Source organism: Paenibacillus xylanilyticus, from assembly GCF_009664365.1.
In the GTDB taxonomy this organism is placed as follows: Bacteria; Bacillota; Bacilli; order Paenibacillales; family Paenibacillaceae; genus Paenibacillus; species Paenibacillus xylanilyticus_A.
The window spans coordinates 755,001-812,671 of the sequence record NZ_CP044310.1 but is presented as its reverse complement, the minus strand read 5'-3'; the positions used below and the strand labels follow the sequence as shown (position 1 = coordinate 812,671).

General features: G+C 49.0%; 49 protein-coding genes, 2 rRNA genes and 1 riboswitch (2 of these 52 cut by a window edge). Of the genes, 11 read left to right on the top strand and 40 right to left on the bottom strand.

Annotated elements, in window-relative coordinates; translation table 11 throughout:
• Positions 1-51, bottom strand: partial view of a ketopantoate reductase family protein gene (locus F4V51_RS03770; protein WP_153976904.1) — the 5' end (the start) only. It extends 873 nt beyond the left edge of the window; only the first 51 of its 924 coding nucleotides appear in the window; its start codon is at positions 49-51; the stop codon falls past the left edge of the window.
• A gap of 208 nt (positions 52-259) precedes the next feature.
• Between F4V51_RS03770 and F4V51_RS03765 the strand changes: the two genes are divergently transcribed.
• Positions 260-829: a TetR/AcrR family transcriptional regulator gene (locus F4V51_RS03765; RefSeq protein ID WP_153976903.1), complete on the top strand. Its 570-nt coding sequence runs from the start codon at positions 260-262 to the stop codon at positions 827-829.
• A 92-nt stretch (positions 830-921) separates the two neighbouring features.
• On the opposite strand, the gene F4V51_RS03760 is transcribed toward F4V51_RS03765, so the two are convergent.
• Positions 922-1,707 carry a sirohydrochlorin chelatase gene (locus tag F4V51_RS03760; protein WP_110755543.1) on the bottom strand — a complete coding sequence of 262 codons (786 nt, stop codon included), beginning with the start codon at positions 1,705-1,707 and terminating at the stop codon, positions 922-924.
• Between the two features lies 1 nt (position 1,708).
• On the bottom strand, positions 1,709-1,999 hold the full coding sequence (locus tag F4V51_RS03755) for a YerC/YecD family TrpR-related protein (protein WP_017690665.1): 291 nt from the start codon (positions 1,997-1,999) through the stop codon (positions 1,709-1,711).
• Positions 2,000-2,456: 457 nt separating this feature from the next.
• On the opposite strand from F4V51_RS03755, the gene F4V51_RS03750 reads away from it, so the two are divergent.
• Both F4V51_RS03750 and F4V51_RS03745 read left to right on the top strand, forming a co-directional pair.
• Entirely contained in the window at positions 2,457-3,092 is a 636-nt protein-coding gene (locus tag F4V51_RS03750; RefSeq protein ID WP_236146685.1) for a tyrosine protein kinase, read from the top strand.
• Between the two features lie 187 nt (positions 3,093-3,279).
• Entirely contained in the window at positions 3,280-4,365 is a 1,086-nt protein-coding gene (locus tag F4V51_RS03745; RefSeq protein WP_153976902.1) for a DNA alkylation repair protein, read from the top strand.
• Between the two features lie 315 nt (positions 4,366-4,680).
• On the opposite strand, the gene corA is transcribed toward F4V51_RS03745, so the two are convergent.
• From corA to F4V51_RS03725, 4 genes are all read right to left on the bottom strand, one after another.
• Positions 4,681-5,640: a magnesium/cobalt transporter CorA gene (gene corA, locus F4V51_RS03740; protein WP_153976901.1), complete on the bottom strand. Its 960-nt coding sequence runs from the start codon at positions 5,638-5,640 to the stop codon at positions 4,681-4,683.
• A gap of 360 nt (positions 5,641-6,000) precedes the next feature.
• On the bottom strand, positions 6,001-6,990 hold the full coding sequence (locus F4V51_RS03735) for an inorganic phosphate transporter (protein ID WP_153976900.1): 990 nt from the start codon (positions 6,988-6,990) through the stop codon (positions 6,001-6,003).
• Positions 6,991-7,004: 14 nt separating this feature from the next.
• The gene (locus tag F4V51_RS03730) at positions 7,005-7,619 is read right to left on the bottom strand and encodes a DUF47 domain-containing protein (protein WP_095288482.1); all 615 of its coding nucleotides are present in this window, start codon (positions 7,617-7,619) and stop codon (positions 7,005-7,007) included.
• A gap of 282 nt (positions 7,620-7,901) precedes the next feature.
• Positions 7,902-8,981 (bottom strand): DUF3048 domain-containing protein, encoded by a 1,080-nt coding sequence (locus tag F4V51_RS03725; RefSeq protein ID WP_236146684.1) that lies wholly within the window; start codon positions 8,979-8,981, stop codon positions 7,902-7,904.
• 341 nt (positions 8,982-9,322) lie between these two features.
• Here F4V51_RS03725 and F4V51_RS03720 point away from each other — a divergent pair, with 341 nt between their 5' ends.
• Together F4V51_RS03720 and F4V51_RS03715 are read left to right on the top strand one after the other, a co-directional pair.
• Positions 9,323-9,862, top strand: a complete 540-nt coding sequence (locus tag F4V51_RS03720; RefSeq protein WP_095288480.1) for a DoxX family protein — start codon at positions 9,323-9,325, stop codon at positions 9,860-9,862.
• A gap of 138 nt (positions 9,863-10,000) precedes the next feature.
• On the top strand, positions 10,001-10,213 hold the full coding sequence (locus tag F4V51_RS03715; RefSeq protein ID WP_153976899.1) for a hypothetical protein: 213 nt from the start codon (positions 10,001-10,003) through the stop codon (positions 10,211-10,213).
• 150 nt (positions 10,214-10,363) lie between these two features.
• Here the strand turns inward: F4V51_RS03715 and F4V51_RS03710 are convergent, their stop codons facing one another.
• Both F4V51_RS03710 and F4V51_RS03705 read right to left on the bottom strand, forming a co-directional pair.
• Positions 10,364-11,152 carry a DODA-type extradiol aromatic ring-opening family dioxygenase gene (locus F4V51_RS03710; RefSeq protein ID WP_153976898.1) on the bottom strand — a complete coding sequence of 263 codons (789 nt, stop codon included), beginning with the start codon at positions 11,150-11,152 and terminating at the stop codon, positions 10,364-10,366.
• A gap of 195 nt (positions 11,153-11,347) precedes the next feature.
• Positions 11,348-12,178, bottom strand: coding sequence for an alpha/beta hydrolase (locus F4V51_RS03705; protein WP_095288477.1), 831 nt, complete (start codon positions 12,176-12,178; stop codon positions 11,348-11,350).
• Positions 12,179-12,553: 375 nt separating this feature from the next.
• On the opposite strand from F4V51_RS03705, the gene F4V51_RS03700 reads away from it, so the two are divergent.
• A complete protein-coding gene (locus F4V51_RS03700) occupies positions 12,554-13,252 on the top strand; it encodes a response regulator transcription factor (RefSeq protein WP_153976897.1) in 699 nt (232 codons plus the stop codon).
• Positions 13,249-14,712, top strand: a complete 1,464-nt coding sequence (locus F4V51_RS03695; RefSeq protein WP_162009889.1) for a HAMP domain-containing sensor histidine kinase — start codon at positions 13,249-13,251, stop codon at positions 14,710-14,712. The genes F4V51_RS03700 and F4V51_RS03695 overlap by 4 nt, the downstream gene beginning before the upstream one ends.
• Before the next feature lie 16 nt (positions 14,713-14,728).
• On the opposite strand, the gene F4V51_RS03690 is transcribed toward F4V51_RS03695, so the two are convergent.
• Positions 14,729-14,977, bottom strand: coding sequence for a hypothetical protein (locus F4V51_RS03690; protein WP_153976895.1), 249 nt, complete (start codon positions 14,975-14,977; stop codon positions 14,729-14,731).
• 414 nt (positions 14,978-15,391) lie between these two features.
• On the opposite strand from F4V51_RS03690, the gene F4V51_RS03685 reads away from it, so the two are divergent.
• The gene (locus F4V51_RS03685; RefSeq protein ID WP_153976894.1) at positions 15,392-16,201 is read left to right on the top strand and encodes a DUF1129 family protein; all 810 of its coding nucleotides are present in this window, start codon (positions 15,392-15,394) and stop codon (positions 16,199-16,201) included.
• A gap of 72 nt (positions 16,202-16,273) precedes the next feature.
• On the opposite strand, the gene F4V51_RS03680 is transcribed toward F4V51_RS03685, so the two are convergent.
• Positions 16,274-17,179, bottom strand: coding sequence for an AraC family transcriptional regulator (locus F4V51_RS03680; RefSeq protein ID WP_153976893.1), 906 nt, complete (start codon positions 17,177-17,179; stop codon positions 16,274-16,276).
• A gap of 179 nt (positions 17,180-17,358) precedes the next feature.
• The gene (locus tag F4V51_RS03675) at positions 17,359-20,571 is read right to left on the bottom strand and encodes a copper amine oxidase N-terminal domain-containing protein (protein ID WP_162009888.1); all 3,213 of its coding nucleotides are present in this window, start codon (positions 20,569-20,571) and stop codon (positions 17,359-17,361) included.
• 293 nt (positions 20,572-20,864) lie between these two features.
• Between F4V51_RS03675 and F4V51_RS03670 the strand changes: the two genes are divergently transcribed.
• The gene (locus F4V51_RS03670) at positions 20,865-21,833 is read left to right on the top strand and encodes a hypothetical protein (RefSeq protein WP_153976891.1); all 969 of its coding nucleotides are present in this window, start codon (positions 20,865-20,867) and stop codon (positions 21,831-21,833) included.
• An 84-nt stretch (positions 21,834-21,917) separates the two neighbouring features.
• On the opposite strand, the gene F4V51_RS03665 is transcribed toward F4V51_RS03670, so the two are convergent.
• The 25 genes from F4V51_RS03665 to F4V51_RS03550 form a co-directional block, all read right to left on the bottom strand.
• On the bottom strand, positions 21,918-22,526 hold the full coding sequence (locus F4V51_RS03665) for a GNAT family N-acetyltransferase (RefSeq protein ID WP_153976890.1): 609 nt from the start codon (positions 22,524-22,526) through the stop codon (positions 21,918-21,920).
• Positions 22,526-23,818, bottom strand: a complete 1,293-nt coding sequence (ilvA, locus tag F4V51_RS03660) for a threonine ammonia-lyase IlvA (protein WP_127538332.1) — start codon at positions 23,816-23,818, stop codon at positions 22,526-22,528. Before ilvA ends, F4V51_RS03665 begins: the two co-directional genes overlap by 1 nt.
• Positions 23,819-23,911: 93 nt before the next feature.
• Complete coding sequence (locus F4V51_RS03655) at positions 23,912-24,772, bottom strand: alpha/beta fold hydrolase (protein ID WP_153976889.1); 861 nt, start codon at positions 24,770-24,772, stop codon at positions 23,912-23,914.
• 217 nt (positions 24,773-24,989) lie between these two features.
• Positions 24,990-27,281 carry a beta-glucosidase family protein gene (locus tag F4V51_RS03650; protein ID WP_153976888.1) on the bottom strand — a complete coding sequence of 764 codons (2,292 nt, stop codon included), beginning with the start codon at positions 27,279-27,281 and terminating at the stop codon, positions 24,990-24,992.
• Positions 27,282-27,514: 233 nt separating this feature from the next.
• On the bottom strand, positions 27,515-28,120 hold the full coding sequence (locus tag F4V51_RS03645; protein WP_153980544.1) for an alpha/beta hydrolase: 606 nt from the start codon (positions 28,118-28,120) through the stop codon (positions 27,515-27,517).
• Positions 28,121-28,134: 14 nt separating this feature from the next.
• On the bottom strand, positions 28,135-29,085 hold the full coding sequence (locus tag F4V51_RS03640; protein WP_227779616.1) for a ring-cleaving dioxygenase: 951 nt from the start codon (positions 29,083-29,085) through the stop codon (positions 28,135-28,137).
• Positions 29,086-29,348: 263 nt separating this feature from the next.
• The gene (locus F4V51_RS03635; RefSeq protein ID WP_153976887.1) at positions 29,349-30,431 is read right to left on the bottom strand and encodes a hemolysin family protein; all 1,083 of its coding nucleotides are present in this window, start codon (positions 30,429-30,431) and stop codon (positions 29,349-29,351) included.
• 349 nt (positions 30,432-30,780) lie between these two features.
• Positions 30,781-32,118: a hemolysin family protein gene (locus F4V51_RS03630; protein ID WP_153976886.1), complete on the bottom strand. Its 1,338-nt coding sequence runs from the start codon at positions 32,116-32,118 to the stop codon at positions 30,781-30,783.
• A gap of 650 nt (positions 32,119-32,768) precedes the next feature.
• Positions 32,769-34,034, bottom strand: a complete 1,266-nt coding sequence (purD, locus tag F4V51_RS03625; protein WP_153976885.1) for a phosphoribosylamine--glycine ligase — start codon at positions 34,032-34,034, stop codon at positions 32,769-32,771.
• Between the two features lie 119 nt (positions 34,035-34,153).
• Positions 34,154-35,701 carry a bifunctional phosphoribosylaminoimidazolecarboxamide formyltransferase/IMP cyclohydrolase gene (gene purH / locus F4V51_RS03620; RefSeq protein WP_153976884.1) on the bottom strand — a complete coding sequence of 516 codons (1,548 nt, stop codon included), beginning with the start codon at positions 35,699-35,701 and terminating at the stop codon, positions 34,154-34,156.
• Positions 35,702-35,904: 203 nt separating this feature from the next.
• Positions 35,905-36,522, bottom strand: coding sequence for a phosphoribosylglycinamide formyltransferase (purN, locus tag F4V51_RS03615; RefSeq protein ID WP_153976883.1), 618 nt, complete (start codon positions 36,520-36,522; stop codon positions 35,905-35,907).
• Complete coding sequence (purM, locus tag F4V51_RS03610) at positions 36,522-37,562, bottom strand: phosphoribosylformylglycinamidine cyclo-ligase (protein WP_153976882.1); 1,041 nt, start codon at positions 37,560-37,562, stop codon at positions 36,522-36,524. The genes purN and purM overlap by 1 nt, the downstream gene beginning before the upstream one ends.
• A 51-nt stretch (positions 37,563-37,613) precedes the next feature.
• Complete coding sequence (locus F4V51_RS03605; RefSeq protein ID WP_153976881.1) at positions 37,614-38,057, bottom strand: immunity 26/phosphotriesterase HocA family protein; 444 nt, start codon at positions 38,055-38,057, stop codon at positions 37,614-37,616.
• A gap of 12 nt (positions 38,058-38,069) precedes the next feature.
• Positions 38,070-39,548 (bottom strand): amidophosphoribosyltransferase, encoded by a 1,479-nt coding sequence (gene purF, locus F4V51_RS03600; RefSeq protein WP_153976880.1) that lies wholly within the window; start codon positions 39,546-39,548, stop codon positions 38,070-38,072.
• Positions 39,533-41,776: a phosphoribosylformylglycinamidine synthase subunit PurL gene (gene purL / locus F4V51_RS03595; protein ID WP_095288458.1), complete on the bottom strand. Its 2,244-nt coding sequence runs from the start codon at positions 41,774-41,776 to the stop codon at positions 39,533-39,535. The genes purF and purL overlap by 16 nt, the downstream gene beginning before the upstream one ends.
• Positions 41,754-42,443 carry a phosphoribosylformylglycinamidine synthase subunit PurQ gene (gene purQ, locus F4V51_RS03590; RefSeq protein ID WP_153976879.1) on the bottom strand — a complete coding sequence of 230 codons (690 nt, stop codon included), beginning with the start codon at positions 42,441-42,443 and terminating at the stop codon, positions 41,754-41,756. The genes purL and purQ overlap by 23 nt, the downstream gene beginning before the upstream one ends.
• 4 nt (positions 42,444-42,447) lie before the next feature.
• Positions 42,448-42,693 carry a phosphoribosylformylglycinamidine synthase subunit PurS gene (gene purS, locus F4V51_RS03585; RefSeq protein ID WP_090904903.1) on the bottom strand — a complete coding sequence of 82 codons (246 nt, stop codon included), beginning with the start codon at positions 42,691-42,693 and terminating at the stop codon, positions 42,448-42,450.
• A 590-nt stretch (positions 42,694-43,283) separates the two neighbouring features.
• Positions 43,284-44,156 carry a phosphoribosylaminoimidazolesuccinocarboxamide synthase gene (locus F4V51_RS03580; RefSeq protein WP_153976878.1) on the bottom strand — a complete coding sequence of 291 codons (873 nt, stop codon included), beginning with the start codon at positions 44,154-44,156 and terminating at the stop codon, positions 43,284-43,286.
• 235 nt (positions 44,157-44,391) lie between these two features.
• Complete coding sequence (gene purB, locus F4V51_RS03575) at positions 44,392-45,690, bottom strand: adenylosuccinate lyase (protein ID WP_095288455.1); 1,299 nt, start codon at positions 45,688-45,690, stop codon at positions 44,392-44,394.
• A complete protein-coding gene (gene purK / locus F4V51_RS03570) occupies positions 45,687-46,883 on the bottom strand; it encodes a 5-(carboxyamino)imidazole ribonucleotide synthase (RefSeq protein WP_153976877.1) in 1,197 nt (398 codons plus the stop codon). The genes purB and purK overlap by 4 nt, the downstream gene beginning before the upstream one ends.
• Complete coding sequence (gene purE / locus F4V51_RS03565; RefSeq protein WP_153976876.1) at positions 46,880-47,365, bottom strand: 5-(carboxyamino)imidazole ribonucleotide mutase; 486 nt, start codon at positions 47,363-47,365, stop codon at positions 46,880-46,882. The genes purK and purE overlap by 4 nt, the downstream gene beginning before the upstream one ends.
• Positions 47,366-47,559: 194 nt before the next feature.
• A riboswitch (purine riboswitch) is annotated at positions 47,560-47,661 on the bottom strand.
• 268 nt (positions 47,662-47,929) lie between these two features.
• The gene (locus F4V51_RS03560; RefSeq protein WP_153976875.1) at positions 47,930-48,364 is read right to left on the bottom strand and encodes a universal stress protein; all 435 of its coding nucleotides are present in this window, start codon (positions 48,362-48,364) and stop codon (positions 47,930-47,932) included.
• Positions 48,365-48,517: 153 nt separating this feature from the next.
• Positions 48,518-48,781 carry a DUF1294 domain-containing protein gene (locus F4V51_RS03555; protein WP_095288452.1) on the bottom strand — a complete coding sequence of 88 codons (264 nt, stop codon included), beginning with the start codon at positions 48,779-48,781 and terminating at the stop codon, positions 48,518-48,520.
• Between the two features lie 131 nt (positions 48,782-48,912).
• A complete protein-coding gene (locus tag F4V51_RS28790; RefSeq protein ID WP_167301682.1) occupies positions 48,913-49,050 on the bottom strand; it encodes a hypothetical protein in 138 nt (45 codons plus the stop codon).
• 125 nt (positions 49,051-49,175) lie between these two features.
• Positions 49,176-51,305: a DNA topoisomerase III gene (locus tag F4V51_RS03550; protein WP_153976874.1), complete on the bottom strand. Its 2,130-nt coding sequence runs from the start codon at positions 51,303-51,305 to the stop codon at positions 49,176-49,178.
• A gap of 347 nt (positions 51,306-51,652) precedes the next feature.
• On the opposite strand from F4V51_RS03550, the gene F4V51_RS03545 reads away from it, so the two are divergent.
• Positions 51,653-53,590, top strand: coding sequence for an amidase family protein (locus F4V51_RS03545; RefSeq protein WP_153976873.1), 1,938 nt, complete (start codon positions 51,653-51,655; stop codon positions 53,588-53,590).
• 130 nt (positions 53,591-53,720) lie between these two features.
• Here F4V51_RS03545 and F4V51_RS03540 read toward each other — a convergent pair whose 3' ends face one another.
• Positions 53,721-54,722 carry a ketoacyl-ACP synthase III gene (locus F4V51_RS03540; protein ID WP_167301721.1) on the bottom strand — a complete coding sequence of 334 codons (1,002 nt, stop codon included), beginning with the start codon at positions 54,720-54,722 and terminating at the stop codon, positions 53,721-53,723.
• A gap of 297 nt (positions 54,723-55,019) precedes the next feature.
• On the opposite strand from F4V51_RS03540, the gene F4V51_RS03535 reads away from it, so the two are divergent.
• Entirely contained in the window at positions 55,020-55,565 is a 546-nt protein-coding gene (locus tag F4V51_RS03535; protein WP_153976871.1) for an NADPH-dependent FMN reductase, read from the top strand.
• Positions 55,566-55,697: 132 nt separating this feature from the next.
• On the opposite strand, the gene rrf is transcribed toward F4V51_RS03535, so the two are convergent.
• Together rrf and F4V51_RS03525 are read right to left on the bottom strand one after the other, a co-directional pair.
• Positions 55,698-55,814: ribosomal RNA gene (gene rrf / locus F4V51_RS03530) — 5S ribosomal RNA — on the bottom strand.
• A 74-nt stretch (positions 55,815-55,888) separates the two neighbouring features.
• Positions 55,889-57,671 (bottom strand): 23S ribosomal RNA (locus tag F4V51_RS03525); it runs 1,141 nt beyond the window's last position.

Sequence of the window (57,671 nt, the reverse complement as noted above, 5' to 3'; positions counted from 1 at the left end):
GTGGGCCAGCTGACTGCCTAACACACCTGCACCATAGACCAATATTTTCATTTGATTCCCCTCAGTTTCGTTATGATGAATAATCGTTGCTTTATGAACAGTTGTTGATAAAATAAGAGTATCAAAGCCGCTTTCGGGCTTCAATCGCTAAAAAACCCGCTTTCGTTGATTATTCAACGAAATACTCCTTTTTGTTGAAAAGCGTAAACAATTCATAGAGAGAAATACAGAAAACGAAGAAGCATGTAGAGGAGGCGCCATGGACAGACGCGTACTTAAAACCACAAAGGCCATCATGGAGGCTTTTGTTGGATTGCTGGATGAGAAGGATTTCGAGCAAATGACAATCAATGATATCGCAGATCGCGCCAATGTTAACCGTGGAACGATCTATCTGCACTATACAGACAAGTATGATCTGCTGGACCGCTGTATCGAGACGTACCTGCAGCAATTGGTGGACAGCTGCATGATCGATCATTATCCAACGCCAATGACGGCAAAAGACGCGCTGCTGCGAACCTTCCGTTATCTCGAGGAACATGCATCCATCTATACCACTCTCCTTACGAAAAAAGGAATTCCCGCCTTCCGGAGCAAACTCATGACGATTATGATTCAGGGCGTAGAGGAACAGATGGATGCATGCGGCGTTCAGGGAGGCATGAGCAAAGAGATCACTATACAGTTCCTCGCTTCTGCTGCCGTAGGTCTGATAGAATGGTGGATTATGAATGCCATGCCTTATTCTGCAGAGGATATGGTCGATCAAATAATTGCATTATTGGAGCTTCATCTGAGCCTGCCTGCACTCGTGGTTCAAGGATAAGCTCCACCTCAAGCAACACCAGCCGCAATAAGAAAACCACGTCCGAAGGACGTGGTTTTCTTGTCTATAATTTTAAAGTGCTCGTCCCCTTCTTACGAAAGGGCCTTACCCTCATTACATTTGTCCAGTAAAAGTTGAATTTGACGCTCCAGCCAGTTCCCCAGAAGCGGATGCGGCAGCAGCGTCTCACCGCTGTACGCATAGTCCAGTTCCTTCAGCCTGCCTGGAATGACGTTCATAGTAAAATAGCCGGCACTCAAAAACAGCGGCGCCACAATAACGCGGGTTCCCTGCTCCTGGCTCCAGTATTTCGCCTTGTCATATACACTCTCCGGATTGAGGAGTGCATAATCCGTATGGGCAACGCCACTGACATCCTGTACCCGCTGTGCGAGTGAGGAGATGCCTGTCTCCCAGCGCTGACGGAATCCATCGTGAATGCTCCCGTGCCCAACCAGTAGAATCGTCTCCTGCTTCGGCTCCCGGGACAGCGATTTCACCTTATCCCACACCATCACGGCAATATCCGGGTCGTTATCCACAGGATAACCGAAATGTACCCTTGCAGTTACCTGAAAGGGTTCCAGATCCGTTTCCCGTTCCGGTGCTTCCTTCGCGCCGATCGCATATTCAATTTCATCCACATGAGTGCTGCCAGATGAAACGAATAGCGGTACGACCAATATATCGGTTACGCTCTGTGCTTCCAGTCGGTTGATACCGTCCTGGATCAGGCGTCCTTCCACAAGTTCAAGAAATGAAGCTTCAACAGGCAGATCGTCAGGCAGATTAAGCCGGGAGACCGCGTCATCGACGGATTCTACCCAGGTCTGCTCCTGAGAACCGTGACTAATGATCAGTACACCCGGTTTCTTCATCTTAGCGACCCAGACGTTCTAATGTCATTTTATAACCATCATTGCCATAGTTCAGGCAGCGCTTCACGCGGGAGATCGTAGCTGTACTAGCTCCTGTCTCTGCTTCGATCTGATTATACGTGTTGCCTTTACCAAGCATACGAGCAACTTCCAGCCGCTGGGACATGGATTGAATCTCGTTTACCGTGCAGAGGTCATCAAAAAACACGTAGCACTCTTCAATATCTTTCAGAGTGAGAATGGCCTCAAATAGTTGTTCAATACTTTTATCATTTAGCTTTTTCAGCTGCATTTCATCATCATCCCCTAGCGGTTACTGTGTACCTTCATTGTACTCACACTGAGTTGGTATTTCAAGCGTTAACGATTTCACGCACTACAGAATAAAAATACATGTTACCGCTTCCATTAGGTACTATTGTCCTCCACACGTGGACACCAACCATAATTCCTGCGATATATCCCATTTTTCACCTGTATATTCCCGATTACTTACGTAGGGATTTAACCCTCCTAATTGTTACAATTTTGTGTACACGCTTCCCTTTTCCAGGATTGTGATCCTCCCTTGTCCCCTGCGCCCAATTCCGCAAATATCCCGTTTTCCGTGACACCCGCCTACGCCGTCTCTCCGCGAATGACATACAGTATAGCAAAAGGGAGTTCCATCAAGGTCTGTTCACGCCTATTGGACCTGACAGTTGAAGGAACGCATTTCCGAAATCCATATAGAAGGAACGTGATCGTTCATGCCACAGCATTATTATCATCGCCAGCCCACACCACGGCAGCGTCCGTCTTCCTATTCACAGCGACAGGCGCACACTTCTGCCTATGCTCCGCCCGGTGCGGTACAGCGTTCATTGAATGAAACCCCAGTTCAGCCGGTGTACCCCGGAGTAGAACCCTACTATCCGGTCTACGGTGAAGTGGAGGCATCTGCACTTGTACCTTACGGGCAAGGCGCACCTGGGGGTAACCTGTTTGGCGGCGGCGCCCCTGTTGCTCCTCCAGTTCCTGTTGAGACACCTGCGGCTTCCAGCAGTTCCGGGTTCTCACTGGCCAATCTTGGTGAATTAAAAGGAATGATCGACCGCTTCGGCGGAATCGACGGTATTATGAGCGGCATTGGTAAAATGCAGAAGGTTGTCGGCGGCATTCAGCAAATGGCCCCTATGATGAAGCTTGTTATGGGCATCCTGCCTTTTGGAAAAGGGAAAAACAAGAGCAGCCCTGCTGAGGCCGACTATGAGGAATACACACCGCCCCGGCCGCGCAAACGCCGCAAGAAGTCTACTACGACTACACCTCGTCGCCGCAGCAGTAATACCACTCGTCGCAAAACAACTTCCACCAAGCGCCGTCCCCCAAGCAGCAAACGTTAACCATTTCCTCAGGCACCTCTCCCTTGAATAAGGAAGGTGCCTTCACCTTCTTTACGAGCATGCCCGGTTATTGCCTTAACTGTACACTCCTATCTGATATAAAATATCTCAAATAAAAAAATCAGGAACCTATGTTCTTATTCCTGTAAATTAAGGTATACTGGGTAGTAGATAAAGGAGGCGGACCATGGAACTGTTTAAGGATAAATATACGCCCGGATTAATTGATCGGACCGGCGAACTGCTGCATCAATATTACCCTGCCCTGGATAAGGCTCATTTTCGTGATCTCGTGTTTGCCGAAGGCTGGGAACAGGCAGAATTCAAGGCACGTATTCGCCGCATTACACAGGCCCTGACTGAAGTACTGCCCTCTTCCTATGAGGAAGCGCTGCATGTCCTCGAACAGGCGGCACCACAGCTGCGAGGGGTTGAGTATTTGTTTGTCCCTGATTATATCGAGGTGAACGGACTAGCGCCTGAACATTATGAATTGTCCATGAAGTACCTGACGGTCTTCACACCTTATTCCAGCTCGGAGTTTGCGGTGCGCCCGTTTATTGAACGGTATCCGATCGAGACGTTGAGACGGATGATGGAATGGACAAGTAGTGACAACGAGCATATTCGCAGACTTGCCAGCGAAGGAAGCCGCCCTATCCTGCCATGGGGTTCCAAGCTGCGCAGTTTGATTGCAGATCCAACACCAACACTTCCCATTCTCCACGCCTTGAAACAGGACGAGTCCCTCTATGTACGGAAAAGTGTAGCCAACCATCTCAACGATATCTCGAAAGACCATCCTGATCTGGTTCTGGATCTCGCCTCCACCTGGTACGGTCATCATCCACATACCGACTGGATTGTCCGCCACGCAAGCCGCTCACTGCTCAAAAAGGGGCATCCCAAAGCCCTCGCCCTCTTTGGCTATGTTGAGCAGGATGCCGTGCACGTTGAGCAGCTTCAGCTTGCACGGGATACGATTGCCGTTGGCGAAGAGCTGGAATTCTCGTTCGATGTGGTCAATGAGAGTGGGCAGCCTCAAATGCTGCGGATTGAATATGAGATTGGATATATGAAGGCGAGTGGCAAGCAGGCCCCCAAACGTTTCAAATGCTCGGATAAAACATATCCTGCGGGGAGAAGCAAGGTCGCTACGAAGCAATCGTTCAAGGTGATTACCACCAGACGTTACTATGCCGGACTTCATACTTTGACGATCGTGGTCAATGGACAACCTACTGCTTCGGCAACTTTCGTTCTTGAAGAATAACAACCGGATTGCGTCAATAAGTTATTAACAGCCCACAACCCCGGATAAAAAGATATTCACATGTGGATATCATGGATATCCCCCTTAACGGAATACCTGTCTGTCATAGACTCGCTTCGTTTGATGATCATTTTCGGTACACCCAACTATAGAAGATACGCACTGCAACCACAGTATTGAAGCTTCAACATTCACTTTCTTGAACAGACAACAAGCGATGATCTCTTTGGCCCGGGTACAACAAGGCACAAAAAGATCATCGCTTCGTTACATCCTATTTCCGTAACCTTATTACCACTTCTATATATAGATTTTTTATTTAAACCATCCGCGCTTCACAAACCAGGCAACCATGCTCCCTCCGAGCACAAACATCAGCAGCAGCACGGCACCATATCCGAACTTCCACTGGAGCTCCGGCATGTAGGCGAAGTTCATGCCATAAATGCCGGCAATCAGCGTCAGCGGCATGAATACGGTTGTAATAACGGTGAGTGTCTTCATGATCTGATTCATCCGGTTGGAATTCAGGGAGATATAACTGTCCCGCAGATCCGAGGTCATCTCCCGGTCCGCCTCGATCATGTCCGTCAGCTTCAGCAGATGGTCATAGATATCTGTAAAATACGCCGTATGCTCCCCTGTCCGCTGCACATGCTGCGAGTTGATCACCCGGTAGAGCAGATCCCGCATGGGTACCACGGTTCGTCTAAGCTTCAGCAGCCGGCTGCGCAGGTCAAACACCTGATTCATCAAGTCTTCCACGGATTCCTGGCCACCCCGGTTCTCCAGTTCAGCCAGCTCATCCTCAATCGCAAACAGCGACGGGAAGTAATGATCGACAAGCTTGTCCATCACGGTGTAGGCAGCAGCCACCGGGCCACGTGCCCAGATGGTACGTTCATGTGCATGATGCAGAATGCGCTCCCATGCTTCATCCACCTCTTCCAGTACACCATGATGAAAGGAAACGAGGAAGTTGGCCCCCAGGAACAAATCCACTTCTTCCGCTTCCAGAGTAGTTGGATTAAGCGCGTGCAGCACAAGAAACTGTAAATTATCGTAGTAGTCCAGCTTCGGGCGCTGCAGCACATGCAGACAATCCTCGATCGCCAAGGGGTGAAAATGAAAATATGTATCCAGCAGTCGGCTTTCTTCCTCCGAAGGCTGGTTGAAATCTGCCCAGACCCAGGCATAATCCTGCAGGTCCAGCTGTGTCAGGGGAGTATTGATGGAGACCTGATGATCTCGTGTGATGGCGAGTGTACGAATCATAAATTAGACCACGTCCTTGTCCTATATCCTTTACGCTATTGTATAACTTCATGCTCGAACCGTCTCCTGTCAACGCCATAACAACCATAATATCCACCAAACCCCTTACTACAAGGACAACAAAAAAAGCCAACCCTGTTGGCTTCTCTCATTCCCTATCCACAGTTCCCTGTATCCACAGGATAATCTTACGTTTGGTTTATCATTCCACGGATGGCTATCCACATATCCAGCCTGTCCACACGTTCATGCACAGGCTTCTCTATCTTATAATTAAAAAATTGTCCACATATCCCGATATTCACACAGTTATGAACAGCTGTTCCAGTCGGTCCCCGAATGACTCTTCAGATCACTTTCTTAGAAAATAATCCAGTACAGCAAGCCTGCGAGTACAGCCGTAATCGGAATGGTAATGAACCACGTAATTACGATACGTCCAGCCAAGCCCCATTTAACAGCAGAGAAACGCTTCGCAGAACCTACACCCAGAATGGCGGATGTAATAGCGTGCGTTGTACTTACTGGAAGATGCAGCAGTGTTGCCGTGAATATAACGGAAGCCGCGGACAAATCGGCAGCAAAACCGTTAATCGGTTCAATTTTGAAGATCTTGGTCCCCATCGTTTTGATGATTTTCCAACCACCAATGGAAGTACCCAGTGCCATCGCCGTTGCCGCAGAGATTTTAACCCAGAGCGGAACTTCAAGATGATCCTGCACACCTGCTGCGACGAGCGCAAATGTAATAATCCCCATGGCCTTCTGCGCATCATTCGTACCATGCGTGAACGCCTGCAGTGCAGCCGTGAAAATCTGTACCGTACGGAAACCCTTGTTCACGGTGTGCGGACTGCGTTTGGCAAAAATATATTTGAGAATGGTCATGACCACATAACCTATGGCAAATGCAATCAGCGGGGATAACAAAAGCCCCTCGACGATCTCGATGAATCCGCCCCATTTTACTTTATCGGAACCTGCACCAACAAATACTGCGCCGGCAAGTGCCCCGATCAATGCGTGTGAGGAAGAAGAAGGAATCCCAAACCACCAGGTCACGAGGTTCCAGATAATCGCGGCAATCAAGGTGACTATGACGACCTCTATCCCGTTATCCAGCTTCGTGGGGTCTGTAACACTTCCTCCGATCGTCTTCGCTACTCCCGTAAACATCATCGCACCGACAAAGTTCATGACCGCTGCGAGAATGATCGCCCGTCGCGGGGTTAGTGCCCGAGTGGAGACCGAAGTTGCAATGGCATTCGCCGTGTCGTGAAAACCGTTGATGAAGTCAAACGCCAGTGCAAGGAAGACGACTATACCTAATACCCAAATCGTTGTTTCCATTATTCTCTGGCTCCTTAAGAATTACGCATAATGATGGATTCCAGCATGTTGGCTACATCTTCACAAGCATCCGTAGTTGTCTCAAGACGCTCGTAAATTTCCTTGCGCTTGATCAGTTCAATCGGATCAGACACGGTAGCGAAGAGATGCTTGATGCACATGCGCAATACTTCGTCGCCCTGGTTCTCCAGATCGTTCAGACGAATTGTATATTCGCGGATCGCCAGCAATTTTTTCTGGGACAGCAAATGGATCGCTTTTTGAATTTCGTAAGCCGATTGGCGCAAAATCTCAGCGAACTGCACGATGAATTCATCCGGGTCAGTCAGTTGGTACATATAGAAACGGGAAGCTGTTGCTTCAAGCCCGTCCAATACGTCATCAAGTGTTGTTGTCAATTCCATGATGTCATCACGCTCGATCGGCGTAATGAATGTTTTGTTGAGCTCCATAATGATCGTATGCACATAGTCATCGCACTTGGACTCATATTTTTTCATTTCATTGGTAAACAGAGTTACATCCTGAAGGTTGGAAACATGCTCAGAGAAATAGTCAGCCGCCTGTACGACAGTATCCGCCATATTCTCTAATGTTTCGAAAAATATATCCTTCTTCTTTATCTTCATCGTCCTATCCCCTTTACGAGAAATTGCTGATAACCGTGAAACATGAAATGACAACCTTTGATATCTTATCATATTTGTTTCATGGTTTGTACAAAAGCTGCGATCCTTTTTTATATTCTTATCACATTAATCTGAAATGAATCTTAATTATTTGGAATGGATGGAAAAATGATGCTCAGATTTTACACTGCGTTTACAAAACACGAACCGACAGGATCCGACTTTCGATTTTGGCCCGCATATTAATGAAGCAAGCGAAGGAATTTACTCTTGCATTCAACCTTAATTTTGAACTTGATTCTGGACTTCAATATGACTTGCAAAGTCAGGTTGGTTCGGAACGATACTGATAAAGGTCTGGCCTGGAACCAGGGCTGCCTCTGTCCCATTTTGCATAAAACGAATAATATCACCCGGTTTCTTCACCCACTCACCGCGAACCATCTTCCCTTTTTGAAACAGCATCGCTTCTCCGCCCTGATCAACATTGACGGACAATCGGCCAACGCTGTCGAGCACCTTGTGATCTGCGCCCGCTACAATAATATTCGCTGCTCCAATCTGCTCTCCATTATCCTGATCCTGATCGGGCTTCCCATTCACCAGTCTCATATATCGTCCGCTAACTTCATCATAATCATACGTCACCCGGTAACTATCTAATAAATAATGAATATCAAATTGAGCTGCAGATTCTCCTGATGAAGTTGAGCCTTCCTCATTATAGATGTAGACGGGAGATTCGGTATCGTGGCTATACCCCTTAATGTCCGCTCCTTCTCTAAGCTTGTCCGCTGAAGTATACAGATTATGTGGTGCCTTCCGATCCGAAGAACGCCAGAAGTAAGGTCCGCTGTTCGATATTTCATCCATGTGCTGCTTCTGCTGTTTTTGCAAAATGGAATAAGCGTCTGGACTACCGCCCGCATGTACAAGTACGCCATCATAACTCTCACCCAGTTCAATCAGATACGGACGAATACTCCGTACGGGTCCTACGGTCTCTGCACCGCCCTGACTCTGGAAGATCGCAATGAACCGGGTAATTCCTCCCTCTGCGAGCACCTCAATAATGATATCTGCCGAGCTCAGGCCGGACTGGGGCCGGGCTGCAGGTGCATTGTTAATCATGACCGCGAGCGGCCTCTGCGTGATAGCCTCTTCAACCGGCAAGCCAGTCAGCGGCGCGGTGAACTTCGGAACTGCAGGTTCTTGGGTCTCTTGTTCCACTTCTACAGGCGCAGGGACCGCTTCCGGCTCCGGCGGCTGCGCTGCTTCCTTACTTTGACAAGCTACCATGCTTATGGCGAGAATCAGTAATGATGCAGCAGACGCTGCCTTCTTCCATTTGAATGACTTCAATTGTTGTACCTCCTGTACAATGGCCCAGGTCTAAGGTGTGGTTGTTTCTGGATGCGGATAACCATTTCACGTTTTTCTTTCCATTTAATCACACGTACCACCATTTGTCTTTGATATAAGGGCATTTTTCTACCCCACGAATAAGAATTTGAAACGATGAGTTGGCAATCACTTATGTCTAAAATGTGAACTCATAAAAGCTTACTTAAAATTTGAATTAGATTGTGATTTTTATCACAAACAAAAAGACTTTTGAACTATACAATAAAGACATCAAAGGTGATCACTTAGAAAAACCAAAACAAACAACACACACTAGATTCCATGAAGGAGTGGTTTATATGTTCAGCTTCAACCAATGGCTTAGAGAAAACAAAGTGGCAATGTGGATTTTGACAGTACTTCGGGTGTACATCGGTTATGATTGGATGACTCACGGATGGAGCAAACTGACAGGCGGGTTCGAGGCTGGAGGCTTCCTTGCTGGGGCAGTGGAAAAAGCAACAGGTGATCACCCGGCAGTTCAGGCTTGGTGGGCAACATTCCTTGAAAAGTTCGCAGTACCGAATGCCGGATTGTTCGACTTCCTTATCCCTCTCGGCGAATTCTTGGTAGGTCTCGGTCTTATCCTTGGCTGCTTCACCACACTGGCTGCACTGATGGCCCTCGTGATGAACTTTGCGTTCCTCTTCTCGGGTACCGTGAGCACGAATGCACAACTGGTTCTGATGCAAATCTTCCTCGTCGTTGCTGGTGCCAATGCTGGTAAAATCGGTTTGGATCGTTGGGTACTGCCTTACCTTCGCGGATTGTTCAGCCGGAACAAAGGTCATCATCCCAAAGATACACCAACCATAAATACAGCTCAAAAAACAGCGTAACGTTCAGAATACCATATCGGCCCTGCTCCCCATCCCCCGGGGAACAGGGCTTTTTTCATGCCTGACTTGCCCATGCACAGAATCACGTATTATGATGGAACCAGGAACGAAAGTACATGATTAAAAGGAGTACCCCACATGCCGACCAACCGCCGTCTTGAGACCGAGGCCGACTTCCAGGAAGCCATGGAGCTGCAGCACAAGATCCGGGTATTTAAAGATAACCATCAGATTGATTCCGGTGGTGTCATTATCCGTTTTGACAGCCAAACGATTGTAGTGCAGTCCAGTGTCAGTGAACTTGCCTATCATTCCCGCACCGCTTGTGAGTTCTTCGAAATTCGAAAATAGATATAGGCTTACACCAAAAAAGGTTCCTTCACCCAGAGTATTGCTGGGTAAAGGAACCTTTTGCTTTTATTATTCAGTAGCGGTTCATGTCTGAATGTCATCGTATATTGAGGGCCTTACCGTAAAGCAATACTTCTTGTCTGCTCCAAGTTACACGCCGTCACCGAATTGCCAGCAGTTTAAACTAAGTGTTCCATACGGATAAGACTGGAACAGGCGCTTCGCTTTTCGGGACATATCTGCTGTGCCCATGGCATAGAACAAGGGAGCCAAATGCTCCGTTCCATAAGAAGGTACCGCAGTCCGGGCATTTGGAGCTTTTTTGTCATATTGAAACAGCTCTCTCGTGTTCCACTTCTCCAGCCGCTCTTCCATCCAATCATCGAACTCTACGGCCCAATCCTCAGGTTCATCCTCGTTACTACCGAGTAGTCGCAGATTATGAACGGTACCGCCGCTGCCTATGATCAGTACATCGTCGTGACGCAGCTGTTCAAGCATCCGGCCAATATCGTACTGCTCCTGCGGTGAACGCAGCGAATCTACAGACACGACAACGACAGGGATATTCGCCTGCGGGTACATATGCAGCAGTGGCACCCAGACTCCATGGTCCAGTCCTCTGCCTCGAACAGGCTGATGCGGCAGATTGCTGCGTGTAAAGAGGGCGCAGATCTCACTTGCGAGTTCCGAGTGCCCTGGAGCTGGATAATCAATGGTATACATATTAGAGGGGAATCCGTAGAAATCATGCAAGGTCTGATGTGTATCGTCCATCGTCACGGACGGCTCGGGACAATCCCAATGCGCCGTAAATACGACAATGGCTTTTGGAGCCGGCAGCCTGTTTCCAAGCTGGTTCAGAAATTGAGTGTAGTCATTGCTCTCCACCGCCATAGCGGGAGAACCATGCGCAATGAAAAATGCGGGTAATGTCATTGCTGCCAACCTCCAGACACGGATAGAATGGTTACGCTTCTATACTACTCCTCTATTCTACCGCGTAGAAGGCGCTTTTCCAAGCTGACATCCCGAAACGGCCCATCGCGCCGTTCCGTCCTCCACTTTATCGTTCTGTTCCCCATACCATTATGTGTTTTATGTGCTTAATTGCTTCAAGCGTCCTCCAAGCCATTAAATCATCCAGTGCTGCCAATCCTGTTCGATCTTCTGACGTTCGCCGAGCCATTCTCGGGTACGCGTGATCAGCTGCTCCCGTTCTTTGCCGGAAGAGAAGGTATGATCGCCCTGGAAAATAATCTCCTTGTCGCAGCGCCCTTCCTGACGCATCCAGAATACCTTCTGATATAGGAAAGCATAGTCTACAGGAATAATGTCATCCGATGTACCGTGCACGACCAGAACATCGCCGTTAAACTTAACGGCTTCCTGGAATGGTTGATGCTCAGCCAGAGACTCGAAGAAAGCCGGAGTGAACTTGTAAGCGAGATAATCGGCAGAGCCCTGCTTCACGCCCAGATCGTACACCTCACGCCCCGTAATCTTCACGATGTCATTGAATGGATATCCCACGGCAGACCACATGACCAGATTCTTGACCCGTTTATCACGGATGGCCGTCAGCAGAGCAACTGCTCCGCCCAGACTGTGACCGATCAAGGTCACGCGGGTTGGATCCACATCACTGCAGTTCACTGCGTAATCCAGCACCGAACGGGTCTGGGCGATCATGGAATCCAGCCCTTCAGCTCCATATTCACCACTGCTCTCCCCGCAGCCGATGTAATCGAAGCGCAGCACCAGGTATCCATCCTCAGCCAGTTCACGTGCGGTCTTCACGAACAGGCGGTCCACGCCAATCCGGCTGCCGACAAAACCATGGCAAATGACCGCCAAAGGCACACGCTGCTGGTGATTCCCCTCCTTGATATCCCTGACTACGGGATAATGAATTGTAGCTGTTAATTCTTCCTGTCCATGACGGATACTGATCTGACGCTCCATGCTAATTTCCCCTTTCCATTCTTGCCGTTACTCGTTCATTCATTTGATTGTATATAAATCCGATAAGTTTAATGTGTATTAAGATGTTATTAGTATAATATCATCCCGGGAACCTCAAGTCAACGTGAGGAAACGCCTGTGCAACAGGCAGTTTATGATTTATAGATGGAACGTTATAAAATCTTTAGAATTCGTGTGTATCTTCAATGTATCGGCAAAGTTATGCCTGGAGTGAATGAAAAAAATCGAATTCTTCTTGGCATTCTTGTTTTTACGAACATGGTAATTTTAGGTACAATATATACTCAACTATTTGAAGGAAACGGAGACGGCAGTAAGGAGTAGCAGCCTTGAGCACACTGCCGGAAAATCATCATGAACGAAAACATTCTGATTGTAGATGACGAAAAGGATATTGTAGCGCTGATTCATCAGACACTTACGCAGGAAGGGTATAACGTGTCCACGGCATCAAGCGGCACCGAGGCTTTACAGCTTCTCGGGAATCCGCCGGATCTGATTCTGCTGGACATTATGATGCCCGGCATGAGCGGGTTCGAGCTCTGCCGGCTGATTCGGGATGAGGTGAGCTGCCCCATCCTCTTTCTCAGTGCGAGGCAGGCCGAAATGGACCGGATTCAAGGGTTATCCATCGGCGGCGATGATTATATGACGAAGCCGTTCAGTCTTGGGGAATTGAAGGCAAGAGTGGCTGCCCACTTGCGCCGTTCCCGTCGCGATGGCGTTCAGCCGCGCGGGAATGAGCCTGCGTTTTACAGATACGGATCTTTGCAAATAGACCTGAAGGGGCGCACGGTCATGATCATGCAGCATGCCATCCCGCTCACGCTCAAGGAATATGATCTGGTGGAACTGCTGGCCACGCATCCCGGGCAAGTTTTCTCCAAGGAACAGCTGTATGACCGCATCTGGGGTCTCGAGGCAACGGGGGATACTACCACGATTACGGAACATGTCAAAAAAATAAGGGCCAAGCTGGCAGCAGCTGACCCGGATCATGCCTATATCTCGACGGTATGGGGTGTCGGGTACAAATGGGAGCCCGTACGATGATTAAGGAACGCTGGCCGATCAAAAAACAACTCGTCTGGGCATTTGCACTCGTGATGGGGATCAGCATTGTATTGACACTCCTGACCTGGGCAGCCGGGATATCATTTCTCTTCTCCAACCAGTGGCTGCAGCCTGCCAACTATTATGAGTCTCGAATCCCCGACATTCAGAACACTGTGCAGGAGCAGGCGAAGCAGCAGATCAAGTGGACCGACACCGCCAATCAGGCCAAGCTGGAACAGCTGCTGCCTCCGGAAGGCATCACCTATCAGGTTGTGGATACCCATGGAAACAGAAGATACGGAACGATTCAGGAGCAGATCGTGGAGAACGAAACGGACCTGCTGAGCAGGCTGAATAGCAAAACAATAACAGATAGTACACTTGGGTTAGGCGGACTGGTTACGCTCATCTCGCCACTAAGCGGAGATCACGGAATGTATTCAGGGGCTCTTGTGCTCCAGTACCGATTGGAAACCAGCCCTTCTCCATCCATATCGCCCGTCTGGACGAATACGTTTCTCGTGTTAATGCTGGCTTCTCCCTTCGTATACATCGCTGCAGCGACCTGGTTTGTAGCTGGAAGAGTGGGTCGCAATGTAAACCGGCCGATCCAGGATCTCATTCTGGCTTCCAAACGCATCAAGGAGCAGGATCTGGACTTTATTTTGGATAACCACGCGCCTAATGAGCTCGGACTTCTCTCCGCCTCCTTCGAGGACATGCGTAAGGAACTGAAGAGTGCCCTAACCCGGGAGTGGAAGCTTCAGCAGGAACGGAGTGAACTGATGGGCGCGATCAGCCATGATTTCCGCACGCCAATGACGGTGATTCAGGGTCATGTGGAGCTGCTTAAGGATTCACCCGCACATGTTGTTCATACAGCCGAAAGTATGAGCAATCATCTGGACGTCATTGACCATAATGTGAAGCGAATTAATCGGCTCATTCAGGATATGACGGTAGCCGCAGGCACCGATTTTGATTATTTTCCGCTTCGCCGGGAAGCTGTTGATCCTTCCTCCTTCTGGGAAATGAAGCAGCGGGAGATCGGTTTTCTGTGTTCCAGTCAGCGTGTACACTTGAAATTCAAACTCGTGGATCAAAGAGCGGACAGCTCTTCGCCCCTTCAGCTAGATGTACAGCGGGTGGGGCAGGTGCTGGATAACCTGGTGGCCAACAGCTTGCGTTATGTACCCCCGCAAGGGGAGATCAGACTACATGTGAATATACAGGATGCTCATATCATGCAGGTTACTGTCTGCGATACAGGTTCAGGCTTTACCGAAGCGGATCTGCCGCATTTGTTTGACCAATTCTATCACGGCCACCAAGGGCAGACCGGACTGGGCCTATTCACCGCCAAACGCATTGTAGAGAAGCACGGTGGAACCATAGGCGCCAGTAATCTGCCTGAAGGTGGTGCCTGTATCTCTTTTACACTCGATACTGCTGGGTGATCATGAATTCCATGTACTATTCATAGCTCCGGCGAAACATCTCGTGGGTCTCTACTTGACCTTCCCAGCGATGTTCACGGGCAAAATCGGAACTTTCCCAGAAGCTGCCCGTCTTGTCGGGTCCCTCACCAAGCTCAACTGCAAATTCGGTATCCTCTACTGCTCCCTGTCCCATGGGAACCACTTCATCCTTCACACCACGGGAGTTGCTGTTCAGCAGCAGCTTCCGTGTTAATTCATTGTTATTATGATTGGCTTGATTCATGTCGGCACACTCCCATTACTGTTTTTTCGTTTGAAATGCTACTATTGTGTTGGAATCGGCCAGCCTTTATTCATCCTTCACAGAATCGTTGGATATGGGCTCAGCCTATGAATATTTCATAGGAAAAATGGGGAAATTAATCGATACTATGTTCATGCAAATGGACCTCGGATTCCTTCCGCCGAAAGGGTTGAATTCATGGAATTTCTAATTGATTGGATACGTGCTCACGGCAAGCTGGTGTTGTTATGCAGCTGTGTCATTCTGGCTTGCGTGTACTTGTGGATACATCACACTCAGCTCTTTTATAAGGAATGACTTTGCGAAACGAGAGCCCTTCCCGTATACTAAAATACCGTCAGGGTCTTCAGGAAACTGGGGATCTGTAACGTGTTCAGACAGGGGGAGCAATCATTGGGGATTTCCTATAAGAAGCTTAAAGAAATACAAAACCGGCAAATGACCGAAATGAGCAAGATGACGCCCGAAAATGTAAAATTGTTCGACCAGATTAGCGGCATTGCCCGCCGCACCGACGCAGATGAAAGAACGCAGGAAGAATGGATTTTGGCTGAAGGAAAAGCCATTGTACAAGCCCAGCGGGATGGACAACCCGCCCGGGAACGATATGGAGCGGATCTGGAACAGGATATCCACGCACGCCTGAATGCAGGTGCAGGAGCACCCAGTTCTTCGTCTGTATCTGTGGGTAGGAACTCATCTAAAAAAATGAACGCCGATAAACCAGCTAAGCCAGCTGCAGCATCCAAGGACGATGAAGATGTGAACGGAGAGGCTTCCGGTCCAGTCAAACGTACACCCAAGTGGTATGTGATGATTGCCTGGGCAGCCATTTCCTTTGTCATGCTCATTCAGGGCGCAGCTGGGCTATTTATCGGCTGGAGTGGTGGAGATACGGAACCATTCAGCCATATCAGTCTGTTTTCGATTATCATTTCAGCTGTTGGCGGGATTGCTCTGGTTGAGATGCTTCGCCGCCTGGCGGAACGGCCGGATGATCAAGGCAAGGATATGACGACCAAGCCCCAGGTTAACCTGAAAGGCATTGCGATCTATATCGTCATTGTTGTGCTTGTCCTGTTCGTTGGTTATCCGCTGCGGGACAGTCTTCCGGTATTTTACTTAGCCCCGTGGGTTAGTCTTGTGATTGGTATCGTGGGGCTTGCTCTACTGAGGCCGCTCTTCGGGCAGAAAAAGAAATAAACCAAAAAAGGGGCCATAATGCCCCTTTCTTCATACTCATCTTTTCATCACACCTATCCTCGAAAGTACCTTTCAAAGCGTTGGTGTCACATCGGGTTCGCCTTTTTCGCTACTAGACTGGTTCCGCTGTTTGATCCCCTTGCCAGGCGTTTCACCGAATTCGCGTTTGAACATGCGGATAAAATAGTTAACCTCCATGCCAACCATCTCTGCCGCCTCTCTCACACTCGCACGTGGATTCTTGTCCAGCCATTCGGATGCCTTTTGCAACCTCAAACGCTGCATATATTGATGCCCGGTCACGCCCTGGCGTTGATGAAACAAACGATTGAGATGCTGCACGGAGTATCCCACGGCTTCAGCCACATGCTTTAATAAGAGATCATCCTGGTAGTGGGCATGCATCAATGCAACCGCACGGGTAAATGCCTCACTTCCCGAATCGAACTCGCGCTGATTAGACGTCACAGAGATACGACTCGTTTCAGATAGTTCTGCTCTCTCCTGCGTCGATACGGACCTGGCGATATCCAGAATGAACTGGTAGATGATAAGTGACGTATCCCAGATACCAGACTTCCCATCGTCCAGCCCATGCCAGAGGTCCGACATTCGCGACCAGAACTGTTCGAAATCGGATAGGGCTCTCGGCCCCTCATGCAATAACCCGGCTGATTGGAGCACAGATCCAGCTGAACTGCCGCCAATCCCGATATATCCAAGTTCCCCGTTCGTCCTGGAATGCGGGTGAAATTCATGGGCTACTCCCGGTTCGCCTACCCACAATTGGCCAGCTCCTACAGGCCACGACCCCTTCCCCGGAATTTTGAGTTCGCCTGCGGCGCTGCGCGACAGGAAGAGCTGATGCACCGGAAACCCTTCCGGCCTGAGCTGCACTTTCTGCTCGTGTGTTCCAATACAATACAGATACAGAGGCAGCCGGGAATCCGGCAGCCCGGTCAAGCGAAATGCAAGCATCCCATCATTCCTTTCCGGATCATGTGCTTCTTCCCTTCATTATCCTTCTGCTGGCCCGGCCCAGCAATGGCCCAGAGAACCTTTTTTGACGACAAAAATTGAGCTAATAACAAGGAAGCTCCCTTCCAATTAGATTGGGAAGGGAGCTCTCCATACAATGACTTCGTTGGTAAACGAAGTTATTTTGTTGGATTATTGCTGGTGCCTTGAGCAGAGTCAGTTGCACCGGCATTGGGGTCAGTCGTTGGAGCCGTATCTGGAGTTGTTACCACAGGGGCCGCCTGAGCTGCATCGAGTTTCGCTGTACCTGACGGAGCAGAGAGAACACTTGTGTATAGCGACGGATCACTTGTTGCAGAAAGGATATACACTTTATACTCTGCTCCGAGTTCAATCGCTTTTCCACTTGAATCCAGCGTATCTTTGGATAAGGAAATTTCTCCTGGAGTAACTACTTTAAAATTATTATTTGTATTTGCAGAAGGCAAATCCAGACTATCTTGAGCTCTTACTACAAATAAACGGTATTGGCCAATCCCTTTATCATCGGATGGTTTAGCGAAAGTAACCTTCAGGCCTGCATCCGTAGCTGTACTGGCATTCTCAATGTTCGTTATAGCTGCGGACTGAACAGCAACAGGCTCCGCCGGTTTGGCCAGAATGCTGAACTCGTTGGATGCACCGGACAGATTGGAAGCTCGCGTACCGCTATCGGATACGGACAAAACAAATGCTCTGTATTTTTGACCCACGACAAGAGCATTACCATTGATATCAACGTGACCATTATTGAGCTGAATTGGATTGCCAGCATCATTCTTGGAAATTTGAACAAACGATCGGATGCCGAGAGCCGAATTCAGGTCAAATCCAGTTACTTGACCAGATGGAACGATTAATACTCTATAATTTGCAATACCACTGTCTGTTGTTGGTTTATTGAAGTTCACGGTGACATCTGATGCGTTTCCTGCTTGCCCTTGATTTTTCACCGTTACATTCACATTATTCACTGCGCCAACAGCCGTATTGGATGCGAGTGTAATTACATTGGAGCCAGATGACAATGCATTCGCAAGAGAAGCATTACCATTCACCGCCATGACATACACGCGATAACCGACACCATTTACAATTGGACTTCCATCCACTGTTTTCGAATTACTGTTGAAGTTCACCGTCTGATTGCTTCCATTCTTGCTGACATACGTATAATTCGCACTTCCTACTGCATTAGCTGCAGAAAGATTGAAGCTGGTATTCGTAGATTTCACGACAAACACCCGGTAGTGATTCACATTGGTCTCATCCGCCGATTTGGTGAATGTTACGCGCAGATCGCGTCCGTCCTGATTATCGCCGATATCGCTTGCCGCTACGTTACTCGGAGCTGTTATCGCTGCATTTGGACTCAATGTAATCTGTGACGAGTACGAAGACAACGCGTTCTGACTGGAGTTGCCGCTTGTGCTTACCGACAGGACAAACACACGATAAGTCACGTTATTGGAAACTCTGTATCCATTCGTATCTACCATACTGCTTGGCAGTGTCACCGACAGGTTGCCACCCGTTTTGTTCACTTGGTAGTAGTTGTTCGAAGCATTAGCCGCGCTCAGGGTGAAGCTTCCTGCGTTACCTGAACGAACCACGTACACCCGGTAAGCCGAAACTCTAGACTCATCCGATGCTCGGTTGAAAGATACCCGCAGATCCCGTCCATCACCATAGTCACTGACATCCGAGACTGCCAGGTTATTAACAGCTCCTGCATTTCCATTCGTCGTCAATCTCAGTAATGTGGAGGAAGAGGACACCGCATTGGTGTAGTTGTTTTGCTGATTGCCCACAGCCATGACGTAAATCCGGTAATCCTGCAGATTCGTTACGTTATAACCGCTTGTATCTTTCATTGATGAAGGCAATGTTGTGGTAATATTGCTGCCTGTTTTGTTCACGGTATAGTACAGGCTCGAAGACAGATTGCTTGCCGTCGCCAGATTGAAGCTGCTGGCCACCGAGTTGCGCACAACGAAGATGCGGTAGCTCGCTACCTTGGATTCGTCGGAAGACCGATTGAAGCTCACCAGAATGTCACGTCCATCTCCATAGTCCGAATTATCCTTGACTTGTGTAATGACAGGCGCCGTTGCCGTATTCACGCCAAGTGTCAGTGAAGAGGATACGGAAGACAGCTTGTGATCTGCAGCTGCCGCATTGGAGCTGACCGACATGATGTATACGACGTAGGCGGTGCCGCTGCGAATCAATTCCCCGGACGTATCACGCGTGGAAGAGGTAAGCTGACTTTTAACCGCTGTGTTGTTTCCTTTATAGATGATCGTTGAATTCGAGCTGGATACTTTATTCGCCGCAGTCAGATTGAAGGATGAAGCATCCTTAGCTTTGACGACAAATGCACGATAATAGGTAATATTCGACGTGCTGCTTGGCTGATTGAAGTTGATCTCCAGGTCACGGCCATCTCCGTAGTCACTGATATCGGCAATGCGAAGACTGGTGACCGGCTGAACTGTTGTTTTCACATTGTTTAATTTCAAAGACTGGGCAGACCAAGCAAGTACATTTTTGTAACTATTGCTGCTGTTGCCCATGGTCAGGACATACAAACGATAGGTTTCACTCGTATTCAGCAGATCTCCGTTAACGTCACGTGTCTGCGCATTCAGGGTCAATTTCGGGTTACTGCCATTTGGAGACACCGAAGTGTAGTTGCCGGATGGCACCACTGAAGCCGCAGACTCGTTGAAGCTGTTCACATCACGGGTTTTCACCAGCATAATACGATATTCGGATACAGCCTTTTCGGATGTTGGACGCGTGAAGCTGACCGTCAGATCCCGACCATCTCCGTTACTTCCCGAAACGGATCCGTAGATGTTCCAGGCCGCAGCTTTCGTGTCATCGACAGGAGGCGTGGACGTTGTTTTGATATCCACCCGCTGTTGGCGGGAGTTCCAGAATACTTTCTCTCCAAATGCTTCACTCACAAAGCGAATAGGGACCATCGTGTTACCCTTAATCGTACTCGCAGGCACGTCCAGAGAGACCGCTTCTCCGTTAATATAAGCTGTCTTGGAACCCAGTGTCAGTGAGACCTCCTGATCTCCGCGAGTTGCTGTAATGGTTTTGGTTTTGTTCGTATATCCCACTTTAGCATCCAGTCCTTCAAAAATGGACCGCAGCGGAACCAATACCCGTCCGGCTTTCATGACAGGCGCTTGCGCAGAAGAGAGCTCGGCATCATTGATATAGATACTGATTCTTGCTGCTGCATCGATTACTGTTGCTGGCAAGGCTGACATCAGCATGGCTGATACGGCCAGTGCGGACATGACCTTTTTAACTTGACGTCCTCCGGCTTTTTTCATATTGAATATCCCCATTCTCTTTTTAGATGATGAATTGAATTGTATTAGAGCGGATTTCACTTGATTTTATTCCTGTAATTTCCTGTGCACATCTAAGACGTCTGAACCTGATCAAAAGTTTCCAATCGCTCAAAAAATATTTTCGCAGAAAAGTTCTTCCACCATCTACCTGCCAAAGGTTAAAAATAACAGAACATTTTGTCATTATTCCGAAACAACATCCGCAGAAAATTGGGTTAATGTATAAAGAATCAATCCGTTTAATTTTCAAAATTCACGGGAGGTTTACAACAATGACATCATTGTACTCATCTGCCAGACGCCAAGGGCTCCGTATGTTCATGACTGTCACAGCTGTTGCTGTATTAATGCAGACTGATGCCGCTGGGATCACGGGAATGGCTGCTGCAGCCCCCTCCGATTCCGATGTGGAAGTAACCACCAGTAGTTCGACCGCCATTTATAACACATTTCAATCCACACTCCAAAAAAAGAACGGCTTATCCGCCGCTGACACCTATCTGGAAGCCAATATCGATAAAGTAACCACCCATCACGCGACCCTAATGGTACTTCAGTTGGAGAATGCCCGCATCAAGGGATTAACTGCCATGACGGACCGCATGTTGGTTCCCAATGTTCAGGATAAGATGATCAAAGCATACAAGTGGAACGACAGTTTCACCCAGCTGATGGAGCGTACCAAAGACTCGGAACTCCGCGCATTGCTGAAGGAAGCCCGGGACAGCGGCTACCGCCTTGTGATGCTCGAAGGCTCCCTCTATCCGATCATGAATTATATGGATTTTCAAAAATATAATTCGCATGTCAAACCGGATATCAAACAGTACATCAACATCATGGCGGTCGAGACAGGCAACCTGGCTGCTGAAGATGGCGCACTCATCATTGGTTATCAGGAAATGCTGAATCGGGCATTGAATCAGGAACGTTTCTTGCAGGATTATCCGAAGTCTAATCGGGTCAAGCAGGTACGAACTTTGCTGAACAATTATACGCTGTATACCTTTTATGGCCTGAACAATACACCATTGTTTGATTACGAAACCAACACCATGGTGGCGAATGCCCAAAAAGGGTACAAGGCTGTGCTGCAGCGGAATCCATCCGAGGATAGTGACTTGCTGGCTAAACTGCGTGCTTTCATGGACGTCGTAACCGATGCCAAATACCAAAAGACTTCCGCTGTAGAAAAGTGGCTGGATCAGAAAGTTCCTACCGGCAGCTACACCGGATTCTAAAACCATTCATCCCATTAAAAATGCCTCCGCTGCAAAATAAAAAACCGCCACAGGATACGCTCCCATGGCGGTTTTTCAGTGTGATCAACCCTGCTGAATCGGCTTGATCATATGGTTATATTCATGTCCTGCAATGACAATGACGTCATCCTTCGTATAGCCCTGTCGTTCATACAGCATCAAGGCACGTCCATTATCACGTTCGACAATAAGAGCCACCCGTTCATGCCCGAGTTCCCTTCCCTGCTGCTCAAAAGCAGCCATCAGAGCCCGGCCGATCCCCTGTCCCTGATAGGATTCGCTTACCGACAGCGTATCCAGATAATATTCGCCGGGACGAGTTTCTTTGATTATTGCATATTTCTCATCCTGACTGCGTCCAGGCCGATCCAGAATCGGCTGGTCCAGACGATCCGCTTCACTACCGTCGTAGGCTACGAGTATACCGGCAATGTCCTGACCATGTTCCATCACCGTTACATGGCGATAGCTGATCCGGTTGTCCTCCTGCATATAAAACTGCTTCAGAATCTGCATTGCCTGCTCGTGATCGGACTCGCCCGCCAGCGCATAAGCAATGTCTCCTATCGCCTGATAGAGCAGTGGAATGACTTGATCCGCATCCTCCCTGCGTGCTGGCCGCAGCTGGAGATGGGGTTCATTGCTGCCCGGTTGCTTCACCTGATTACTCATCAGATTAACATGTTGAAGAGATTCAGATTTTTGTTCAGCTCGGTATAGGCAATGCCTTTGCGATTCATGCGTTCAATCAGAGGCTGATAGTCTTCCTTGTACATGAGCTCAATGCCTACCAAGGCAGGACCATTCTCTTTGTCATGCTTCTTCGTATATTCAAACCGGGTGATATCGTCATTCGGTCCGAGCACTTCCTCCAGGAATTCACGCAAAGCACCAGCACGCTGCGGGAAATTCACCATAAAGTAATATTTCAGACCTTCATAGATCAGGGAACGTTCCTTGATCTCCTGCATCCGGTCGATGTCGTTGTTACCGCCACTAATTACGCAGACTACCGTCTTGCCCACAATTTGCTCACGATATTGCTCCAGTGCAGCCACAGCCAGTGAACCGGCGGGTTCAACCACGATTGCATTTTCATTGTACAGCTCCAGGATGGTCGTACAAGCCTTGCCCTCAGGAACCTTCACGATGTCATCCAGCGTGCTGCTGCAAATGTTGTAAGTCAGGTCTCCTACCCGCTTCACTGCAGCGCCATCCACGAATTTATCGATATCATCAAGCGTGACAACCTGTTTGCGGAACATGGCCTCACTCATGGAAGCAGCGCCGAGAGGCTCCACACCAATAATGCGCGTTTCCGGGCTGACCGTCTTCATGTAGGTTCCGACGCCAGCAGCAAGACCACCGCCGCCAATCGTAACAAATACATAATCTGCATCCTCATCAAGGCTTTCCATGATCTCCATCGCAACCGTACCATTACCCGCAATAATTTTGGGTTGGTCAAACGGATGAATGAACGTCATCCCCTGTTCATCACATGCACGCATGGCTTCTGCATACGCATCATCATACGTATCCCCGATCAGCACGACTTCTACGTTGCTGCCGCCGAAGCGTCGTACCTGTTTGACCTTTTGATTCGGTGTCGTGCTCGGCATGAAGATTTTGCCGTGTATTCCGAGGGCGTTACAGGAAAAGGCAACACCCTGTGCATGGTTCCCTGCGCTTGCGCAGACAATACCCTTCTCCATTTCAGCCGGAGTCAGACTGCGGATCATATTGTAGGCACCACGAATTTTGAAAGAGCGCACCACTTGCAGATCTTCCCGCTTGAGATACACATTGCAATTATATTTGGTCGACAATACAGCATCCCGCTGCAGAGGCGTTCTTACAATAACTTCACGCAGCACATGATGTGCGCGTACGATATCTTCCATGCCAACACCGGCATGGCCGGAATTTTTATTTTCCGTTGATTCTTGTTCCACTGGTTTCATCTCTTCTCCACACTCCGCTTTGTCTTGGTTGGCAATGCAAGCATTGCTTTTTCTGTTATTGTATCACTTTTGACCTAAGCTTGCGCCAAGGCCTCAACGATTTGCCATCCGCAAAATTTCATCAATAATAATCTGCGGGTCGGTAAAGGTGACCATATGTCCCGATTGACCTGCTTCGATCCAATGTCCGTTCGCGAGCTCTTGGGCTGTCTTGCGGTGAGCTGACACAATGGCAGGTCTAATTTTATGCTCTCCCTGTCCTGCCTTGGTGCCAGAAATAATCCGGACTTCCAGATCTCCCAACTTAGGAGGAGTATTCCGCATTGAGGCCAAATCATCCAGAAACGCCACCGATTCAGCAGCCATGGTACGTGCTGCCTGTACAGTGAAGTCTTCCTCTCGGTGATCCCGTGCAACATCTTCCGGTTGAACCTGGCCCGGTTTACTTCCCATTTTCCGATACAGCCCTGTACGTGCCATCCAAGGAAGCAGCCAACGGTTCACGGCAAAACTGGTTTTGGCCAGAGCGGAGAAATATAAATCACAGTTCTCATCTGATGGATCGACCAGTATCAGTCCTCTAATGCGAGACATATCCGCAGCTGCCGCGGCTCTGACGACTGGCCCTCCCCAGCTGTGTCCCACCAGAATGAAAGGGCCTGGCCCAAGTGCCGTCAGCAAATCGCCCAGATCCTCGGTAAGCCTGTGGAGAGTCCGCTGCTCCGTATCGGCTTCACTCCGTCCCAACCCGGAACGATCATAGACCACAGACTGTGTATGTTCGGCCACTTGCGGCGCCACGAGTCCCCACGCCGATCTGGAAAAGCCCATGCCTGATTCAAAAACAACGACCGGGTGACCGGCTCCCTTCGACATATAATGAAGCTTGCGGCCATCTCGTGTGTGGATAAATGCACTTGAACCATACGAATGATTGGCATGAATAGCGTTCATGGTCCCCTCCTGCCTTGTTTACGAACATTGTCATTTCTATTCCCATCGTTCTAAATGAAAATGATTATCAATTACTTAAGTATAGGATAATTCCTCCTGTAAAAGCAAACCAAAAACCCGATCCATTTCAAGGATCGGGTCTATATTAAACTGGAGAATTAAGTCGATTATATCGACTACCTATTGCATCTCACTTACTTACTATATCATTCGTGTGCTACGCTCGGATTCCATGATCTTTACTGTTCAACTGATCGAGCAATTGATTCATGGCTTCTTCACTCATCGCTCCCCCACTGAAAGCAACCAAGGCACGCAGTGGCATATATTTCATCATGGCAGCCATCATATCTGCATGCTCACCCTCATCATCGCCACCCATGCCGCTGGCTTCCTGGAATTGCTGCATGGCTTGCTCCAACAGCTCTTTGTTGGCTGGATCGCGCTGTATGTCTCCGAGCGTGCTATTACGCGTGTATGTGGGAATGAATGTTGCTGTGGATTCCACTTTAACACGTTTGATCAGATGAATGTCCTTGGAGGAACTGCCCACTAGAATATCAAACTCTCCAGTCTCTACGTGCCAGTCTTTTATGTCCACATTGTAATAAGCAAACGACCGTTTGTTTAACGTAAAGCGAACCACCTCGAAAGCCCCCGGCTCCAGCTCCACTTTGGCAAATGCCTTCAGTTCCTTCACCGGACGAATCACCGTACTTTCCACATCACTGATGTACAGCTGCACGACTTCTTTGCCCGCCCTGTCTCCGGTATTGGTAACTTTCACGCGTACTTCAACTTCATCCTGGTCTGTCAGTTCAGTCCGGTCCACTGTTAGATCGGTATATTCGAATGTTGTATAACTCAGTCCATAGCCAAATGGAAATAACGGCTCGATCTGTTTCTTGTCATAGTATCGGTAACCTACGAAGATACCTTCCTTGTAGTCTACCCGATCTCCTTCACCCGGAAAGTTAAGGAAAGACGGATTATGGCTCAGCTGTGCGGGGAACGTCTCTGCCAGTTTGCCTGAGGGATTCACCTCGCCGTACAACAAGTCAGCAATCGCTCCGCCAACAGCCTGCCCGCCCAGATAAGCTTCGAGTACAGCCTTCACTTGTGGCAGCCAAGGCATTTCCACGGGTGAACCATTGCTGAGCACAACAACGATACGTGACTGAACCTTGGCCACCTCTTCAATCAGGCGGATATGGTTATCCGGCAAGCGCAGATGGGAGCGGTCATATCCTTCAGACTCATAACGGTCGGGTAAACCGACAAAAACGACCGCTGTATCCGCAGCCTTTGCAGCCTGAACTGCTTCTGTCATAAGCCGATCATCCACATCATCAGCTTCAATGCGGTAACCCGGAGCATAGGAGATCTCTGTCTCCGTTCCTGCAATCCGAGTCATCTCTTCCACAATATCATCGACTTGGGTCGGATTGATGTGAGAGCTTCCTCCACCCTGAAAGCGCGGTTTGCGGGCAAAGGCTCCAATCAGCGCAAGCTTGCCTTCACGTTTCAACGGAAGCAGCTGATCTTCATTTTTCAGCAAAACCATACACTCCGATGCAACTTTACGGGCAAGCTGATGGTGTTCTTCCTTATTGTAGGCAGCACCCTTACGCTGCTGATCCGCAGCCTTGAAGATAAGGGTAAGTAGCCGTTCTACCGCCCGGTCCAGCTTCTCCAGGGACAGCTTGCCACTCTCAACGGCTTGAATAACCTTGCGCTCTCCGATCCCACCACTTGCAGGCATTTCAAGCTCCAGTCCTGCGGAAAGCGCATCTGCACGTTCATTGACAGCACCCCAGTCGGACACAACGAGACCCTCATGTCCCCATTCTTCCTTCAGAATATCGGTGAGCAACCACTCATTTTCACCTGCATATGTACCGTTCACCTTGTTGTAGGAGCACATCACTGTCCAAGGCTGACCATCCTTCACGGCACCTTCGAAACTGGCCAGGTAAATCTCACGGAGCGTGCGCTCATCTACCACCGCATCAATGGACATGCGCCGCTCCTCCTGATTGTTCACCGCAAAGTGTTTCAGCGATGTTCCCACACCCTGACTCTGTACACCCTGGATATGGCCGGCAGCCATACGTGTAGACAGAAGCGGATCTTCGGAAAAGTATTCAAAATTCCGTCCGCCGAGTGGCGAACGCTTAATGTTAACGCCTGGCCCCAGCAATACGCCTACTTCTTCGGCCTGACACTCTTCACCCAGCGCCACTCCAACTTGGCGCGCCAGATCAGTATCCCAAGAGCTGGCTAATCCTACTGCGGATGGGAAGCAGGTCGCTGGCACACTTGACGTCAAGCCCAGATGATCCGCGCTTCCATCCTGTTTCCGCAGGCCATGCGGCCCGTCTGTCACCATGATGGAAGGGATACCGAGACGCTCTACCCCTTTCAGATGCCAGAAGTCCAGTCCGGAGCACATGCCTGCTTTTTCTTCCAGTGTCATCTGCTGTACCAGTTCCTTGATGTTTCGTTCCATAATAACCCCTCCAGTTCATGGTGGTGCTTAAGTGCTATAGTAACTAAGCATACAAGCTTATGTCGTACGCATTCAAATGATTACCCGGTTAGTAACGTTTACATAACACCCTCAATTCATTCGGGTAGATCAGCAAGCAAAAAGAGGCAGCCCGATCCTTTCAGATCAAGCTGTCCCCTGTCTTGCCGATATAGTCTGGCTCCAGATTTATTGCCCAGATGCAATAATCAGGTTTACGCCTGAGCTTTAAACCATGCCGCCGCCGCCAATGCCTCGGTGCGGGTCAACTGATGTCCCTGACGCTCCCAGTGCGTTTTGACATCTGCACCTGCACCACTAAGAAGTGATGCCAGTTCTTCCGTTTCCCGTCTCGGTACAATCGGATCGTTCTCTCCTGCACCGATGAAGACAGGCAATCCGTTCAGATTCGGCAGTTCGAGTCCGCGCAGAGGTACCATCGGATGATGTAAAATCGCGCCTTTGAATACGTTAGCCTGGTGGAACATCAAACTAGCCGCAATATTGGCACCATTGGAGTAACCGAGTGCGTAAACATTGTTACGATCGAATCCGTACTCCGCTGCTGCTGCATCCACAAATGCACCCAGCTCCGCTGTCCGTGCAATCAGATCTTCTTCGTCAAACACCCCTTCGGCCAAGCGGCGGAAGAAACGGGGCATCCCGTTCTCCGACACGTTACCGCGTACACCCAGCATGCCTGCTCCTGGCGCAATCAATTCGCCAAGACCTACCAGATCATTCTCGGTTCCACCTGTCCCGTGAAGCAGCAGCAGTGTTGGGGAATCCGGCTGTGCACCTGCTTTATAAATATGTTTCATCGTATCGGTTGTGGTCATGATTTGGACTCTCCTTTCCATTCACGTACTTCGATTGGTGGAAGCAATTTTTCAATCTGTTCACGCTGTGGTTCATACCACTCAGGCAGCATCAGTTTCTCACCCATGCTCTCCTGAGGTTCATCGCGTGCGAATCCCGGAGGATCGGTAGCCAGTTCGAACAATATGCCGCCCGGTTCCCGGAAATACACCGCATTGAAGTACTGACGGTCGATTACAGGGGTTGGATGGTAGCCTGCTTTCTCCAGGTCCCGCTGCATTTGCTCATGCTCGGTATAGTCTTTTGCACGCCAAGCAATGTGGTGCACCGTACCTGCTCCGCCAATGCCCCGCTGGAATCCGGTAGATTGAACGTCGATGATTTGCCCGATGTCACCAGTGGCACGAAGGCGAATCAAGCCATTCTCTTCCCCTACCTGTTCCAGGCCGAGCATGGAAACCAGCACGTCGGTGGTTTTCTCAGGAACTTGGCTGAACAGAACTGCGCCGCCAAAACCTTTGATCGCATGCTCAGGTGTTACCCCGTTGTATGTCCATTTACTTGGCTGGCCCTCTTCACGTTCAACCAGTTCAAGAAGCAGGCCGCCTTTGTCGAAGAAGCGAATATATTGCTCACCGAATCTGGTTTTATTTTCAAACGGAATATCGAAGGAAGCGAGACGTTCTTTCCAGAATGGCAGACTTCCTACCGGAATTGCATATACGGTTACTCCGGTCTGTCCGGAACCAATGACACCTCTCATGGCATTTTGGTGTGGGAAGAAGGTGATGATTGTACCTGGCGCCCCATCCTCATTTCCGTAATACAGATGATACACATCCGGTGCATCGAAGTTAATTGTTTTTTTCACCAGTCTCAGGGCCAATACCCCTGCGTAAAAATCAACATTTTTCTGTGCGTCATCTACAAAAGCCGTTACGTGATGGATACCCGAAGTTCTGAACATAATCTCCACTCCCTTGGTTTTAATTTTATCATGGTTGAATTTAGCGGTTTGTTATTCATTGTTGTTGCTTGTTGTTTGTTTATTTATCTTTAATTTAAGATTCTTTAAATTCATATTAATCCATTACCAATGGAATTGCAAGCTTTTTGTTTTAAAATTAAGATGGTTTCATCGTTGATGTTGTTAACTCCTGATTAGCAGAAAAGATTAATACAAAAACAGGTCTCCGAATAAATCGGAAACCTGTCTTTCTCAAGTCTGCTTTAAGTCAATTTCAATCGTTTGGGTGGATTCACCAGATCCTTATGCTCATATTCATCCTTGATATCCCCAACGATTTCCTCCAGAATGTCCTCCATCGTAACCAAACCAATGGCAGCACCTTCTTCATTATTTACAATGGCCATATGCACACGACTCTGCTGCATCTGGATCAGAACGTCCTTGATCGGGGACTTCTCCGAAAATCCAGGCATATCATGAATGTAGGCATCCATGCTGAATGATCTGCCTGCAGCCACACTGGTCAGCATTTCTTTTGTATTAATAAAGCCGATAAAGCGAGCCGCATCCCCGTTCGCAATGACCGGATATCTCGTATACTCGTGCCGATTCAGCACTTCAATCACCTGATCCAGCGGCATTTCCTTATTCAGCGTAACGATTTTTTCTTTGCGAATCATAATCTCCTGCAGCAGGCGCTCATCAAACGCAAAAATGTTTTTCAGATAGTCCAGCTCGGTCTGATTGATCTCCCCACTCTCGTAACTCTGGGCGACAATCAGCTTCAGTTCCTCTTCGGAGTGGACGGTATCGTGTCCGGCTGGCTTGATGCCAAAGATTCCGAGCAGCACCCGTGCAGCACCATTAAGCGCGTAGATGAACGGATTCATGATCTTACCAAACCAGTACAGCGGTGGTGCAAGTAAAAGCGTCATTCTCTCTGCAAATTGGATCGCCAGCGTTTTGGGTGCGAGCTCACCAATAACCACATGCAGGAACGTAATGATCGCCAAGGCAATCCCGTAGGATAATACCGTCGACACGGCTGCCGGCACTTCAAGTCGCTCGAACAGCGGATGAAGCATTTTTTCAACGGTCGGTTCACCCAAAGCCCCCAACACGAGAGCCGTAATGGTGATCCCCAGTTGACACGCAGACAGATAATAGTCCAGATTGTGTGCGACTTTCTTGGCCATGACCGCTTTTTTGTTGCCTTCCGAGATCAGCTGATCAATTCGTGACATCCGCACTTTCAGAATGGCGAATTCAGCGCCGACGAAGAAGGCAGTAAGCCCTATAAATACGGCTACCAAAAATAAATTCAATGCTATTATTCCGTCCAATGATTTCCCTCGAGTGAGGGATTCACCTCCAAGTTGAACATTTTAATGGTTATAAATTTCTGATGAATCTTACATTGGTACACTCCGATGCCAGAACAACCTTCCGATCGCTGTTATCCCCAGATTTCTTCATTCCCTATTTATAGGGGGAAATATGGTGATAAAGGCGAACGCTACGCTTCTTCAGGTTTTTTCTGTCCTCTTCGTTATCGTGTGATTAATAAATTTATCTAACTCTAAAAGGGTCAAAATTTGTTTACAAACGCGAACGCTCCGCTTCTCCAGAATCGATTCCGTCCCCTACACTACTACCAACCAATCTATCGAAAATTCAGGAATTCTATTCTAGTTAGGCCAGATCGCTTGTGGCTTCCTCCACCGGGGCTGCGTTCACGCGCTCCAGCAGGACCTGCTTAATCTGATAATTTTCGGTATCCACTACAGTCCAGACATAATCACCGTGGGCAACCGTATCACCATTTTCCACACGTACACCCTTCTGGAACTGAATCCAGCCGGCGACGGTGTCCATCTCCTCATTCCCTTCGAAAATCAATCCGAACTGCCGCTCCACTTCGTCCAGAAGCACCCGGCCGTTAATCAGATATTGATTCTCCCCGGTCTCCTGAATGTCAGCCACTTCATCGGCATCGAATTCGTCACGGATTTCCCCAACAAGCTCCTCCAGAATATCCTCCATCGTAAGAATACCCGAGGTACCGCCGTATTCATCCACGACCACGGCCATATGCACGCGTTCCTGCTGCATTTTAATCATGGCATCCTGGATGCGGGTAATCTCGGAAACAAATGGAATCTCACGGACAAAGTCAGCAAGTTGGTATTGCTTCTGAGCAACCATGTCCGGCAGGATCTTTTTGACATTGACCATGCCGACAATGCGGTCCTTATCCCCTTCCTCAATGACTGGATATCGGGAATAGTTATGCTCATCAAGCACGGGGATGATATCGTCGTAAGTCATCTCCTGGTCCAATGTGACAAGTTCCGTCCGCGGAACCATGATGTCTTTCGCGACCCGTTCATCAAACACAAACACATTTTCCAAGTAAGACAACTTGGTTTGATTCGTCTCGTCACCTTCATAACTCTGGTTCATGATGATTTTGATCTCATCCTCGGAATAGGCCTGATCATGTCCTGCTGGCTTCACACCGAACATCCGCAGAAGGATACGGGATGCCCCATTGAGTGCCCAGATAAATGGGTACATGATCTTTCCGAACCAGTACAGCGATGGCGAGAGCATCAGCGTCAATTTTTCCGAAAATTGAATCGCCATGGTTTTAGGTGCCATCTCACCGACAACCACGTGAAGGAACGTCACAAGGATAAAGGCAATCGCATAGGAGGCAACCGACGAAATGGCTGGTGAAATACTCAGGTACTCAAACACCGGATATAACAGTCTTTCGACGGTCGGCTTACCTAATGCACCAAGTCCTAGAGCTGTTACCGTAATACCAAGCTGACAGGCAGACAGATAGTAATCCAGATCGGAAACGACCTTCTTGGCGAGTACAGCCTTTTTGTTACCTTCGGCAACCAGTTGATCCACTCTTGATGTACGAATCTTAACAACCGCAAATTCGGATGCCACAAAAAATGCGGTCAAAGCAATCAAGAGAACGAGTAATGCTAAATTTAAGATGGTAATTATGTCCAATGATTTCCCCGATTCTCAGGGATTCACCTCCAGAAATAGTTACAGCAGCGCTCGTTAACCCGTTAACGGCTGCACAGCTGATTGTCGTTGAATTGGGCGTATGCAAATATAAAATCAAATTCAATAATGACCAGATTGCTATATGCTGCACACAGACCTTGTAAGTTGCAAAACAGGAATCCAGGATGAAGTCAATCACATTAAGAAACCACTTCACTGTAATTAGGGCTAACCCTCATGCTGTCAGATTGTTTCTCCGATCTACTCCACCTTAATTCTCCATTTGGACAGTTTACAATATCGCCTTCCCAATAGATATCCACCTCCCCTCTTGTTCATTCCTGTTTCAGAAAAGTATACCATGTTCCGAATCAAACCATCCAGTTGTACGTCATGGTTTGGGTTATCTTGCACATAAATTCATGAATATTTTGTTCACAAATGACTTAATTCATGTAATAAGTTACTTATATGCCTAACAAAACTATGTATTGAAACGACCGATTTTATAACACTACTACCCTCGGAGTTATCCAGCTGAAACATATTTTCAATCGAATAATCCAACGCAAAAAAGGCCCGCCCGATGAATGCCATGCTTCTAATCTGAAGGCATTCGTCGGGCAGGACCCATATTTGATAATAACTATTTACACTAAAGCTTTGGCCGCAATGTCAGATCGCTGATGCTTGCCTTCGAAGCGGATCCGTTCCGCCTCTGCATAAGCCTTGTTTCTAGCTTCTGCAATATCAGCGCCTAGACCCACAACCCCAAGAATACGTCCACCATTCGTGACCCATTCTCCGGATTCGCTGCGTGCCGTTCCTGCGTGGAAGACGACAGCATCGCTGACCTGATCCAGCCCTTCGATGGCTACGCCTTTTGCATACGGCCCCGGATATCCTCCTGATGCCAGGACCACGCATACAGCAGACTCTTCGCTCCACTCAATCTCTATGTCTGCCAGTTTGCCATGCACGGTGGCCCAGAAAATGTCGAGCAGATCTGTTTTGAGGCGTGGCAGTACAACCTGCGTTTCGGGATCACCAAAACGAGCATTAAATTCTATTGTTTTCGGTTTGCCGTCCGGCGAGATCATGAGTCCCGCAAACAATACGCCGCGGAATGGACGTCCTTCGGAAACCATCGCTTTGGCCGTTGGCTTGATAATGGTTTCAACAGCCTCTTCAATAATTGAATTCGGAATATGTGGCAGCGGTGAGTATGTACCCATCCCACCCGTGTTAGGCCCCTTGTCATCGTCGTAGACTGGCTTGTGATCCTGTGCAGCGGCCATCGGACGAACAGTCTCGCCGTCGACAAATGCCAGAATTGACATCTCCTGTCCTGCCAGAAACTCTTCAATAATTACTTTAGCTCCTGCTTCGCCGAAAACTTTCTCCACCATAATACTGCGTAGTGCCTGATCCGCTTCCTCGCGGGAATAAGCAACCGTTACACCTTTACCGGCTGCTAGGCCATCGGCCTTGATAACCACGGGAATTGCCTGTGCATCAAGATAAGCCTGAGCCTGCTCGTAATTGTCGAATTTCTCATAGGCTGCTGTTGGGATGTTGTACTTGTGCAGCAGATCCTTCATAAATGTTTTGCTTCCTTCGATCTCCGCTGCATTGCGACGCGGTCCGAAGACCGGAATGCCTGTGGAATCAAATGCATCTACAATCCCGTCAGCCAGCGGATCATCCGGACCAATGACCACCAGATCCACCTTGAGTTCCACGGCAAGCGCCTTTAATTTATCGAATTCATTCACTGCCACCGGGTGACATTCGGCAAGCTGTGCAATGCCTGCATTTCCTGGCGCACAGTGAATCTTGCCCGCCTTCGGACTTTTCGCCAAAGCCCAGATAATCGCATGCTCCCGGCCTCCGCCGCCTACTACCAGAATATCCATTCGTTCCGTTCCCCCTCATGAATTCCAGAATTCGCTCATGAATCATTTAATGCGCTGAAAATGAGGATGAACAAGCCTATTCGCTTGTTCATCGACGTGTGAAGCTTTGATTTCGACTCTTAGTGTTTGAAATGGCGAACGCCTGTGAACACCATGGCAATACCATACTCATTCGCTACTTTAATGGACTCTTCATCCTTAATGGAACCGCCGGGTTGGATAACAGCTGTAATTCCAGCCTTAGCTGCCAATTCCAGCGTATCGCCCATCGGGAAGAATGCATCCGATGCGAGAATAGCACCCTTAGCTTGCTCGCCAGCTTGTTCAATAGCAATTTTGGCTGCACCAACGCGGTTCATTTGTCCAGCGCCCACACCTACGGTCATGTCATTCGCTGCAAGCACGATCGCATTGGACTTCACGTGCTTAACGACTTTCCAGCCAAAGAGGAGCTGTTTCAATTCTTCTTCGGAAGGTGCACGATCTGTAACGACTTTCAGTTCACTCGCTTCGATGGAATGCACATCGCTCTGTTGTACGATCATGCCGCCGTCGATAGAGGTCACCGCGAATTGGCTCGCCCGGTCACGAGCTGCATTCAATTCACCCGTTTTGAGCAAACGAATGTTTTTCTTCTTCGTCAGGATGTCCAGTGCCTCTTGCGTAAAGTCAGGAGCCAGCACGATTTCCAGGAAAATCTCGCTCAGTTTGGCAGCTGTGTCGCTGTCGATTATGCGGTTCGCTGCCACAATGCCACCGAAGATGGATGTTGGATCCGCAGCATATGCTTTGCTGTAGGCTTCATAGATGCTTTCACCAATGCCCACGCCGCAAGGGTTCATGTGCTTAACCGCCACAACAGCAGGCTCTACAAATTCCTTAACGATCTGCAACGCTGCGTTTGCATCGTTGATGTTATTGTAAGACAGCTCTTTGCCGTGCAGCTGCTCGGCTGTTGTCAACGTATCTTGAGCAGCAAGCGGTTTACGATAGAATGCCGCTTGTTGATGCGGATTTTCGCCGTAGCGTAAATCCTGGATTTTTTCGTAAGTCACCGTCAAACGCTCTGGCAGTGGATCACCATTCAGGTTGGAGAGATAATCAGAGATAACTGCATCGTAAGCCGCCGTATGACGGAAAACTTTTGCCGCAAGCCGTTTGCGTGTTTCCAACGTGGTATCCCCACTACTGCGAACTTCCTCCAGCACTTTGCCATAGTCTGCCGTGTCGACAACGACACTAACAAAAGCATGGTTCTTGGCTGCAGAACGAAGCATGGTAGGACCACCGATATCGATGTTCTCAATCGCATCTTCATAGGTTACATCCGGCTTCGCAATGGTGTCTTGGAATGGGTACAGGTTTACGACTACGAGGTCGATATAATCTAGTCCGTTCTCTTCCATCTGGCGTCTATGATCTTCACTATCACGTACAGCCAGCAAACCGCCATGAACGGCTGGATGCAGCGTTTTGACACGTCCGTCCATAATTTCAGGAAATCCAGTCACATCCGAGATCCCGATCACAGGAACGCCTTCCTTCGACAACAGGCTGCTTGTACCTCCTGTCGAAATAATTTCCACGCCCATTTGCGACAGCTCGCGGCAAAAGTCCACGATGCCTGTTTTATCCCACACACTGACCAAAGCTCTTTTGATACTCACAATATGCTCCTCCTTTTAATGTCCCATGGCCCCGCGTTTCATGACGAAACACAGCCGATTTATTTCCCGAGAAATATCACAAAATGCGTACCAATTTTCGACTCTAACACATAAGTTAAACAAATAATTTTACACTGGACCACTACGAGGTCAGAACAAACTTCTGCCCTCTCCGTTACTTTGTAAGCGAAGTCCAACTTATATCAATCCGGTTTCAGCACCGTAACCTGACGGCCTTCCAGCCGAACCAATCCTTGAGCAAACCAGGAAACGACCTCCGGATACAGCTGCTGTTCCGCAGCATGGATGGAACGGCTGATCGATTCTGCCGTATCCTCAGGCAGAATCGGCACAGGATGCTGGGCAATGATAGGACCGGTATCCATGCCACCATCCACGAAGTGTACGGTTACCCCCGTAATTTTTACGCCGTACTCCAAGGCCTGTCCGACAGCATCCTTACCTGCAAATGCAGGCAGCAAGGACGGATGGATGTTAATCAGCCGTCCGGCATACCGATCCACTACGACTGAAGTCAGCAATCTCATGTATCCGGCAAGAACAACCAAGTCAATGTTTTTGGATTCAAGCACTTCCACGATCTCGGCCTCGTAGGCCTCACGGGATTCGTAATTTTTCGGAGTGAATAGATGGCAGTCGATGCCTGCATCCTTGGCCCGCTGCACAACGCGTGCAGCAGGTTTGTCACACACCAGCAAGTCTACGGTTGCATCCAATCCTCCGTTTTTCGCTGCATCCACCAATGCCTGAAAGTTCGACCCTTCACCAGAGGCAAATACGGCAATCCGGTAGTTCGCCATTAAACATCCGCTCCCGTGAAGGTTACTCGCGCATCTCCTTCAGTCACACGTCCAATGATGTACGCTTCTTCACCAGAAGCTTTCAGCTGTTCCAGAGCTTCGTTTGCATCTGCTTCGTTCACGACAAGCACAAGTCCGATTCCCATGTTAAACGTGGTGAACATATCCCGGTTCGAGACTGATCCTTTTTGCTGCAGCAGGTTGAAGATTGGCAGGATCGGCCATGAGCCGTAATCGATATCTACATTCACGCTGCTTGGCAGCATACGCGGGATATTTTCAATAAATCCACCACCTGTAATATGAGCCATGCCTTTTACTTTCACGTTTTCCAACAGGGACAGAAGTGGTTTCACATAGATTTTTGTCGGTTCCAGCAGGGCATCACCCAGCTTGCTGCCCAGTTCAGATACTTCCTCATGCAGATCCAGCCCGGCTTCCTCCAGCAAAAGTCTGCGAACCAGCGAAAATCCATTGCTGTGTACACCGCTGGAAGCTAGTCCAATTACCGTGTCACCTGGAGAGATGGTCGTGCCGTTAATGATTTTGGCTTTATCCACGATTCCCACCGTAAATCCGGCAATATCGTATTCCCCTTCGCTGTACATGCCCGGCATTTCTGCCGTTTCTCCGCCAATCAGCGCACATCCGGACTGGTGACATCCTTCAGCGATTCCGGCAACAATGGCTTCGATCTTCTCAGGGATGACTTTGTCACATGCCAGGTAGTCGAGGAAAAAGAGCGGCTCCGCACCCTGCACCACAATGTCATTCACACACATGGCCACAGCGTCGATTCCAATGGTATCGTGACGGTCCATGGCAAACGCGATTTTCAGCTTGGTTCCTACACCGTCAGTGCCGGAAACGAGCACCGGCTCATCATATTTGTCTTTGTTCAAACCGAACAGGGCTCCGAATCCGCCCAGATCTGTCATCACTTCCGGACGGAAGGTACGCTTCACGTGTTTTTTCATCCGTTCAACCGCTTCATTACCTGCCGCGATATCGACGCCGGCCTTTTTATATGCTTCTGACACTACCATCGCACCCTTCGTATCTTGTATAAATTGAACTATGGATAGTCCACTTTATTGATTTTTGCTCATCTCTAAAAGATGATTCTGTACCAATTCAAATCCAGCTACACCCATTGTGATGTACTGACTGTACTCTTCTGGCGGAACCATTCGAATGAATTCGTCACCGTTGTATACCCCACCGGCGCACTGGAATACTTGCAGTTCTTTTTTCGCAGGAGTCAGCGGGATGTTACCAACAATGCTCCATGTGCCATCTTTCAGCTGCTTGGGTGACGTGAAGATCACGCTGCTCTTACGTTTACCATAAGAATAGACAAGGAATTCGCTGTCTTCCAAGCTTACAGTTTCGTCACGCTGAATGCTCATCACGCCAAACGAAAATGCCTTTTTGAAGCGGTCTCTCAGAGCACATATAACCTGACACACGGCGAACCGTCCATCATGCATTGGAATCAGAAAAACATCGCCTTCATTATAGCTTTTTCTTCCCATAAGCCTGACCTCCTAACAGCTGCAGCCGAACTTCTCTTCACCGTCGAAGTCAAGGCGAGTCGGATAATCATTATCGAAGCATGCCAGACATAGTCCGCCCTTATAGTCATCCTGATTATCCCCTTGAATGGATGCAATCAGTCCATCCGGGCTGAGGAACGCCAGAGAGTCTGCATTGATCTCACGGCAAATCTCTTCTACTGACAGAGAGGATGCAATCAGTTCACGGCTATCCGGTGTATCAATTCCATAGAAACATGGGTTTTTGAACGGAGGCGAGGTTATGCGTACATGCACCTCAGTTGCACCGGCATCACGCAGCATGTTCACAATCCGTCTCGAAGTTGTCCCCCGAACGATGGAATCATCAATCATGACAACGCGTTTACCTTCTACGACGCGGCGCACCGCGCTCAGCTTCATCTTCACGCCCTGTTCACGCAATTCCTGACTAGGCTGGATAAACGTACGTCCGGTGTATTTGTTCTTGATCATGCCCATTTCATACGGAATACCGGTTTGCTCAGCGTATCCTATTGCCGCGGAAATACTGGAGTCCGGTACACCTGTTACCAGATCTGCATCCACAAAAGATTCAATCGCCATGCGTCCACCCATTCGTTTCCGGGCAGCATGCTGGTTGGCTCCGTTCATGTCACTGTCGGGACGAGCAAAATAGATATATTCCATTGCACATAGTGCCTTGCGGTGTTTGTGATGATCGAAGCGATCCTCGTGCAGACCATCTGCGTCAAGCACCAGCAGTTCACCGGGTTCAATATCGCGAATCAACTCTGCGCCGATTGTTTCCAGTGCACACGTCTCGGATGCGAACAGATATGCATCTCCGAGCTTACCCATCGTCAGCGGACGCAGACCGTGCGGATCAGAAGCCACCAGCAGCTTGTCGTTGGTCATGATCAAAAATGCATAACCACCCACAATCCGCTGGAATGCATCTTTTGCAGCTTCCACCAAACCCTTCGATGAACGTGCAATCAGATGCGCAATAACTTCCGTATCGCTGGTTGTCTGGAAGATCGACCCGCTCTGTTCCAGCTCACGGCGAATCGTTGGTGCATTCACGATATTCCCGTTCGTGGCAACGGCCAGATCCCCGTCACGATACTTGAAAACCAGGGGTTGTGCATTGGTCAGTTTACTGTCGCCGCTCGTGGAATACCGAACGTGACCGATGGAAATATCACCAGACAAGGTTTGCATCAGGTCTTTGGTGAAGACTTCCTTCACCAGACCCATACCACGATGGTAGTTAAACTGGGTACCATCACTCACACACATGCCTGCACTTTCTTCGCCCCGATGTTGGAGCGCATGCAGTCCATAATAGGAGAGCGAAGCAGCATCAGGGTGTCTGAACACCCCGAATACGCCACATTCTTCCTTCAATTTATCGAGTCCTTCCTTACCGGACCCTTCGTTATAATAATCGCCTGTCCACCACTGTCCTGTCGTCAGTTCATGAGACATGGAATCGCATCCTCCCAGACCTGAGCCAAACCTCCCACGGGTTCGTTCACGGCTGATGTTCCGTTCAATTCGATCGTCAAGTTGCTTCCTTCCACACGTCCAATAACAGCTACGGGTACACCGCGCTCACGTACAAATGCTTCAAGTTTACCTGCTTGCTCCGGCGAAGCGGACAGCAGTATGCGGGATTGGCTCTCACTGAAGAGTGCATGATCCGCACGCAGTGCAGTTTCCACATTCACCTGTGCACCCACGTTGCCGCTGATGCAGGACTCTGCCAAAGCTACAGCCAATCCGCCTTCAGACAAATCATGTGCAGAACGAACAAGTCCGGATTGGATGGCTTCCAGCACAGTGCTGAGCAGCGCCTTCTCCGTGTTCAAATCAAGCTGCGGGGGACGGCCTTCCGTTTTGCCATGAACTGCATATTGCAGCTCGCTGCCGCCCAGCTCCGCTTTGGTCTCGCCGAGGAGGATGATTACATCACCTTCGGATTTGAATCCCTGTGTCGTGATATGATCCGTATCATGAACGAGACCTACCATACCGACTACTGGCGTTGGATAGATTGAGCCTTTGGCGTTTTCGTTATAAAGACTCACGTTACCACCAATAACCGGCGTATCCAGCACGCGGCAAGCTTCCGCCATACCGTCTACAGCTTTTTCCATTTGCCAGAAAATGTCCGGCTTCTCCGGGTTACCGAAGTTCAGGTTGTCCGTAATCGCCAGTGGCTCCGCACCGGAACATACAATGTTACGAGCAGCTTCACTAACCGCAATGCGGCCACCCACTTCAGGATCCAGATAGACATAACGTCCGTTACAGTCCGTTGTCATCGCCAGACCTTTGCGTGTTCCGCGAATCGTTACCACGGCAGCATCCGAACCCGGACGAACGGCTGTACTTGTACGAACCATGTAATCGTATTGATCGTAAACCCACTTTTTGCTTGCTACCGTTGGCGAAGCCAATACCTGTTTCAACGCACCGCCGAGATCCGACACTTCATCGTAACGCAGCGTGTCGATTGAAGCGCTTTGCTCGTAGTAAGCCGGTACAGAAGATGGCTTGTTGTATACCGGACACTCGTCGACCAATGCCGTCACTGGCATATCCCCAACCACTTCGCCGTGGTGGTACAGCTTCAGACGTCCATCATCGGTAACTTTACCGACTTTCGCACAGATTACGCCCCAACGCTCAAAGATCTCCATCGCTTGGGCTTCATCCTTCGGCTCAACCACGAACAGCATCCGTTCCTGAGACTCGGACAGCATCATCTCATACGGGGTCATGCCTTCTTCGCGCTGTGGTACCTGATCGAGATACAGTTCCAGGCCATTACCGGCTTTACTTGCCATCTCCGCACTGGAGCAAGTCAGACCAGCCGCACCCATATCCTGAATACCAAGTACGATACCCGTGTCGATCAGTTCAAGGCAGGACTCCATAACGAGTTTTTCCATGAACGGGTCGCCGACTTGAACCGCTGTCTTCTTGGATTCGGATTCTTCTGTCAGTTCCACCGATGCAAACGTTGCGCCGTGAATTCCATCGCGGCCCGTTGGAGGACCAACATAGTACACTGGATTTCCTACGCCTTTGGCTACACCGCGCTGAATTTTGTCATGATCGATCAAGCCTACGCACATGGCATTAACGAGTGGATTGCCTTCATAACTTTCGTCGAACATCACTTCACCGGCTACCGTTGGAATCCCGATACAGTTACCATATCCAGCAATACCGGATACGACATGTTCAAACAGGTATTTCACGCGATCGCTCTCCAATTTCCCGAAACGAAGAGAGTTCAGCAGGGCTACAGGTCTTGCACCCATGGAGAAAATATCACGGATGATCCCGCCCACGCCTGTTGCTGCCCCTTGATAAGGCTCTACAGCGGAAGGGTGGTTATGGCTTTCAATTTTGAAAACAACAGCCTGGTTGTCGCCAATATCAACGATCCCGGCACCTTCACCTGGTCCCATCAGGACACGCGGTCCACTGGTTGGGAAACGGCGCAGCAGCGGCTTGGAGTTCTTGTATGCACAGTGCTCGGACCACATAACGCTAAATACACCAATTTCCGTGTAGTTCGGCTTGCGTCCCATGAATTCACAGATCAGCTCATACTCACTGTCCGACACGCCCATTTGTGCGTAAAGTTTATGTTCTGCGACCTGTTCTGCCGTCGGTTCCTTAGCGGATAGCTGCTGCGTCATGTCGATCCCTCCATGCTTTCAAAATAGATGTAAACATACGTTTGCCGTCTTCCGAGCCCAGCAGGGAATCCACCGCGCGCTCCGGATGCGGCATCATGCCAACCACGTTTCCACCCTCATTACAGATTCCTGCGATATCGCCCAGGGAACCGTTCGGGTTGCTGCCGTACGTAAATACGATCTGATTGTTCGCCTGCAAACTCGCAAGCGTCTCTTCATCACAGTAATAGTTGCCTTCACCGTGAGCAATCGGAATGATAATCTCTTCCCCAGATGCATAGTCACGTGTAAATGGTGTATCTGCATTCGTTACTTTCAATACCGTATCGTGACAACGGAATTTCAGTGACATATTGCGAATCAACGCGCCCGGAAGCAATCCGGCTTCAGTCAGAATCTGGAATCCGTTGCAGATCCCCAGAATATATTTGCCTTGTTCAGCAGCTTTGGCTACCTCATTCATTACAGGTGCGAAGCGGGAAATCGCACCACAACGCAAGTAGTCTCCATAGGAGAAACCACCCGGAACCAGGATACAGTCATACGCCGACAGATCCGTTGCCGTGTGCCATACATAATCAACCTCTTGCCCAATGGCATCTTCCACTGCCTTGTAACAGTCAATATCGCAGTTGGAGCCAGGAAACACAAGAACTGCAAATTTCATGGGATTAACCCTCCAATTCGTAGCGGTAATCTTCAACAACGGTGTTGGCCAGCAGCTTCTCACACATCACAGTCAAACGTTTTTCCGCTTCTGCGCGATCAGTTGTATCCAGGTTCAGTTCCATGACTTTACCGATCCGTACACTTTCCACTTCATTGAATCCCATCGAGTGCAGGGCACCTTGAACGGCTACTCCTTGCGGGTCGAGTACGCTTTGCTTAATAGTGACATAGACGGTTGCTTTGATCATGATCCTATGTTCCTCCTCAGTAATGAACGGGATAAATGCTTTATGCTGTTAAAAAAGGGCTTTGGGAGCTTGCTCCGGGGCGGATTGTTCTTCCGGTCGCTGTTGTCCCCGGGTTTTTCTGAATTGTTTTGGCCCGCTCTGCGGTCAAAACCCCGGGACAAAGGCGAACGCTAATCGCTCCTTTAAGAACAATTCCGCCCCTCCGCCTGTCCATGCGGCGTTTTTTGAAAGGCCTAAAACCTTTACGTTACACGGTGTGTAATGGTATAGTCTGACCATTACGTTTAAATATAAATGGTCTATAAAATACTTTAGTAATCAAAGAATTTAATTCTCGTAATTTTTCAGGCTTCCTACCTGTGGGAAGCCTCCGCACTTAATTACCTCATCTCCCAGTTTGATACTGGCGGAGGGAAAGATTGAGCTGGAGAAGCGGAGCGTTCGCCTTTGCAACCGGAATGTTTCCTTTTGAAAAAAGATTCCAATCAATACATTCCGGGGCAAGAGCGATTGAAAGCCAAACTTTCCCGTAGTATACCTCAAACGTCCTTACTCAAACTTTCCCGCAGCCACCTCAAACTTCCCATTTATTATTTCGTTAAACGGTTATAGATATCGACGTATCTTGCTGTTGTTGCCTCCACCACCGCTTGTGGCAGCGGATCAGGCTTACTGTGTTTGTCCCAATCGGTTCCTGCCAGGTAGCTGCGCACCGGCTCCTTGTCCATGCTGTCGATCTCGATGTCTAGTGCGTAGTTCTCTTTTGCCCAGAAGCGTGAAGCATCCGGGGTGAAGATTTCGTCGATCAGGATGACCTTGCCATCGACGATACCGAACTCGAATTTGCAATCTGCGAGAATAATGCCGCGCTGATCACAATAATCCCGGGCGAACTCATACAGACGCAGGCTTTTTTCCTGAAGTTCAACTGCCAGCTCATCTCCAACCAGTTCTTTCATGCGGTCCATCGGGATGTCTTCATCATGACCTACATCATTTTTGGCAGCCGGAGTGAAAATGGGGCTTTCGAGTTTGGCGTTTTTGCGAAGTCCTTCCGGCAGTTTGATGCCGTTCACCTCTCCGCTATTCTCATATTGTCTCCATCCGCCCCCAGTAATGTATCCACGTACGACGCATTCGATATCGATGCGTTCGGCTTTGCGTGTCACCATAATGCGATCTTTCAGAAGTTCCGGGTCCACAATAAGATCACCGAGCCGGTTGACGTCCGTATGAACCACGTGGTTGTCCATCATGTCGCTCGTCAGTTCAAACCAGAAGCTGCTGAGTTTATTCAGCACATTGCCCTTCTCGGGCACCGCTGGGTCCAGCACGTAGTCAAAAGCTGAAATCCGGTCTGTAACCACGATCAGAAAATGTTCCCCCAGATCGTACAATTCACGTACTTTTCCTTTGTATAACAGAGGTGCTTTAACGAGATCTGCCGCTGTGGACAGTGCCATGGAGGCTCACCTTCTTTCAGGAGATATAAGGCTACAGACAGAAGCGCGATGGAGCACACTCCACTCCGATAACAGAACAATCTTTCGATCGCTGTTATCCCCCGATTTTTTTGAACCACTTTTTCCAAAGTGTAAATCCGGGGATAAAGGCGAGCGCTTCGCTTCTACAGATTTGCTCTGTAATCTCCGTTCCCTGCTGGTCCATCATTCTGCTCTCTAGCCTTATTGGAGTTAATTAGTTGGTCAAACCAAGCTTCTTGAAGATGGTATCCACATGCTTCAGGTGCCAGGACGGGTTGAATGCATCTTCGATTTCCTCATCGCTCAGCACCTCGGTGATTTCCGGTGTGGCTTTCACGATATCCTTGAACTGGCGCTGTTCTTCCCATGCCTGCATGGCACGTGGTTGAACGGTATCATATGCCTGTTCACGGCTGAAGCCTTTGTCAATCAGCTTCGTCAGTACGCGTCCAGAGAATGGCACACCGAAGGTACGCTCCATGTTGCGCTTCATGTTCTCAGGGAACACCGTCAGGTTTTTCACGATGTTGCCGAAACGATTCAGCATGTAGTTCAGCAGCATCGTTGCATCCGGCAGGATGACACGCTCTACAGAAGAGTGTGAGATATCGCGTTCATGCCACAGTGTTACGTTCTCGTATGCTGACACCATATGTCCGCGGATGACGCGAGACAGACCGGAGATATTTTCGCTACCAATCGGATTACGTTTGTGCGGCATAGCGGAAGATCCTTTTTGACCTTTGGCAAATGCCTCTTCCACTTCACGGAATTCACTCTTTTGCAATGCACGAACTTCTGTAGCGAACTTGTCCAGTGATGTTGCGATCAATGCCAGGGTAGCCATGTATTCTGCATGACGGTCACGCTGCAAGGTTTGTGTCGAAATTGGCGCCGGCTTCGTGCCCAGCTTCTCGCAGACAAACTCTTCAACAAACGGATCGATGTTCGCGTAAGTTCCTACCGCACCGGAGATTTTACCGTACTGCACGTTGTCTGCCGCATGGCGGAAACGCTCCAGATTACGTTTCATCTCTTCATGCCACAGGGCCATTTTCAAACCAAAGGTTGTTGGCTCGGCATGCACCCCGTGTGTACGACCCATCATTGGCGTATGCTGATAAGCAAGGGCCTTCTCACGCAGGATCTCGATAAAATTCACGATGTCGCGTTCCAGAATTTCATTGGCCTGGCGCAGTACGTACCCCAGAGCCGTATCTACCACATCCGTGGATGTCAGTCCGTAGTGCACCCATTTGCGTTCTGCACCCAGACTCTCGGATACCGTGCGGGTAAAAGCAATAACGTCATGGCGCGTTTCCTGTTCGATTTCATAGATGCGATCGATATCAAAAGAAGCATTTTGACGAAGCAATGCTGCTTCTTCCTTAGGAATAACTCCGAGTTCCGCCCAAGCTTCACATGCACAAATTTCAACTTCCAGCCAGGACTTGAATTTGTTTTCCTCCGTCCAGATGGCTCTCATTTCGGGTCTGCTATAACGTTCGATCATGAATTTGTATTCCTCCAGATATTAGTTTGTTCAATCCATTGCAATCCTTCTTCAACATCCTGACAGAGCAGATTGACATGCCCCATTTTTCGTCCCGTTTTCGCTTCGGTTTTGCCATATATGTGAAGCTTGGGTATAACACCGAGTTCCATTGCTTCTGCATCAGGTTGACCCGTTCTGGCGATAATTCCTTCCAGATGTTCTCCAAGCACATTGACCATAACAACCGGACTTAACAGTGTAGTGTCTCCTAATGGCAGCCCGCAGATGGCACGAATGTGCTGCTCGAACTGTGACGTCGCACAGGCTTCCATCGTGTAATGACCGGAATTATGAGGTCTTGGAGCCAGTTCGTTCACATACAATCTTCCGTCTGGCGCAACAAAGAGTTCCACCGCCAGCAATCCAACAGCCTGCATGGATTCGGCCACAGCCGCTGCAAGCTTCTGGGCTTCAATCTGTATGTCCGTAGCCACTCTGGCCGGTACGATCGAGGCATGCAGAATGTTGTTCACATGAATGTTCTCCGCTGGCGGGAATGTCTTGATCTCGCCACTTGTGCTTCGGGCAACCACGACGGAGATTTCGCAGTCAAACTTGATAAACTGCTCCAGCACCAGTTCCGCTCCGGTTGCCGCAAGCTCTTCGTAAGCCGGTACAGCCTGGCTTGCTTCGCGGATGACCCGCTGGCCTTTACCATCGTATCCTCCGGTTACCGTCTTCAAAACACACGGTACACCAAGCTCGCTTACGGCTGCTTGCATCGTATCCTTACTTGTAATCTCCCGATAAGGCGCTACTCTTACTCCAGCAGCTTCAATGGCTCGTTTCTCACGCAACCGATGCTGGGTTGTATACAATAACGCACTTCCTTGCGGCACATAGGATTCACGTTCCAGCAAGCCCGCTACACCTGCATCCACATTTTCAAACTCATACGTGATCACATCACACTGACGGGCCAGCTCAAGCGCTGCGGCTTCATCGTCATATCCGGCCTCAATCTGGCGGGAAACTTGTCCGCAAGGCGAATCTGTCGCCGGATCAAGCGTGACAAAGCGGTATCCCATCGCTGTCCCGGCAAGCGTCAGCATTCGTCCAAGCTGTCCGCCCCCGAGAACGCCAATGGTTGTTTTTCCTGGGAGCAGCACACGTCCAGCCATGCCTGAGAGATTCAATTCAGTTTTACTCATAGCTCATCACTGCTTTCGAGTACTTCACGTTTGATCCGTTCTCTGCGGGCTTCGCAGCGATTACGGACATCCTCATCGAATGCACCAATCATCTGGGCCGCAAGCAGCCCTGCATTGGTAGCACCCGCCTTGCCAATCGCTACCGTTGCGACAGGAATGCCGCCTGGCATCTGAACAATGGATAATAGGGAATCAAGACCATTCAGTGCCTTGGACTGTACAGGTACGCCGATTACCGGCAGCATCGTTTTGGAAGCAACCATGCCAGGGAGATGTGCTGCTCCGCCTGCACCTGCAATGATAACCTTGAATCCGCGCTCAGCAGCCTGCTCGGCATATTCAAACATCAGATCCGGTGTGCGATGCGCAGATACAACCTTTTTCTCATACCCGATCTCCAGTTCATCCAGCACCTCACACGCATGCTTCATCGTTTCCCAATCCGACTTGCTGCCCATAATTACAGCGACCTGCACTGACATGAATACATCCAACTCCCGTCTGAGCTTATTTTGATAACAACCACTCTTGCCATACGCGTTCCCTTTTGAAACAAAAAAATCCGCTACCCGCGAAAACATCACATTTTCTCCGGACACCGGACTCCAAGAAATACGTATCCCTCATTTGGGCATGCCAAAAGGGGGGCTTGCTGTCCGCATCCATATTCATGCGACTCTCAGCCGTATCTCCTCGTAGTCCGGAAATTTACGGTCTCCGGGTAGAGACTTCCGGGCCTTATTCCCGGCGTTATACGAGCAAATATCTATTCAATCCAAGCGACTCATTTCGGTCAGCCTGGGTACATCTTTCGTTCCTACTCGACCTTAATCTCACCTGATCGACACATCTAACATTCTAACAATCCCCTACAGCTAATGTCAACTTAAAGACGAACATTTAACATATTGACAAATATAATGTTCGTGATTAAGGCGTTTCTTTTGGGCTTCATATCCATTTCATCCCATAAAAGAAAGCCGACTCTCTTCAATGGAATGAAGACAGCCGGCTCACTGCATATTTGTAGCTTGCAATTCAATGCATTATTTAACGATCAATACAGGGATTTGAGCATGCTGTACTACATTGTGGCTGACACTGCCCAAGACAAATTCACGAATGCCGCCTAGTCCGCGACTTCCGATGACGATCACATCCGACCCATTTTCCTTAGCATAATCGAGCAGCACTTCAGCTGCTGCCCCTTGAATCAGGTCTACATTGGCTGTAACGCCTGCAGCTTTGATCCGTTCTTTTGCTTCATCGGTCGTTTGCACAGCCAGGTTGTAATAATCGTTATTCAGAGATGGCGGTAGCGGTGCAAGTCCTTCTCCAATAAATACGCGCGGGAAGTCAAAGGCATGAATGACATCAATGACTGAATCCGGAGACACTTTAGCCAGTTCAATGGCACGATCCAGTGCCTTGTTGGAAGCTTTTGATCCATCATAAGCTACTAAAATTTTGGAGAATAACATGTAAATCCCGTCCCTTCCTTATATATGTAGAAACTCCGAAGCTGGAGGCTTCGGTCTGACGTAAAACTAAATCCAGCACCATGTAACCCTATAAACGTTCTTCATGCGATATGAACCATTTGCCTTGTTTTACAGCGTCCGCACCCCTAGGTGCTATTTCAGAAAATAACCATAGATTACGGCATTCAGAAATAGCAGAAGCGGAATCCCGATGGTAAAGCTCGGATGTTTGGTTTTGTGCCTTTTCCGGTACATTGCAATCCATACTCCAAGCGCCCCTCCGATAAACGCCAGCAGGAATAACGTCCGTTCGGGTGTACGGTCACGGCGTCGCTGCGCCCGCTTTTTGTCATCTGACATCACCAGATAACCTACCACGTTAATAAATAAAAACCACAATATGAGTCCGGTTTGCATATAATTCTAGCGGTCCCCCTATCCCGGGACATCTCCCTGTTCCTCCATTATAGTCCTCTGCAGGGACATGATCAACGCGAGAAGGGAGCCGCATAGATTGGCTTAATGGAATCATCCGTTCCGGGTAGAACCTAGGACTCCTGTTTCGGAATACCGTTCAAGCTGGGAACTCTTTTGCCGGCCTTGGTTGGACGTGCTCCGATGCTTTCTTCACGGATACTGTCCTTATTCTGCTGATTATGAATTTTCTCTGGTTTGTTGTGTGGCATCTGTGTCACCTCCTTGGCTTACGTTGCCTGAAAAGGAGGGTTCTTATACCACACCATGCGAAGCGGTTTATTGAGCAAGACCTCGCCAGTATTCATTCAACTTGCATCAAACTCTTTCAGAGGCACTAGTCCCCTTTTTTCTCCATTGCAGCTTTCAACAAGTCTCCGAGATTGGATCCGATGGATTCCTGCTTGGCATACTGTTTGACCAGCTTTTGCTGTTCGCGTTTATTGACGTGCTGTCTATCTTTATCCAGAGCTTCCGTGATTCCGCAAGGCAGACACTGCACATAGAGGCCCGCTTTGCCTTCTTTCATTTCCATCTTCTTGTGACACTGCGGACAACGACGGTTGGATAACCGCTTCTCTGCCGAGCGACGATAGCCACAATCCTCCGTGGGACATACGAGAAACTTGCCGCGTTTCCCTTTTTTCTCAAGCAGACGCGCATTGCAATCCGGGCAGTGGCTGCTCGACACGTTATGCGGTTTATACTCTGCCTTGCTTCCTTTTACAGTGGCTACCAGTTCTTTAGCCATCGAACGTATGCCTTCCAGGAAAGGACCTGGTTTCCCTTGTCCACGAGCAATCCGTTCCAGTTCAGCCTCCCAACGCGCCGTCAGTTCAGGTGTACGAAGCTGCGGAGCAGCCAGCTCAATTAATTGCTTGCCTTTACCTGTAGGATGCATGCTGTTGCCTTGGCGGTCGATGGTATCCGAGCTGACCAATTTCTCGATGATATCTGCACGGGTAGCCGGGGTACCGAGTCCGTGCTTCTCCATTTGCGCGAGCAATGCTGCCTCCGTGTACCGTTTAGGTGGCATGGTTCTTCCACTTTTAATATGACAACGTTGAACGGTAACCGACTGACCTTGCTGTACATCTGGCAAAAGAGTACAGCCATTGTCTGCTTGCTCATCTGTGCGCTCATCATCTTCGTCACTGTAGTCTCCGCCGTATACTTCACGCCAGCCACTGTCTTTTACCGTCGTACCTTTAACATGGAAGGAATCTTCACCCACTTGCACAGTAATCGCTACTGAATCGTATCTGGCAGCTGGATAGAACAAACTGATAAACCGGCGTACGATCAAATCATACAGTTTGCGTTCCTCCGGATTCAGCTGATTCAGCAGCACCGTCTGTTCTGTCGGAATAATCGCATGATGATCCGTTACCTTGCTGTCATCCACAATTCGTTTGGTGATATTCAAGTTTTTCCGCAGCAGCGGACGAGCCAATGATGCATAAGGTCCAACAGCTACACTATCCAGTCTTTCTTTCAGCGTGCCTGTCATGTCCGATGTCAGATAACGGCTATCCGTACGCGGATATGTAACCAGCTTATGCTGCTCATATAGACGCTGCAGGACGTTGGAAGTCTGCTTGGCTGAGAAGCCATACTTGCGGTTGGCATCACGCTGCAGCTCCGTCAAGTCATAGGCCAGAGGATGCGGCTCAACTTTTTCGCTCTTTTTGACCTGAGCAATGGTTCCCTTACGTCCATCCACTCGTTTCTTCAATGCCTGGGTATCCTGAGTATCAAAGATGCGTGAATCCCCGCCTGAGGCCCGCCACACGGCTTGAAAACCTCCAAAATCTGCAGTTAGTGTCTCATACTCCTGTGACCGAAAACCATTGATTTCATTTTCCCTGTCCATGATCATGCCCAGGGTTGGTGTCTGTACCCGTCCTGCAGACAACTGTGCATTAAATCGAACGGTCAGCGCCCGTGTCACATTAAGCCCAATCATCCAGTCCGCTTCTGCCCGGCAACGTGCCGATTCATAGAGACGGTCAAACTGACTCCCTGGCTTCAGTGAAGCAAATCCTTCTTTGATTGCCTTATCCGTCTGAGAAGAAATCCACAGTCGTTTGAAGGGCTTCTTCCACTGCGCCATTTGCATGATCCAACGGGCCAGCAGCTCTCCCTCCCGGGCGGCATCCGTTGCAATGACCAGTTCACCAACATCTTGGCGTTTCATAAGCTGCTGTACGGCCTTATATTGATGATTCGTCTCTCTTAGCACCTTCAGTTTCGCCCGCTCCGGCAGAATTGGCAGATCTTCAAGATTCCAGGTGGCGTACTTTTTGTCGTAATCTTCAGGTTCCGCCAGCCCTACCAGATGCCCAAGTGCCCACGTTACGATATATTTAGGACCTTCCAAATAACTCTTATGTTTATCACGCGCTCCCATAACTCTGGCAATTTCACGTGCCACAGATGGTTTCTCAGCGAGTACCAATGTTTTCACTTCGTATCTCTTCCTTTCTTCATACACCTTGTAACCCACGTCCCTATCCTTTCATTATATCATTTCAGACCAATCGTTTCTTGGCATATCCCAGGTGAACGATTAACCTAATAAATCACTTTTCTAGATTATATGTAAGATAATATAACACGTTTATGAACACTTAAATTTCTTTTAGGAATGAAAATAAGAGTATCTGAAAGAAATATCACATTAATACAACTTGTATACGTTTTTTTGGATAAATATGAGTGTTGTAAGAATACCTGACATATTATTAGAATGTGACAAAAGCATATACAGCCGTTTCATCACACACATCATTGCGACAGAAGGAGCGTGGATACATGACTTATCATGGATCTGTATTGAAAAAAAGTGGAGCTCTGTTACTGACAGGAGCAGTAATGGTTACAACTTGGGGAGGAGCTTCCGTACCGCTGGCATCAGCCGGAGCAGCAGCTCCATCAAGCAAAACAACGGTCGCAGCAACAGCTGCAGGGAAGTCACCTGCCACGTCTGCCGCATTTGTTAAAGCCATGGAAGAAGCAGCGACACTTGCAGGTGTGCCTTTTTCAATGGACGAGCTATCAGGCAAAACCGTTCAGCGTAAGGATGCTGCTCTAGCTCTTCAAACCTGGTTGAAGCTGGAGTCCACCACAGAGTCGTTCAAAGACGTACCAGACCAATCCAGCTATGCAGGTGCCATCGGTGCCCTGAATGCTGCAGGGTTGATGAAAGGATATACCGATTCCCTCTTTCTACCTAACGCTGTCCTGACGGAAAATGATGTCGCCATATTGAAAGACCGCATTTATAACTACATAAAACCGTTTGTTCTGGAGGAGGCAACAATTACGGAACTCCAGGCTGCAATGACGCAAGGAAAGCTTACATCCAAGGAATTGGTTCAAATGTATCTGGATCGGATTGAGAAATACGATGATCAGGGAGTTAGCATTAATTCCATACTAACCTTAAACCCGGAAGCACTTGATATTGCCCAGGCTTTGGACGAAGAACGTGCAGCCAAAGGTGCACGCGGACCGCTGCACGGTATTCCGGTTCTTGTGAAGGACAACTTCGATACGAATGATATGCCTACCACTGCTGGCTGTATCTGTCTGAAAGACTCCGTGCCTGCGCAAGACGCTGAGCAAGTGAAGAAGCTCAAAGAAGCAGGTGCCATTATCCTCGGTAAAACAAATCTGCATGAATTTGCATTTGGCATTACTACATCAAGTTCATTGGGTGGACAAACCCTGAACCCTTACGCACTGGATCACTATCCTGGCGGTTCCAGCGGCGGAACAGGGGCAGCGATTGCCTCCAACTTTGCTGCAGCAGGCATGGGTACCGATACTGGTGGATCGATCCGTATTCCATCCAGCTTCAACAGCCTTGTCGGAATTCGTCCAACGATTGGACTATCCAGCCGTGAAGGCATTATCCCGCTTGCTCTGACTCAGGATGTAGGCGGCCCTATGGCTCGTACAGTTAGTGACGCTGCGATCATGCTGGACGCTACAGCCGGTTATGATAAGGACGATGTAGCTACAGCCTATGCTGTAGGCAAAATCCCTTCCAGTTACACTGACTTCCTGGACGTGAATGGCCTTAAAGGCGCGCGTATTGGTGTAGCTACTGAACTGATCCCAAGCACCAAAGCAGAAGAGAAAGCCGTTGCTGATGTCATCAACAATGCAGTGGAAGAATTGAAATCTCTGGGTGCAACTGCTGTACCTATTAGCATTCCGAACCTGGACGAAATCAACAAATACCCGAGCCTGAGCGGATATGAATTCAAATTCCAGCTCAACGACTATCTGGAGTCACTTGGTGAAGATGCTCCATACCACAGTCTGTCGGAGATCATCGCTTCAGGTGAATTTGATAAAACACAGGAACAATCCATGAAGGCACGCGATGCAAGGGAAACGCTCGAGACAACTGAGTACAAAGACATCGTATTGAAACGTACTCAAATCACGCGCGAAGCTATTCTAAAAGTGATGGCTGACAATAACCTGGATGCCATTGTTTATCCTACTTCCACCCAGGCTGCAGCCGTAATTGGCGAAGGGCAGAACTCCGGCGGGAATAACCGACTAAGCCCATTCTCCGGGTTCCCGGCTATCACCGTACCTGCCGGCTTCACTACAGAGGGCCTACCTGTAGGCATTGAATTCCTGGGCCGTGCCTTTGATGAAGGAACATTGATTAAACTCGCATACAGTTATGAGCAAGGAACCCACCACCGCCAAGCTCCTAAACTTACACCATAACTCCTTTATTGAATTAGAAAATGCTTAATAAACAAAAAGTACACTTCGCCTCCACATCGGAGGAAAGTGTACTTTTTTTATTAGCCCGGTAAGACAGACTGTCTTTCACGCTTAATCTCAAATTTCTACGTTATTTCTTTGAATCAGCGTCTGGAACACTCCATTCCAACACAAGGCCTGCATAAGTTAAGCCACCACCAAAACCGAATAAGGCAAGACGCTGACCCTGCTTCACCTTACCTTCATCGACAGCCAGCTGAATGGCCAAAGGTATGGATGCAGCCGAGGTGTTCCCACGGTACTCCATGCTGGTCAGCGTGCGTTCCAACGGTACAGGACCGCGCTCGCAGACAGCTTCAATCATTCTCATATTCGCGCTGTGCGGTACAAACCAGTCGATATGCTCCGCCTGCAAGCCTGAGCTAGCGATAAGTTTCGGCAATTGCTCAGGTATCAGCCGTACAGCCCATTTATATACTTCTCTACCGTTTTGCACAAGACGCCCTTCACCTTGAAGAGGTACCCCATTCATCTCGGAGGAAAGTCCACTGCTATAAACATGTAACCCACCATCACCCTGAGTTCCGGAAAGTGCTGCAAGCGCACTGCCCTGCCCTTCGGTTCGTTCCAACAAAAATGCTCCTGCTCCATCCCCAAATAAAATACACGTCGTACGATCGGTGTAATCCGTAATCTTGGATAATGTCTCTGCCCCGATCACGAGCACTTTGCGATACATGCCACTTGTAATCATGCTATCGGCCAGTTGCAACCCATAGACAAAGCCTGCGCAAGCTGCGCTCAAATCCAGCGCTCCGGTCTGAGTGATGTTCAGACGGGCCTGTACTCTGGAAGCCGTGCTAGGGAATGCATACTCTGGCGTGCTTGTTGCTACGAGGATCATATCCACATCATGAACGTCAACCCCATAACGCCGAATCATGTCTTCCACAGCCTTAACCGCCAGATCAGAAACAAACTGATCCTCTGCGGCAATTCTCCGCTCCCTCATCCCTGTTCGTTGTACGATCCATTCATCGTTCGTTTCGACCAACTTTTCCAAATCCGCGTTATTTAAAATACGCTCCGGCACATAGGTTCCGAATGCAGTAATACTGGCTTTTGATTGCATCATAGCTTCAGTCACCTCGTTTTGTTTTTCATTATTATAGCACTAAGTCTTAGTACTTGGTACTAATTTTTTTGATAAACTTTTATTGTTTTCTGTGTCGATACAGAAAAACACACCTTCTGGTCTATTTCCACACTTGGTATGTAGATCAAATGAAGAAGAATAGTCATATTCGGTTTAGTATGAAGAATGCCTTAATAATAGCCGTTATCTGTAGACTCTTCGTAAGAAAAGATGGAAAATAGACCAATCAATTCATATTACGGATAGACAATGGACAGAGATGGGGATTACATAATGGAAAGAGAAATAACCATTCTTGCAATTTCAGGAAGCCTTCGGAAACAATCCACAAACACCATGCTAATGAAAGCTATGATGGCACTTGGCCCTACTACTTTGAAATTTCAGGTGTATGATCAGCTGAATGATCTTCCCCACTTCAATCCTGATCTTGATGTAGATGATGGTCCACTTCCCGTTCAATACTTCAGATCCCAATTAAAGCAAGCAGACGGTGTCCTCATCTGTACACCTGAGTATGGAAATGGTATTCCCGGTGTCTTAAAAAATGCTTTAGATTGGATTGTATCTTCCGGAGAATGGGTGAATAAGCCTACAGTGGTCATAGCAGCATCCCCCAGCCCTTTAGGCGGTAATCAAGCCCATACATCCATATTGCTGACTTTAAACATGATCAATGCCCTCGTCCTGAATGATGCCTCACATACAATTCCTCATATTACGATGAAAATCAACAAACAAGGTACGATCATTGATCCTGATACTAAAACGGCACTACAAGATTCACTTTTACGCTTAGCAGAAGCATGTCCCAACTGAAAGAATGAACTAAAATAGTGTTATAAAAAACAAAAACAGCCCGTTAGTGATCTATCAGGCTGTTAAATGATAATCTGTTACATTTATAAACAAATAAAAACCACCACCGAGATTCTTCGGCAGTGGTTCTTTGCTTGGCAGCGTCCTACTCTCCCAGGACCCTTCGGTCCAAGTACCATCGGCGCTAGAGGGCTTAACGGTCGTGTTCGGGATGGGTACGTGTGGAACCCCTCCGCCATCGCCACCAAACGATGCTGCTATAACTCAGAGATCATTCTCTGAAAACTAGATCCGAAACGAAATTTGCGACTAAAACCTGCAATTTGGATAAGCCCTCGACCGATTAGTACTGGTCAGCTCCATGCATTACTGCACTTCCACCCCCAGCCTATCTACCTCGTCGTCTTCAAGGGGTCTTACATACTGGGAAATCTCATCTTGAGGGGGGCTTCACGCTTAGATGCTTTCAGCGCTTATCCCGTCCGTACATAGCTACCCAGCGGTGCTCCTGGCGGAACAACTGGTACACCAGCGGTACGTCCATCCCGGTCCTCTCGTACTAAGGACAGCTCCTCTCAAATTTCCTACGCCCACGACAGATAGGGACCGAACTGTCTCACGACGTTCTGAACCCAGCTCGCGTACCGCTTTAATGGGCGAACAGCCCAACCCTTGGGACCTACTTCAGCCCCAGGATGCGATGAGCCGACATCGAGGTGCCAAACCTCCCCGTCGATGTGGACTCTTGGGGGAGATAAGCCTGTTATCCCCAGGGTAGCTTTTATCCGTTGAGCGATGGCCCTTCCATGCGGTACCACCGGATCACTAAGCCCGACTTTCGTCCCTGCTCGACTTGTAGGTCTCGCAGTCAAGCTCCCTTATGCCTTTGCACTCTTCGAATGATTTCCAACCATTCTGAGGGAACCTTTGGGCGCCTCCGTTACTCTTTAGGAGGCGACCGCCCCAGTCAAACTGCCCACCTGACACTGTCCCCGTACCCGCTAAGGGCACCAGGTTAGAACCTAGATACGATCAGGGTGGTATCCCAACGGTGCCTCCACACAAGCTGGCGCTCATGCTTCAAAGGCTCCCACCTATCCTGTACAGATCGTACCCAAATTCAATATCAAGCTGCAGTAAAGCTCCATGGGGTCTTTCCGTCTTGTCGCGGGTAACCTGCATCTTCACAGGTATTAAAATTTCACCGGATCTCTCGTTGAGACAGCGCCCAAGTCGTTACGCCATTCGTGCGGGTCAGAATTTACCTGACAAGGAATTTCGCTACCTTAGGACCGTTATAGTTACGGCCGCCGTTTACTGGGGCTTCGGTTCACAGCTTCGGATTACTCCTAACCGCTCCCCTTAACCTTCCAGCACCGGGCAGGCGTCAGCCCGTATACTTCGCCTTACGGCTTCGCACAGACCTGTGTTTTTGCTAAACAGTCGCTTGGGCCTTTTCACTGCGGCCCCCTCGTGCTATTCACACTACCGGGGCACCCCTTCTCCCGAAGTTACGGGGTCATTTTGCCGAGTTCCTTAACGAGAGTTCTTCCGCGCGCCTTAGAATTCTCTTCTCGCCTACCTGTGTCGGTTTGCGGTACGGGCACCTTCATCTGGCTAGAGGCTTTTCTTGGCAGTGTGAGATCATGACCTTCGCTACTGTAATTTTCACTCCCCATCACAGCTCAGCCTTAGATGTGCGGATTTGCCTACACATCAGCCTCACTGCTTGGACAGGCATCCATCAGCCTGCGTCACTACCCTACTGCGTCCCCCCATCGCTCGTAACGATTTACGGTGGTACAGGAATTTCGACCTGTTGTCCTTCGACTACGCCTTTCGGCCTCGCCTTAGGTCCCGACTTACCCTGAGCGGACGAGCCTTCCTCAGGAACCCTTAGGCTTTCGGCGGATCAGATTCTCACTGATCTTTTCGTTACTCATACCGGCATTCTCACTTGTATAATGTCCAGCGCTCCTTACGGTACACCTTCAACCCTTATACAACGCTCCCCTACCCCTGATGCAAGCATCAAGCCATAGCTTCGGTGGTGTGTTTAGCCCCGTTACATTTTCGGCGCAGAGTCACTCGACCAGTGAGCTATTA

Excerpts from the sequence above, each read along its gene's own strand:
- corA (WP_153976901.1), bottom strand. The coding sequence starts at position 5,640 with ATGATTCGTACACTCGCCATCACACGAGATCATCAGGTCTCCATCAAT.
- F4V51_RS03645 (WP_153980544.1), bottom strand. The coding sequence starts at position 28,120 with ATGAAACATATTTATAAAGCAGGTGCACAGCCGGATTCCCCAACACTG.
- F4V51_RS03680 (WP_153976893.1), bottom strand. The coding sequence starts at position 17,179 with ATGCTTGCATTTCGCTTGACCGGGCTGCCGGATTCCCGGCTGCCTCTG.
- F4V51_RS03640 (WP_227779616.1), bottom strand. The coding sequence starts at position 29,085 with ATGTTCAGAACTTCGGGTATCCATCACGTAACGGCTTTTGTAGATGAC.
- purK (WP_153976877.1), bottom strand. The coding sequence starts at position 46,883 with ATGAGTAAAACTGAATTGAATCTCTCAGGCATGGCTGGACGTGTGCTG.
- F4V51_RS03695 (WP_162009889.1), top strand. The coding sequence starts at position 13,249 with ATGATTAAGGAACGCTGGCCGATCAAAAAACAACTCGTCTGGGCATTT.
- F4V51_RS03705 (WP_095288477.1), bottom strand. The coding sequence starts at position 12,178 with ATGGAGCGTCAGATCAGTATCCGTCATGGACAGGAAGAATTAACAGCT.
- F4V51_RS03605 (WP_153976881.1), bottom strand. The coding sequence starts at position 38,057 with ATGGGAAGAAAAAGCTATAATGAAGGCGATGTTTTTCTGATTCCAATG.
- F4V51_RS03580 (WP_153976878.1), bottom strand. The coding sequence starts at position 44,156 with ATGGCACTGTCCACAGCGGCAGATCTCGTTAAAGCACCTCTGTTATAC.
- purE (WP_153976876.1), bottom strand. The coding sequence starts at position 47,365 with ATGTCAGTGCAGGTCGCTGTAATTATGGGCAGCAAGTCGGATTGGGAA.
- ilvA (WP_127538332.1), bottom strand. The coding sequence starts at position 23,818 with ATGAAACCAGTGGAACAAGAATCAACGGAAAATAAAAATTCCGGCCAT.
- F4V51_RS03560 (WP_153976875.1), bottom strand. The coding sequence starts at position 48,364 with ATGTTATTCTCCAAAATTTTAGTAGCTTATGATGGATCAAAAGCTTCC.
- F4V51_RS03745 (WP_153976902.1), top strand. The coding sequence starts at position 3,280 with ATGGAACTGTTTAAGGATAAATATACGCCCGGATTAATTGATCGGACC.
- F4V51_RS03735 (WP_153976900.1), bottom strand. The coding sequence starts at position 6,990 with ATGGAAACAACGATTTGGGTATTAGGTATAGTCGTCTTCCTTGCACTG.
- F4V51_RS03755 (WP_017690665.1), bottom strand. The coding sequence starts at position 1,999 with ATGCAGCTGAAAAAGCTAAATGATAAAAGTATTGAACAACTATTTGAG.
- F4V51_RS03690 (WP_153976895.1), bottom strand. The coding sequence starts at position 14,977 with ATGAATCAAGCCAATCATAATAACAATGAATTAACACGGAAGCTGCTG.
- F4V51_RS03730 (WP_095288482.1), bottom strand. The coding sequence starts at position 7,619 with ATGAAGATAAAGAAGAAGGATATATTTTTCGAAACATTAGAGAATATG.
- F4V51_RS03540 (WP_167301721.1), bottom strand. The coding sequence starts at position 54,722 with ATGCAATCAAAAGCCAGTATTACTGCATTCGGAACCTATGTGCCGGAG.
- F4V51_RS03750 (WP_236146685.1), top strand. The coding sequence starts at position 2,457 with ATGCCACAGCATTATTATCATCGCCAGCCCACACCACGGCAGCGTCCG.
- F4V51_RS03760 (WP_110755543.1), bottom strand. The coding sequence starts at position 1,707 with ATGAAGAAACCGGGTGTACTGATCATTAGTCACGGTTCTCAGGAGCAG.
- F4V51_RS03650 (WP_153976888.1), bottom strand. The coding sequence starts at position 27,281 with ATGGAACGAAACATCAAGGAACTGGTACAGCAGATGACACTGGAAGAA.
- F4V51_RS03765 (WP_153976903.1), top strand. The coding sequence starts at position 260 with ATGGACAGACGCGTACTTAAAACCACAAAGGCCATCATGGAGGCTTTT.
- F4V51_RS03715 (WP_153976899.1), top strand. The coding sequence starts at position 10,001 with ATGCCGACCAACCGCCGTCTTGAGACCGAGGCCGACTTCCAGGAAGCC.
- purB (WP_095288455.1), bottom strand. The coding sequence starts at position 45,690 with ATGATCGAACGTTATAGCAGACCCGAAATGAGAGCCATCTGGACGGAG.
- purS (WP_090904903.1), bottom strand. The coding sequence starts at position 42,693 with ATGATCAAAGCAACCGTCTATGTCACTATTAAGCAAAGCGTACTCGAC.
- purD (WP_153976885.1), bottom strand. The coding sequence starts at position 34,034 with ATGGATATTCTGGTAGTAGGCGGCGGAGGCCGGGAGCATGCGATTATC.
- F4V51_RS03655 (WP_153976889.1), bottom strand. The coding sequence starts at position 24,772 with ATGAACGCTATTCATGCCAATCATTCGTATGGTTCAAGTGCATTTATC.
- F4V51_RS03675 (WP_162009888.1), bottom strand. The coding sequence starts at position 20,571 with ATGAAAAAAGCCGGAGGACGTCAAGTTAAAAAGGTCATGTCCGCACTG.
- F4V51_RS03555 (WP_095288452.1), bottom strand. The coding sequence starts at position 48,781 with ATGCAAACCGGACTCATATTGTGGTTTTTATTTATTAACGTGGTAGGT.
- F4V51_RS03710 (WP_153976898.1), bottom strand. The coding sequence starts at position 11,152 with ATGACATTACCCGCATTTTTCATTGCGCATGGTTCTCCCGCTATGGCG.
- F4V51_RS03700 (WP_153976897.1), top strand. The coding sequence starts at position 12,554 with ATGAACGAAAACATTCTGATTGTAGATGACGAAAAGGATATTGTAGCG.
- F4V51_RS03545 (WP_153976873.1), top strand. The coding sequence starts at position 51,653 with ATGACTTATCATGGATCTGTATTGAAAAAAAGTGGAGCTCTGTTACTG.
- F4V51_RS03535 (WP_153976871.1), top strand. The coding sequence starts at position 55,020 with ATGGAAAGAGAAATAACCATTCTTGCAATTTCAGGAAGCCTTCGGAAA.
- F4V51_RS03665 (WP_153976890.1), bottom strand. The coding sequence starts at position 22,526 with ATGAGTAATCAGGTGAAGCAACCGGGCAGCAATGAACCCCATCTCCAG.
- F4V51_RS03670 (WP_153976891.1), top strand. The coding sequence starts at position 20,865 with ATGACATCATTGTACTCATCTGCCAGACGCCAAGGGCTCCGTATGTTC.
- F4V51_RS28790 (WP_167301682.1), bottom strand. The coding sequence starts at position 49,050 with ATGCCACACAACAAACCAGAGAAAATTCATAATCAGCAGAATAAGGAC.
- purF (WP_153976880.1), bottom strand. The coding sequence starts at position 39,548 with ATGTCTCATGAACTGACGACAGGACAGTGGTGGACAGGCGATTATTAT.
- purN (WP_153976883.1), bottom strand. The coding sequence starts at position 36,522 with ATGGCGAACTACCGGATTGCCGTATTTGCCTCTGGTGAAGGGTCGAAC.
- purL (WP_095288458.1), bottom strand. The coding sequence starts at position 41,776 with ATGACGCAGCAGCTATCCGCTAAGGAACCGACGGCAGAACAGGTCGCA.
- purQ (WP_153976879.1), bottom strand. The coding sequence starts at position 42,443 with ATGAAATTTGCAGTTCTTGTGTTTCCTGGCTCCAACTGCGATATTGAC.
- F4V51_RS03720 (WP_095288480.1), top strand. The coding sequence starts at position 9,323 with ATGTTCAGCTTCAACCAATGGCTTAGAGAAAACAAAGTGGCAATGTGG.